General features: G+C 47.6%; 52 protein-coding genes (1 of these 52 running past the window's edge). 28 read left to right on the top strand and 24 right to left on the bottom strand.

Translation table 11 applies throughout. The features are described 5' to 3' along the window. Positions 1–604 carry the 5' portion of a hypothetical protein gene (locus OEY58_11880; GenBank protein MDH5326152.1) on the bottom strand. 836 nt of this gene lie to the left of the window's left edge, so only the first 604 of its 1,440 coding nucleotides appear in the window; its start codon is at positions 602–604; its stop codon lies off the left edge, out of view. Positions 605–738: 134 nt separating this feature from the next. On the opposite strand from OEY58_11880, the gene OEY58_11875 reads away from it, so the two are divergent. The 3 genes from OEY58_11875 (at position 739) to OEY58_11865 (ending at position 2,694) form a co-directional block, all read left to right on the top strand. Then, positions 739–1,545: a DUF6502 family protein gene (locus OEY58_11875; protein ID MDH5326151.1), complete on the top strand. Its 807-nt coding sequence runs from the start codon at positions 739–741 to the stop codon at positions 1,543–1,545. A gap of 625 nt (positions 1,546–2,170) precedes the next feature. Continuing rightward, a complete protein-coding gene (locus tag OEY58_11870; protein MDH5326150.1) occupies positions 2,171–2,410 on the top strand; it encodes a type II toxin-antitoxin system ParD family antitoxin in 240 nt (79 codons plus the stop codon). Next, positions 2,407–2,694: a type II toxin-antitoxin system RelE/ParE family toxin gene (locus tag OEY58_11865; protein ID MDH5326149.1), complete on the top strand. Its 288-nt coding sequence runs from the start codon at positions 2,407–2,409 to the stop codon at positions 2,692–2,694. Before OEY58_11870 ends, OEY58_11865 begins: the two co-directional genes overlap by 4 nt. Positions 2,695–2,775: 81 nt before the next feature. Here the strand turns inward: OEY58_11865 and OEY58_11860 are convergent, their stop codons facing one another. The 4 genes from OEY58_11860 to OEY58_11845 form a co-directional block, all read right to left on the bottom strand. Continuing rightward, the gene (locus tag OEY58_11860; GenBank protein MDH5326148.1) at positions 2,776–3,972 is read right to left on the bottom strand and encodes a cation:proton antiporter; all 1,197 of its coding nucleotides are present in this window, start codon (positions 3,970–3,972) and stop codon (positions 2,776–2,778) included. 393 nt (positions 3,973–4,365) lie between these two features. Beyond that, positions 4,366–4,530: a hypothetical protein gene (locus OEY58_11855; protein ID MDH5326147.1), complete on the bottom strand. Its 165-nt coding sequence runs from the start codon at positions 4,528–4,530 to the stop codon at positions 4,366–4,368. Positions 4,531–4,656: 126 nt separating this feature from the next. Continuing rightward, positions 4,657–5,568, bottom strand: a complete 912-nt coding sequence (locus tag OEY58_11850) for an OmpA family protein (GenBank protein ID MDH5326146.1) — start codon at positions 5,566–5,568, stop codon at positions 4,657–4,659. A 299-nt stretch (positions 5,569–5,867) separates the two neighbouring features. After that, the gene (locus OEY58_11845) at positions 5,868–6,485 is read right to left on the bottom strand and encodes a DsrE family protein (protein MDH5326145.1); all 618 of its coding nucleotides are present in this window, start codon (positions 6,483–6,485) and stop codon (positions 5,868–5,870) included. Between the two features lie 523 nt (positions 6,486–7,008). Here OEY58_11845 and OEY58_11840 point away from each other — a divergent pair. The 5 genes from OEY58_11840 (at position 7,009) to OEY58_11820 (ending at position 11,447) form a co-directional block, all read left to right on the top strand. Next, complete coding sequence (locus tag OEY58_11840) at positions 7,009–7,518, top strand: hypothetical protein (GenBank protein ID MDH5326144.1); 510 nt, start codon at positions 7,009–7,011, stop codon at positions 7,516–7,518. A 259-nt stretch (positions 7,519–7,777) separates the two neighbouring features. After that, entirely contained in the window at positions 7,778–8,218 is a 441-nt protein-coding gene (locus OEY58_11835) for a hypothetical protein (protein ID MDH5326143.1), read from the top strand. 202 nt (positions 8,219–8,420) lie between these two features. Beyond that, positions 8,421–9,851 carry a hypothetical protein gene (locus tag OEY58_11830; GenBank protein MDH5326142.1) on the top strand — a complete coding sequence of 477 codons (1,431 nt, stop codon included), beginning with the start codon at positions 8,421–8,423 and terminating at the stop codon, positions 9,849–9,851. A gap of 195 nt (positions 9,852–10,046) precedes the next feature. Beyond that, on the top strand, positions 10,047–10,211 hold the full coding sequence (locus tag OEY58_11825; GenBank protein MDH5326141.1) for a hypothetical protein: 165 nt from the start codon (positions 10,047–10,049) through the stop codon (positions 10,209–10,211). A 237-nt stretch (positions 10,212–10,448) separates the two neighbouring features. Then, positions 10,449–11,447 carry a porin family protein gene (locus OEY58_11820; GenBank protein ID MDH5326140.1) on the top strand — a complete coding sequence of 333 codons (999 nt, stop codon included), beginning with the start codon at positions 10,449–10,451 and terminating at the stop codon, positions 11,445–11,447. A gap of 105 nt (positions 11,448–11,552) precedes the next feature. Here the strand turns inward: OEY58_11820 and OEY58_11815 are convergent, their stop codons facing one another. From OEY58_11815 to OEY58_11795, 5 genes are all read right to left on the bottom strand, one after another. Continuing rightward, entirely contained in the window at positions 11,553–12,245 is a 693-nt protein-coding gene (locus OEY58_11815; GenBank protein MDH5326139.1) for an OmpA family protein, read from the bottom strand. A 207-nt stretch (positions 12,246–12,452) separates the two neighbouring features. Further along, positions 12,453–12,962, bottom strand: a complete 510-nt coding sequence (locus tag OEY58_11810) for a hypothetical protein (GenBank protein MDH5326138.1) — start codon at positions 12,960–12,962, stop codon at positions 12,453–12,455. A gap of 157 nt (positions 12,963–13,119) precedes the next feature. After that, complete coding sequence (locus OEY58_11805; protein ID MDH5326137.1) at positions 13,120–15,027, bottom strand: hypothetical protein; 1,908 nt, start codon at positions 15,025–15,027, stop codon at positions 13,120–13,122. A gap of 258 nt (positions 15,028–15,285) precedes the next feature. After that, positions 15,286–16,464 carry a murein transglycosylase domain-containing protein gene (locus OEY58_11800; protein MDH5326136.1) on the bottom strand — a complete coding sequence of 393 codons (1,179 nt, stop codon included), beginning with the start codon at positions 16,462–16,464 and terminating at the stop codon, positions 15,286–15,288. A 368-nt stretch (positions 16,465–16,832) separates the two neighbouring features. Next, the gene (locus tag OEY58_11795; protein MDH5326135.1) at positions 16,833–17,312 is read right to left on the bottom strand and encodes a hypothetical protein; all 480 of its coding nucleotides are present in this window, start codon (positions 17,310–17,312) and stop codon (positions 16,833–16,835) included. A 251-nt stretch (positions 17,313–17,563) separates the two neighbouring features. On the opposite strand from OEY58_11795, the gene OEY58_11790 reads away from it, so the two are divergent. Continuing rightward, entirely contained in the window at positions 17,564–17,989 is a 426-nt protein-coding gene (locus OEY58_11790; protein ID MDH5326134.1) for a DUF6524 family protein, read from the top strand. Positions 17,990–18,041: 52 nt separating this feature from the next. Here the strand turns inward: OEY58_11790 and OEY58_11785 are convergent, their stop codons facing one another. Further along, entirely contained in the window at positions 18,042–18,470 is a 429-nt protein-coding gene (locus OEY58_11785; protein MDH5326133.1) for a hypothetical protein, read from the bottom strand. Positions 18,471–19,086: 616 nt separating this feature from the next. On the opposite strand from OEY58_11785, the gene OEY58_11780 reads away from it, so the two are divergent. The 3 genes from OEY58_11780 to OEY58_11770 all read left to right on the top strand — a co-directional run bounded on the left by OEY58_11780 (position 19,087) and on the right by OEY58_11770 (position 23,529). Continuing rightward, positions 19,087–20,655 carry a hypothetical protein gene (locus tag OEY58_11780; protein MDH5326132.1) on the top strand — a complete coding sequence of 523 codons (1,569 nt, stop codon included), beginning with the start codon at positions 19,087–19,089 and terminating at the stop codon, positions 20,653–20,655. Between the two features lie 109 nt (positions 20,656–20,764). Then, complete coding sequence (locus OEY58_11775; GenBank protein ID MDH5326131.1) at positions 20,765–22,813, top strand: ATP-binding protein; 2,049 nt, start codon at positions 20,765–20,767, stop codon at positions 22,811–22,813. Continuing rightward, positions 22,813–23,529, top strand: a complete 717-nt coding sequence (locus OEY58_11770; GenBank protein ID MDH5326130.1) for a response regulator — start codon at positions 22,813–22,815, stop codon at positions 23,527–23,529. Before OEY58_11775 ends, OEY58_11770 begins: the two co-directional genes overlap by 1 nt. 13 nt (positions 23,530–23,542) lie before the next feature. On the opposite strand, the gene OEY58_11765 is transcribed toward OEY58_11770, so the two are convergent. Next, positions 23,543–24,454, bottom strand: a complete 912-nt coding sequence (locus OEY58_11765; GenBank protein ID MDH5326129.1) for a hypothetical protein — start codon at positions 24,452–24,454, stop codon at positions 23,543–23,545. A gap of 129 nt (positions 24,455–24,583) precedes the next feature. Here OEY58_11765 and thiS point away from each other — a divergent pair, with 129 nt between their 5' ends. From thiS to trmB, 3 genes are all read left to right on the top strand, one after another. Continuing rightward, positions 24,584–24,784 carry a sulfur carrier protein ThiS gene (gene thiS, locus OEY58_11760; protein MDH5326128.1) on the top strand — a complete coding sequence of 67 codons (201 nt, stop codon included), beginning with the start codon at positions 24,584–24,586 and terminating at the stop codon, positions 24,782–24,784. An 82-nt stretch (positions 24,785–24,866) separates the two neighbouring features. Continuing rightward, positions 24,867–25,661: a thiazole synthase gene (locus OEY58_11755; protein ID MDH5326127.1), complete on the top strand. Its 795-nt coding sequence runs from the start codon at positions 24,867–24,869 to the stop codon at positions 25,659–25,661. A 28-nt stretch (positions 25,662–25,689) separates the two neighbouring features. Continuing rightward, on the top strand, positions 25,690–26,394 hold the full coding sequence (gene trmB / locus OEY58_11750) for a tRNA (guanosine(46)-N7)-methyltransferase TrmB (GenBank protein ID MDH5326126.1): 705 nt from the start codon (positions 25,690–25,692) through the stop codon (positions 26,392–26,394). 72 nt (positions 26,395–26,466) lie between these two features. On the opposite strand, the gene fba is transcribed toward trmB, so the two are convergent. The 8 genes from fba to OEY58_11710 form a co-directional block, all read right to left on the bottom strand. Then, positions 26,467–27,504, bottom strand: coding sequence for a fructose-bisphosphate aldolase class II (fba, locus tag OEY58_11745; protein ID MDH5326125.1), 1,038 nt, complete (start codon positions 27,502–27,504; stop codon positions 26,467–26,469). Between the two features lie 72 nt (positions 27,505–27,576). Next, the gene (gene pyk, locus OEY58_11740; GenBank protein ID MDH5326124.1) at positions 27,577–29,031 is read right to left on the bottom strand and encodes a pyruvate kinase; all 1,455 of its coding nucleotides are present in this window, start codon (positions 29,029–29,031) and stop codon (positions 27,577–27,579) included. Between the two features lie 20 nt (positions 29,032–29,051). Then, the gene (locus OEY58_11735) at positions 29,052–30,233 is read right to left on the bottom strand and encodes a phosphoglycerate kinase (protein ID MDH5326123.1); all 1,182 of its coding nucleotides are present in this window, start codon (positions 30,231–30,233) and stop codon (positions 29,052–29,054) included. Between the two features lie 219 nt (positions 30,234–30,452). Then, positions 30,453–31,457: a type I glyceraldehyde-3-phosphate dehydrogenase gene (gene gap, locus OEY58_11730; GenBank protein ID MDH5326122.1), complete on the bottom strand. Its 1,005-nt coding sequence runs from the start codon at positions 31,455–31,457 to the stop codon at positions 30,453–30,455. A 31-nt stretch (positions 31,458–31,488) separates the two neighbouring features. After that, positions 31,489–33,483, bottom strand: coding sequence for a transketolase (gene tkt / locus OEY58_11725; GenBank protein ID MDH5326121.1), 1,995 nt, complete (start codon positions 33,481–33,483; stop codon positions 31,489–31,491). Between the two features lie 472 nt (positions 33,484–33,955). After that, complete coding sequence (locus OEY58_11720; GenBank protein ID MDH5326120.1) at positions 33,956–34,513, bottom strand: thioredoxin family protein; 558 nt, start codon at positions 34,511–34,513, stop codon at positions 33,956–33,958. 56 nt (positions 34,514–34,569) lie between these two features. After that, entirely contained in the window at positions 34,570–34,911 is a 342-nt protein-coding gene (locus OEY58_11715) for a histidine triad nucleotide-binding protein (protein ID MDH5326119.1), read from the bottom strand. 90 nt (positions 34,912–35,001) lie between these two features. After that, the gene (locus tag OEY58_11710; GenBank protein ID MDH5326118.1) at positions 35,002–35,475 is read right to left on the bottom strand and encodes a hypothetical protein; all 474 of its coding nucleotides are present in this window, start codon (positions 35,473–35,475) and stop codon (positions 35,002–35,004) included. Positions 35,476–35,682: 207 nt separating this feature from the next. Between OEY58_11710 and OEY58_11705 the strand changes: the two genes are divergently transcribed. After that, positions 35,683–38,172: an EAL domain-containing protein gene (locus OEY58_11705; protein MDH5326117.1), complete on the top strand. Its 2,490-nt coding sequence runs from the start codon at positions 35,683–35,685 to the stop codon at positions 38,170–38,172. 70 nt (positions 38,173–38,242) lie between these two features. Continuing rightward, positions 38,243–39,604 (top strand): 30S ribosomal protein S12 methylthiotransferase RimO, encoded by a 1,362-nt coding sequence (gene rimO, locus OEY58_11700; GenBank protein MDH5326116.1) that lies wholly within the window; start codon positions 38,243–38,245, stop codon positions 39,602–39,604. 34 nt (positions 39,605–39,638) lie between these two features. Here rimO and OEY58_11695 read toward each other — a convergent pair whose 3' ends face one another. Next, entirely contained in the window at positions 39,639–40,538 is a 900-nt protein-coding gene (locus OEY58_11695; GenBank protein ID MDH5326115.1) for an OmpA family protein, read from the bottom strand. Between the two features lie 249 nt (positions 40,539–40,787). Between OEY58_11695 and OEY58_11690 the strand changes: the two genes are divergently transcribed. Genes OEY58_11690 through OEY58_11665 form a run of 6 tightly spaced genes read left to right on the top strand, consistent with a single transcriptional unit; the run spans position 40,788 to position 45,624 of the window. Then, positions 40,788–41,222, top strand: coding sequence for a prepilin-type N-terminal cleavage/methylation domain-containing protein (locus tag OEY58_11690; protein MDH5326114.1), 435 nt, complete (start codon positions 40,788–40,790; stop codon positions 41,220–41,222). A 22-nt stretch (positions 41,223–41,244) separates the two neighbouring features. Further along, positions 41,245–41,679 carry a prepilin-type N-terminal cleavage/methylation domain-containing protein gene (locus OEY58_11685; GenBank protein MDH5326113.1) on the top strand — a complete coding sequence of 145 codons (435 nt, stop codon included), beginning with the start codon at positions 41,245–41,247 and terminating at the stop codon, positions 41,677–41,679. A gap of 17 nt (positions 41,680–41,696) precedes the next feature. Beyond that, positions 41,697–42,146, top strand: coding sequence for a prepilin-type N-terminal cleavage/methylation domain-containing protein (locus tag OEY58_11680; GenBank protein ID MDH5326112.1), 450 nt, complete (start codon positions 41,697–41,699; stop codon positions 42,144–42,146). Between the two features lie 2 nt (positions 42,147–42,148). Beyond that, positions 42,149–42,727: a type II secretion system GspH family protein gene (locus OEY58_11675; protein MDH5326111.1), complete on the top strand. Its 579-nt coding sequence runs from the start codon at positions 42,149–42,151 to the stop codon at positions 42,725–42,727. Between the two features lie 16 nt (positions 42,728–42,743). Next, the gene (locus OEY58_11670; protein MDH5326110.1) at positions 42,744–43,535 is read left to right on the top strand and encodes a hypothetical protein; all 792 of its coding nucleotides are present in this window, start codon (positions 42,744–42,746) and stop codon (positions 43,533–43,535) included. 49 nt (positions 43,536–43,584) lie between these two features. Beyond that, entirely contained in the window at positions 43,585–45,624 is a 2,040-nt protein-coding gene (locus tag OEY58_11665; protein ID MDH5326109.1) for a hypothetical protein, read from the top strand. A 45-nt stretch (positions 45,625–45,669) separates the two neighbouring features. Here OEY58_11665 and OEY58_11660 read toward each other — a convergent pair whose 3' ends face one another. The 3 genes from OEY58_11660 to OEY58_11650 all read right to left on the bottom strand — a co-directional run bounded on the left by OEY58_11660 (position 45,670) and on the right by OEY58_11650 (position 50,747). Beyond that, positions 45,670–47,106 carry a TolC family protein gene (locus OEY58_11660; GenBank protein MDH5326108.1) on the bottom strand — a complete coding sequence of 479 codons (1,437 nt, stop codon included), beginning with the start codon at positions 47,104–47,106 and terminating at the stop codon, positions 45,670–45,672. After that, complete coding sequence (locus tag OEY58_11655) at positions 47,103–50,321, bottom strand: efflux RND transporter permease subunit (GenBank protein MDH5326107.1); 3,219 nt, start codon at positions 50,319–50,321, stop codon at positions 47,103–47,105. The genes OEY58_11660 and OEY58_11655 overlap by 4 nt, the downstream gene beginning before the upstream one ends. Positions 50,322–50,459: 138 nt before the next feature. Then, positions 50,460–50,747 (bottom strand): antibiotic biosynthesis monooxygenase, encoded by a 288-nt coding sequence (locus tag OEY58_11650; GenBank protein ID MDH5326106.1) that lies wholly within the window; start codon positions 50,745–50,747, stop codon positions 50,460–50,462. A gap of 200 nt (positions 50,748–50,947) precedes the next feature. Between OEY58_11650 and uvrD the strand changes: the two genes are divergently transcribed. From uvrD to OEY58_11625, 5 genes are all read left to right on the top strand, one after another. After that, positions 50,948–53,113: a DNA helicase II gene (gene uvrD / locus OEY58_11645; protein ID MDH5326105.1), complete on the top strand. Its 2,166-nt coding sequence runs from the start codon at positions 50,948–50,950 to the stop codon at positions 53,111–53,113. Between the two features lie 129 nt (positions 53,114–53,242). Beyond that, positions 53,243–54,352: a TRAP transporter substrate-binding protein gene (locus tag OEY58_11640; GenBank protein ID MDH5326104.1), complete on the top strand. Its 1,110-nt coding sequence runs from the start codon at positions 53,243–53,245 to the stop codon at positions 54,350–54,352. A 1,179-nt stretch (positions 54,353–55,531) separates the two neighbouring features. Next, a complete protein-coding gene (locus OEY58_11635) occupies positions 55,532–55,957 on the top strand; it encodes a hypothetical protein (protein MDH5326103.1) in 426 nt (141 codons plus the stop codon). Between the two features lie 147 nt (positions 55,958–56,104). Further along, complete coding sequence (locus tag OEY58_11630; protein ID MDH5326102.1) at positions 56,105–56,695, top strand: hypothetical protein; 591 nt, start codon at positions 56,105–56,107, stop codon at positions 56,693–56,695. A 136-nt stretch (positions 56,696–56,831) separates the two neighbouring features. Next, entirely contained in the window at positions 56,832–57,344 is a 513-nt protein-coding gene (locus OEY58_11625) for a hypothetical protein (protein ID MDH5326101.1), read from the top strand. The last annotated feature ends 327 nt before the right edge of the window (positions 57,345–57,671 follow it).

Genomic DNA, 57,671 nt, shown 5'->3' with positions numbered 1-57,671 from the left:
TATAGTGTTGTTTCACTCTCTTTTCCGGTAGACGCGCATATTGCTTGACGAAAGCTACCAGTGAACCGGTACTGTGCCCTTCAATTAATTGCGTTTGCGTTTGCGTTTGCGTTTGCGTTTGCGTTTGCGTTTGCGTTAGTTTCGCCATAGGGCGGAAGCTGTCTACCGTGAGACTGGATCCTTGCGGTAGCTTATTGGCTACCGCAGCTTGGATGACATTGTACATTTGCTTCAGCTGATTTTGCGGCGTGTGATCCGGATTAAACACAAGTATATGTAAATCCAACGATTGCAGCTCGGCAGGCTTGGTAACTACGCCAACCTGAAGAAACACTTGGTCTCCTTCGGCCATCACAGAGGTACGCTCCAATGTCAGGTCCACATCCAATAATTGCTTGGGACTCGGTAAAGGATGGCTGTATTGATTGAGAAAATCTTCCTGTGCGACTACAGCCGCAGGAACCATGCGATCCTGCTCCAGGCTTTGCTGAACCACCTGCATGGAACCTGTACTGCAGCCACCAAGAAAACCTTGGTACACAAAAACCCAACCCAGAAACTTGAAATCTCGCAACTTTCTCAGTAACCCATTGTTAATACGCATATTTACCTCCAATTCCAGCCAAATATGGGAACTTCTTCCCATTTATAAATGGGAGTATAGTCCCATAATTATGGGAAAACAAGCCCATTTCGGTTACAATGTGTAGCATCTCATAAACCACCTGGAACCTAATAATGGCTGATGCCGCTAGCAACGCACTCAAAGCGCTACAACATATCCTTAACCCTTTAGTTAAATTATTACTGCGCTTCGGTATTACCTATTCCGCGTTTTCAGAACTTGCAAAAAAATCCTATTTCGAAGTCGCTAAAACAGAGTTCGCCATTGCCGGACGAAAACAAACCTCTTCACGCATATCCACGCTCACCGGCTTGTCACGCAAAGAAGTGGCACGCCTGGAAAATCTACCCCCAAGCGACTCTTTGGATACCAGCAAAATCAACCGTGCCGCACGCGTGATCAGCGCCTGGATGCGCGACAAGGCTTACCTGAACAAAGACAACAGCCCTGCCGATCTACCTTTTGAGGGAGACACCAGCTTTAGTTCACTGGTTAAGAGCTATAGTGGTGATATCACGGCAAGAACCATTGCTGACGAGCTCATCCGTGTGGACGCCATATCAACCACTGCCACCGGGTTAATCCACTTAAACAACCGAGCTTATATTGCCAACAACAACGAAATTGAAAGACTAACCATCTTGGGCAGCGATGTGTCCGACCTCATTGACACCATAGATCACAATTTAAAACAGATTGACTCTCCTCGCTTCCAAAGAAAAGTCAGTTACAACTTTATCCCGGAAGCAGACCTGGAGACACTGAAACACGTTCTCAGTGAAAGGAATCAGCAATATCTGGAATCAGTGGACAACCTGCTTGCTAAATACGCCATCCCCAAATCAAACGCATCCAAACATAAACGCTATGCCCGAATAGGTATTGGCATTTACTATTTTGAAGGGAAACATAACAAATGAAATGTACCTACCGTAATTTGTTTGCCACAATCGCGGTATTAACCTGTCTGCTGATATCCGCTTGCGCTTCCGTGTCCAATACCGATCAAGAAGGTGGAATTACCGGCACTGGCCATCAAAAAGACTGTACGGAAACCACTCAATCGTGCAGGAAAAAGCAAAACCTCGAGATTGACTAAGGCGTCTCCAATTACCCGCCCTTGGCATAGAAACGAAAAATGATTCGTACAATAAAAGCCATTGAGAACAGTAAACAGCCACATTCAATCTGGAAGTGCACCACACTGCGAACGACCTAGCCTAGGGGTCAAGTCGCTTGCTTCAGACCTAGGGGTCAAAACAGACCTAGAACCTAGGGGTCAAGAGAACCTAGGGGTCAAGTCGCTTGCTTCATAATACTTTCACTTCATTCATTTCCATCGGACAGTTTTAAAATGGATTGTTGACGAATAGGCAGGCATATACCAAAAGGAAGGACCTAGGGGTCACGACCTAGGGGTCAAGTCGCTTGCTTCATAATACTTTCACTTCATTCATTTCCATCGGACAGTTTTAAAATGGATTGTTGACGAATAGGCAGGCATATACCAAAATATATTAATATTTGGTAACCGGCGAGACTATCATGCCCAAAAATACAAGTATTTCCCTTGGCGATCATTTCGATGAATTTGTTGCAAAACAATTAGATAGCGGTCGGTATGGCTCAGCGAGCGAAGTGATCCGCGCCGGTTTAAGGCTGCTGGAAGACAACGAAGCCAAGCTGGAAACTTTGCGACAACTTTTAAAAGAAGGGGAAGATAGCGGTATTGCCGACTACTCCTACGATGAGTTTATCGCTCAACTCGACGATGAAAATCAATGATTTTTCTATTATCGAATAAAGCAAAATCAGACCTGAGAATAGCTAAATACACAGAAAAAGTTTGGGGGAAACAACAGCGAAATATTTACCTGAAACAATTTGACCTGACCTTTCATTCATTAGCAGAAAGCCCCTCAGCAGGTGTTAGCTGCGATTACATTTCTCCTGGGTACAGAAAATTTCCGCAGGGTAGCCATATAATTTTTTACAAATTGACAGATAAAAACCAACTTATAATTGCCAGAATCCTCCACAAGCACATAGACGTAAACATCCACCTATAGGGCCCAGATTCGTTGGCATAAAACAGAGGCCAGGACAGTTGTGCATCCAAAGTAATCAGCATATCCGGTAATTCGACTCTTCTATTTTTCTAGTGACCCATAAAACCATTTCATAACAAACGGTGGCAGCAACGTAGTTAGGGCAATGACGATAACCATACCTGCATAGATTTCATTACTGAATATATTACTGGCCCGCCCCAGTTCGGCGAATATTAATCCTACTTCGCCGCGAGGGACCATTGCCAACCCTATGATTGTCCGGGTACTCCAGGGTTCTTGTATTAGCAAGGCGCCAATCAGTTTACCCATAATGGCGACAACCAATAATGATATGGAAAAGCCCCAGATAAAAACGGAACTCCAGTCAATTTGATGCAAGTTTAGCGACACACCAACATAGACGAAAAAAATTGGCGTAAACAGTTGCACTATGGGTTTCATTCGGTCTTCTATGCGATGGGCAAACCGCTCATCGGTGCGAAACGCTATACCTAAGGGCAAAAAGAAACGTCGAGACAGGGCCAGGCCTGCGGCAAAACCGCCCAGCAGCTCGGGAGCGCCCAGTGCATGGGCCAACCAGGCGAAAAACAGAACCAAAGATACAATAGTCGTCGGCAGTAAACCGGGTAGATGGTGGCTGGCATCAATGCGCTTAATAATCAAGGAAATTATTTTTGCCGCAATGGGGGCTACGAGAAAAAAAGCAACAACGAAGACTAATACTTTACCGGCATTGAGCAGGCTGATTCCACCGCCAATGGAGAACTCATACAAAAGGGCCAGTAACACCACGCCCAGAACATCATCCAGAACCGCCGCCCCTAATACTATTTGACCTTCCGGTGATTGTTGCCGGTTTAAATCGGACAGTACTCTCACGGTAATACCGATGCTGGTGGCAGTGAGGGTTCCTCCTATAAACAGGGATACCAGTAACGGCAGCCCGAATATCCAATAAGCCAGTGCGAATCCAAGCGCCAAAGGCAGGACAAAACCGCACAAAGCGACAACCACAGATTTCACGCCAGTCCGTACCAGACGCTTTACATCGGTTTTTAATCCCACCTCGAATAGCAGCAGGATAATACCGATTTCAGCCATTAATTTTATGGCCTCCATCGGCTCTATCCAACCAAGCAGACTGGGGCCCAGCACAACACCCGCCAGTAACTCACCGATTACCGGCGGGGAGTGCCAACGGGCGGCCAGTTCGGCGAAAATTCTTGCCGTCAGCAGAATAATCAATAAAGACAGAAAATAGTCGTGTGTTTCCATTGCCGGCCTTTAGCGCTGTGGTGCGTTGCTGCATAAATCCAAAATGGGATTTACTTTTAGTATTTGTCCTGCACTATAAGTTATATCGAACGTTGTGCCTTGTAAATTAGCAACCGAGGACAGATTAATCTGTCAGGACCTCGGTTTTTTCCCTAAGGCCATTTGCGGACAAAGGCCGATATAACAAAGCAAAGACGTCAGATTTGCTACAACGAATTCCTAACCGCACGGTTCGTTCCCGCAACCTTGAGTCCATAATATTGTGTGTGTATTTTGAGAGCGTTTGCCGGATGCTATTCTTCATCAGTCTGCCGATGGCTTGTTTTTCCGAAATGCCAAAGAGATGGATTGCAGCTGTACCTTGGACCCAGGGACCTTGGGCACCCACCATACTCAGAACATCAACGTATTAATGACCGCCATCAAGCCAAAAACAGCAGCGATAATGATCCAGGTTTTACGCGCCGGCGTCATGCCTCCCCCTTTTCTTATATGATCCACGACTGCCAAACTGGCGAACAAGGCGCTGAACAGGTAAAAAATTAATTCGATTTTCATAGGTTTCTTATGATTCAGTAGAAGGGGATTTGATAACCCGTTCGGTTTATCTTTCGAAAGATTATAGGCAAGAATTGAGCTTTTATCTCAGAGCCACCGACACGCCGAGAGCACATTTCAGAATTGTCAGCGCCCGAAGTTAGTTTTAGACAACGACTCAATAATAGCTTTCAATGCTTCTTTTGCTTTGGGATCCAAATTGGATTGGTCACCTATACTATACAGTTGATTCAGTACTGCACCCCGAACCGGCCCGTTGAGGTTGTCTACACCAAAAAACTTCAAAACATCCCCCACTTTGGATCGCATCAGCGCCTTATCCAGTTTTCCCAGCCCGGGATCATACAGTTCATCAAATAATCTATACAGGTATTTTTCAGCGACGATATCGGTTTTAAAATCGGACACTGAAGGCAAGCTCAGCATATACTGCATCAACGCCGTATCCGGCAATTGATCGAAAACTTCACGCGGAAAGAGATTAATAGTCGCCGGTTTTTTCACCACCTCTGACAAGCGAAACACGAACACCTCTACCCGACGGTTTTTTATGCGCTTATCCTCCAGCTCTACCCTTTTCCCCGTTTCGTCCTCTGCGGGCTTGCTGGAACCGTAGTAGTGCGTCTCCACATTTAACCTAAGCGATTCCAGACCCAATAGACTCGAAACCATATACGCCCTATTTTTACTCAATTTTTGATTTTGGACGGACTTTCCCTCCGACGACGCATGGCCATCCACTCTAATTGTCAGAATATCGTCTTTTATCGCTATCAATTTTTGGTGTAACCGTTTCAAGGCATTGTCATTGTATCGGTTCAACACAAAACTGTTGTTAGCAAAATAAAAGACCGCCATCATCCCCAGCTGGTTTTCCACCAGAACGGGGGTCGCAACGTTCGCTGAACCCAAACGATTATCACTATCGCATAGCCCCAGCGCACCCGGAGAAATGTTCAGCGTCAACGACAAGGTTTGTGAGTCGATTTCAGGGCAATTTGAACCATGTCCAATGGGACCCAAGCCTGCATTCCCCATAAGCGTTCTCCTTGGATAGGCTAGATAGGTTAAGTATAAACCCTTAATGGTTTCGTTTGAGTTTCTCGTAAAATCGATCATTTATCGCAAACCAATCGCACACCATCCAAGATACTGTGGCCCTCCAAGATTTCATTGCATTACGGGTAGACCGTCATTCGCTTCAATTCCTTTCCCCAAACCGGGATTCGAAAGACGACTATTGGTTGGTAAACCTGGTAATTTAAAAGACGGTAATCAGAGAAACTGAAAGGACAACTAAAAAAGGGCCAAGAACCGGCCCTTTGATCGTTTCGAAATTATTCTTTAATAAGTACAAACTTCTTTTGCTGCAAATTGATGATACGCCCAATTGCACCTTGGTTAACATGCACCATACCATTGTCACTGTTGTACAGGTCGGCGTTGCTCAAACCTCTGCCATGCATGGTTACGCCACAAACTTCCAAATTGATATTAACGCCGACATTTTTCATGGCGAATATCTTTTCCACTAAATCCTTGGTAATGGGACTGTTGGTATCTCCCAACACAAGGTTAATGCCCGAACCGTGCAAGACACCAATAATGTTTATGTCCTCAGGATCCATCAACCCTGCATTCAAGCGCGCTTTAATCGACGTAGCCACCATCCACATGTGGCGCAGTCCCGTATGTCGACCTTTGGAATCTACAGCATCGGAGTTCAAATCAAAAACAACATTGGCTTTTTCCAGCGCAACCGGCGCATCCACACATACGTTAGTATTAGGGTTGCCGGAGATAATTGAACTGACCAATGGCAGGTTGGCACAATTATCCAAATACACCCCAACACGGTTTTTATCGTCATCGGCACTTACGTTACCGGCTACCCCCAGCGCACTAATCAACAGCGCGCGCTTTAATAATTTCCGACTATTACTGTCAAACTTCATTCAACTACTCCTGTTATGTTACTTCTTCTACTTATGGGATCTAACTTGGACTCTGTCTAACGCCGTGTGCGGCACCTGCAATGAAACACGCAGTTGTTAACAATAAACTCTGCTTTATGAGAGGACAACATAGTATCCAACTTAGCTAGTTAATAGCCACCTAGGATTTTGAATCTCAGTATAAGCGCAGTTAATGTAAGTTTAACGTTGATCGGGTTTGTTTCAGGGGCCAAGCAGGGGTGGTTGTGTCGTGGTATAGCGCGCCCGCGGTCAAGATACATGAATTTTTAGGTACTAATGTGAAGATGTCACACGAAGTTCATTATGCTGTTTATACTTATCATTGACCTTAATCGCAAGACACAACACCAAAGAGAACCATCAAGCATTTACATTGGTGTAACTGGCTGCCCTGTCAAAAACATGAACCAGTTCAATTTTTTTAGGTTTGTTGGCTGCTAGTGTATTCTAAGACTTAATCATAATAACTCTGATGTCCTGAATGATACGCGGGAGGGTGAATATGATACTTAAATCGAACAAAATATTGATGGCCGCAGTGTCGCTACTGCTCTGTTCTTGTAATAGCAGTGATGACCTGTTCACACTGGCCGGAGCCGGAACAGGCGGTCAGGCAACAACGACCAACGGTGCCCTTTTGCTACGTGAAGTTTCGGGCCCGCTGCAATCTGCTGCGGATCAATTGTTTTCCAATCCCCACTCCCCATTTGCCAATGCGGGACCTAAGCTGGAATCATGCGATTCTGACGATACCGGCCTTATAGTTGTTTTTTCAACAAACAGCAAAGCACACAGCGGCATTGATGTAAAGCTGGACGGCCATTTGGTTGGCAGCCTAAACAGTTACTTTCCTGATGACAGCCCCAGTTGTGAAGGAAACACAAAAGGCGCAATCAATCTTGTCGTACCGTCGGGGAATCACGCCATCGAAGCAACGAGCTCCAATATCGTCTGGCCAAACCATACTTTTTCAGTAGGAAAGTGTAAATGCCTCTTGCTACCTCTTAGCTAATATCTTCCTTTTTATGCGACTTTATGATGACGTGGCAGGCAACTGCCACATCGTCGCTCCTATACAAGCACCTGGCAATAACCAACTTTTGTTGTAAGTTTTTATCAATCTGTGCCACCAAACACGGTAGTTAGCTCAGCATGTAGGTTATGTAAAGACCAAATGTGCGAATGAGTTCATGGTTTTGAATTATATGGATCCCAACACTCTACGTTACACTACACACTTCACTTGACAGTCCTAAGTGGGGGGAAGCAGTTTGAAATTGGAACCATATTGTTTAGTTATATTGTGTGTCTTGTTGTCGGCTTGTAAATCTACGGTACAAACCGTAAAGAAAACTCCTACACCACCCCCTCCCGCTATTACTTACTATTACCAAATGCCATTGGAAGAGCAGGTGTTCTTTAAAAATAAACTATCCAATATTGATATTGGTGATAGTTTGAATGACATCAAGGAAAACTTAGGCTCTACGGATTACGAGACATCGCTTTACACTCGCGGCGAAAAAAGGGCTTTCATTGGCTCTGTTTACACGTACTACACCGAAAAATTCAAACAAGACATCGTTGATAAAAAGGACAAACAAATCGTACTGTATTTCGACGCGAACAATAGACTCATTTTCACCAAGACAAACATTAACGTCAGATTGTTTGAATTCTTAAACAAAACTGCACACAACCATCGACGCTAAATGCGCGCCAACTAACCGTCACGCGCAAACACCTCAAACCTTACTCTATTATATATTTCACCACTACCAACCAGCATCCCATTCAAACAACTAGCGACTTAGTGTCCTATTTATCCTGAAGCGCATCTGTGCATGGAATATGCACGCTATCGTACGCTTTTGCAGTTTGACTTGTTTATATATCACCCAAATGGAGGAAGGAATGTTGCGTAAACTTTTTACACACGGTTTAGTGATTGCAGCGATATTTACTGTCAGTGCCGCGCAGGCGGGTTACGCCGTCTATAGCATTAATGCCACTGTCACCGACGTATATGATCCCGGGAACGTACTTCAGGGACGCATGGCGCTTGGCACCCCAATTACAGGTACCTACCAGTTTGACACTACAGCACCGGATGAAGATCCGTCTATGGAGTGGGCGAATTACAATCAAGCCAACCGGGGCGCCGTCGGCTTTGACCTGATCGCCGGTACAGTGTCACTCAAAACGGACCCCAGCGTACCCGGACATATGCATTATATACACATATCCAATTTCGACTCTGACTTCTTCCATATCGGCAGCTGGGGTAACACGCCTTTATACGATGGAGTCAAAATTGATGATATCAATTTTGACCTTTATGATATGACAGGAACGGCGCTCAATAGCACCTCGCTCTCCGCAACAGCACCAAATATCTATGCGTTTGAACAGCGTAGCATTTACATCTCCGGAACCGATGCTTCGGGCTTTAACTACTTTTCTGTAGTGGCCAATCTGGATAGCTTAACAGGCGACACCTCGGTCGGGCCCGCGCCTAACCCTAGGCTGGTCACACTGCAATTGGAAGCAGTGATCCGGGATGTTTGGGATCCGTCAGGTGCATTGGAAGGAAAACTGCTGGCAGGTCAATCTATCTCCGGCACCTACAGCTATGATAAAACCTTGGCTGATAGAGACCCAACTCCCGATTATGGATTCTTCGAGCACAGCCCCGATGGAAGTGGTTATGGTTTTAATATAGATGCAGGCGGATTCAATTTTAGAACCAACTCCCAAAGTGTCCCCATGACGGTTAACTTGTATAATGGTAATCCCAATGATACATACATGGTCTATGGTTGGGGACAAAATTTTCCTCTACCCAACGGCACAACGGTCGAAGACATCGGTATGTATCTTCATGACGATACCGGCCTAATGTTGTCTTCCGATCAGATCAAGGACAATCCACCCAGCATTAGCGGAGGAGGATTCTATGACATATACTTCAGTGGCACCGCCCCTAACGGTGATTGGTACTCGGTAGTCGCTGCAGTAACCGTTTTAAAACCTGCGGAACAAAGCAAAGTGTCCCCTGCCGATGGTTACTTTATACCCGGTCAACAGTTTGATGCCGCGGTTATACTCAAACCCGACCTGGCACCGATTGTCGATTTCCATGCTACTTTATCGACAAGCAATGGTATGTTTATGGATCTGCCCAGGTGCTTTACCTTGCCACCTAACTCCAAAGGGCACCAGGTATTGATGTGTCCCGGATACTCTCAGTTCCTAATGTCGGAAGTCAACACAGTAGAATTCAATATTCTGCTCCTGGATGGCAGCCACATACAGAAAAGGGTAATATGGAATCTGCTGTACTAGGGAATGCCACCTAAACGTCACGAGTGCGCCGGTAAATCCGGCGCACTCTCCTGGTATATCTCCCAGTTAAACAACACCGTTCAATACAAGTTCTAGTTTCATGCTGTGGACTTGCAATATTACGAATTCGGACCGACAATTAAACCTGAATACATTTTCACAATATCCCTCAACGTTGTTTAATTAACACAACCCATGAAAACTATCTTGATTTTGTTTCTGTGTAGCGCATTATTCGCCTGTTTGGCTGTGGTGGACCATATACGAAAGGGCCCCACCATGACGCCTGCGCGTAAAACCTGGATGATTATCGCAGCCATATTCGGTCTGGTGGCCACTATCAATAGTATATTTTTCTAGGTTTTCAGATTCAAAGCGGAAGACTGACCACCCTTTCCGGCTCCACAAACACGCCCCTATTCAGCGATTTATCTAAGCCGACTCCTTCTTAGGTGGCTTTTTAACAAGCACTTGTACGCAACCCCAGGGTAACGTTAAGCATAGTAGACTGGATAGCTTAGATTGATTTATACACACCTATCTGATAGCGTTCCAACATATTTTTGGAAGAAAAACTTCCTTGGGGGGAGAGGAAACATGCAAATTCGACGCAGTGGGCCGCTGGCTATTTGCTTTGCGCCGCTAATAAGTATTTCAGGAACAACCTTCGCAGACCAACTTTCGCTGCCTGCGGCCGATCTAGAGGCGCCCAGCGTTACCCACGAAACCTCAAGCAAAGCCCATGAAGCCGGTACAGACCTGACCATAGAAGCTACGGTAGTGGACAATATGGGGGTCAAATCCGTGACCTTGTATTACCGTGCAAAAGGCACGGAAAAATATAAGACCATGGTAATGCAACGCAGAGCCAAATCGGACATCTACAGCGCGACATTGACTCATGATGTATCCGAACCCGGCTTTGAGTACTACATACAGGCGACCGACAATTCAGGTAATTCATTGTTGCACGGCTATTCGTTTTCACCGCTGTTAGTTGACGTTGTGCCTGCGCCAGCACGCAAAACTGCCGATGCCGATGTTGAACCCAAACCCGTCGACTCCTCTCACAAGAGAAGCTTTAACCCAGGTAACTGGTACGCATTACCGGAAATAGCTTTTTTTACATCCAAATTGAGCGGCACTACCTCCGGATCCTGGAACACTACCGGCGTAATTGTCAGAGCAGGTAAGCGCTTGCTGCCTTTTTTGGCGGTGGAAGGAGTTGTTGGCGCGGGCATAGCGGATTTTGACCGAACAAACGGCTGCTATCGCGAAACATTTTCCAATGACACAGTATTAGGCGCCAACCTCAAAGGCATATTTAACGTTCAAGCAGATTTTGAGCTGACCGGCTCAATCGGGTTGTTCCAGGGCAGCGCAACTCTTATCAGCGACCGGTCCAACTGCGCCACACCTTCGTATTCCGAAGAGAAAAGCAGTCAATTCGGTCTTGGACTTGGTGCCGGTGCAGAATATCGCTTGAACCGATTTGCAACCCTACACGGCGCTTACAATCTCTACTATCAAGGGGAGTTGTTGAATAGCGATTTGCAGGTATCCGGTTTTTCACTGGGCTACAAACACCAATTCTAGTTTACATTGAGATCGGGTTAAAAAAAGGCCAACCGAGATTCCGGTTGGCCATTAAGTACACCGCGAATGCAGTGCATGGAGGGCGACTTGTATGCGCTTTCCCGCTCAGTACTGAGCCATCACGGGTTGTTCGCGCTCTTTATATTGCAGTTCCACTCGGCGATTTTCGTCCCAGTTTTTTTCATCCTTAACCGGAAAACTCTCGCCATAGCTATTGACTTTCAACTGGGTTGGAGAGGCTCCCAGGGTGAGTAAAATTGCTTCAATCTGATCTGCACGCTTCTTGCTGAGTTGGAAATTGTATTGGGCAGAACCGCGACTATCCGCATACCCGTTGATGTTCAATTCCATATCTGGATTATTTTGTAGAAACAAAGCATGCTGCTTTAACCCATCGAGATCAGAATCAACAATATCGTATTGGTCCACCGCAAATCGTATAATGGACTGCTGCGGATATTCAGGTTCTGCAGGGGTAAGTACCACATCCACCAATTCCTGTTCTGCTACCATTTTCGCAAGCGGTTCTTCTTGTACGGACAGTTCCGCATCGTTCACTGAAATCTCACTATTCACGCCATGCCCAACCAGCGGTGGCGCTATTTGCACAAACGCGAAGTTATCTTGTAATTCTACGGTCTCATTGGTCACAGCATCCGTCACTACTTCTGGGGTCTTGAGTTCACTCGAATCCAACCGGGTGAGTTTGTCGTTTCCGGCGCAGCCCACAATCAGAGCTGCTGGTAACAACGCCAAGGTAACTGCATAGGAAATACCACTTCTTTTTACGATAGCCACGATCGTTCTCCTGTATGTAAAATTTGGTTTAATGTGCTTTGTTAGAATTATTATTGGCCGTAGTAATGGCCGACCGAGGTATAAAAAAGGACAATTCTAAGGAATATAATGATGAATTATGGCAAGCAGGATCGGCACGGGATTGTAGAATACAATCCCGTGCCTACTGGATTAGCACCAGACTAATTTCTGGAGACCCTTTAGGTCTTAACCGGCTACGGTGTCCTTTTCAACAGCCAATCGCCGCATATACTGTAATAGTTCATTTAAGGGTCGGTTGTGTTGCTTTTGAACATCTGACCAAAGCTGAAGATTTGCGCTCGTCAACTCGGCAGTTAAGGTGGGTAGGTTCTGAGGTAATTGCTGAAGAATAGTCTCCAAATAGGATATATCAACCCGACCAAACAATTGGCTGTCAATCCATTGGGATGAAGCTTGCTCACCGGCTTCCTCCGTATAGATGCCTTCTTCCGGATCGAACTCATCCAATCCTTCTACAGCCTCAACACTCTCTTGTGTTGATACCCCTAGGCGAGCCAACACATCCAGGTTAAGACCGGCCAAGGTGCCACCATCCAAACCTGATGATTCTGCTTGCTTTTCACTCGATTGCGAATTCGTACTTTCCGGTACCAAGGTTGAATAAGCCTGTTTCATCGCTATATCAAGCAGATTGTTGCAGTTGGAATACAAATAGTGAAACTGTTCCTGGTTCATAGCATTCTCTCTAAATTGCCCTGCTCTCAGAATAAATAACACCAACTTGTGCCAAAGTCCAGGCACCGCGTAAAGATTGTGTAATCGAATTTAAGCTGCAAGTATTAGACCTTACTCGATGAGCCAGGCTAAAATATCGACAGATGAGGGCTGAAAACTATTCAAATCGCGTAATTAAGATTTTATTCTCGACCTTTCGCGCAACCATTTCCAAAACTTTTTTACGGTTAAGAATTTGTGATTGACTACTGAACAAAGTGACCAATGTCAAAGTACCCTTACCAATAGCAACATTGTCCTTAAAGGTCCATTTCATATCTCGAATGAACATTTGTCGGTCAGAGGTCTGGTAAACCAAATCTTGATATTCTGATTTGACTTGCTCCAATTGTTCGTAGTACTCGCTCTCCGGATCATCATCAAACAAGGAAGTAAACCGCTCCAGATCACCCGCCTCATAGGCACTGATTAACTGAACTGTCAGATTGTTCAACTCTGCAATGGTTGGGGTTTTTTTGGATCTTTTCGAAAACTCGGTAACACCATTTACGTAATAGTATTTTTTTTGTACCCCGGCATTACCCAGTTCCGTAGACTGTGATTTTATTGTGGAATATAGAGGCTTTTTAGACGCCAGCTGTTTAGTCGATACCCCTGTATCAGCTTTAGCAACGAATGCAGGTTTGCTTTCTTTTGGCTTTACCGGTTTGGGCTTAGTCGGTTCTTGAGTCGGTTTGCGCACCTTAGTCTTCACGGAAACAATCTTACCGCTACTTCGGTCGACTGAAAAATTCTCACTGGATACCACTTGCATGTTTTCCAATCCGGGACCCTCATTCTCCAGCTGTGCCTTCGCGGCCGCCTCCGCAGCAAGTTGTAACGCCATCTTTTCTTCACGCTCCCGCCTGGCTTTTTCTTCCCGCTCTCTCTGTGCAATCGCTTCGCGTTCGCGCCTGATGTTTTCTTCGCGCTCCCGTTGCGCCTGTGCCTCACGCTCGCGTCGGGCCTGCTCCTCGCGTTCTATCCGAGCCAGCTCTTCACGCTCCCGTTGAGCCTGGGCCTCCCGTTCTCTCTGAGCCAGCTCTTCACGCTCCCGTTGAGCCTGGGCCTCCCGTTCTCTCTGAGCCAGCTCTTCACGCTCCCGTTGAGCCTGGGCCTCCCGTTCTCTCTGAGCCAGCTCTTCACGCTCCCGTTGAGCCTGGGCCTCCTGTTCTCTCTGAGCCAGCTCTTCACGCTCTCGTTGGGCCTGAGCCTCCCGTTCTCTTTGAGCCAGCTCTTCTCGCTCTCGTTGGGCCTGCGACTCGCGTTCTTGCTGCGCTTGTTCCTCACGCTCCAGTTTGGTCTGCTCTTCTACGAGTTGATCCAATTTTGCCACGAGACCATCATTGAAATCCGGCACCGGTTTTGTCTCAGCAGCAAGCCCAGCCGGTGATTTTTGCGTGACGGGGGCCACAGCGGGGCGCTGAATATTGGGGTCTACCCCGGTTAAGTGCATCTGTTTGGAGCGGTCTATTAAGGTTTTAATATCTACCATTGCGTTTTGTTTGAGAATGACTTTTTCGTCCGTAAACACCTCTACCAAACTGGGGCGACCCATTTGTTCTTCCAGCGCAGACTCCAGATCTGCAATCCATGCGCTTTGCGACAAAGCTGCTTGCTGAGCAGGCTTCAAGGACAACCAAGTGCGTCTGAAAAAATACAGTTTCTGTACATCCCAATCTTTGGTACGAATCAGATTTAAAGCAATTTGATCAATTTGAGGGACCGGTGTCTGACCGGAGGGACGAACAGGATTATCGGCCAATCCACCAACTGGATGGCTCCCGCTCTGTTCCGGTTCTTCAAAGAAGGTTTTTTGCAGATAGACAACCGCACCGTAAACCAGCGCGAAAATAATTAGTCCATATATAAAATTGGAAAGAGGGCCGCTATCAACCTCTTCATCTTGCACCAATTTAGATATATTTTCTTTTTCTTCCAAGGACTTAAACTGTACGTTGGACTCAAATCCGTTTAACCCGGATTTTGCATCCGTGTAAGCAGCATGTGATTTGCTATCAGACATACCCATAATCTTGCGCAACAAAAGTTGCACGCCGAATAAAAGGTTGCCGCCTCCTTAACATAACCTTTTTTCCATACCCAGGACGCTCTCCAACACGTCCACCCCCAAAATCCGTAGACACGGTACTATTCTTAGGATTATTTTTATATAAGTATTTTTTACAGAGAAATCTGCCAAAAATCAATAAAACTTAAGAAAATTCCTACACGCAATATAGCAAATTATTAGAAGGGACTGCGCAGGTGCGACCTGGAAGGGCTAAGTTTGGTACTTGTGCATGCGATCCCGGACTTTTTTTATGTATTCTCGGGTTTCTTCATAAGGTAAATATTTTCGTAAATGTTGATAAACTTGCTCAGGATTCATTTTGTTGATTTTTTTCAATGCCTTCCCTTTCCAGATCCAGCGATTGGTGAATTTCTTCTTGGAATACTGACCCGCAAAAGACCCCATAACATTATCCACTCCGGTATTGTATGCGGCGATTGCCGCCCATTGGCGAGACACAGGATCTTTTATGCGTTTCAAATACCGAAAATGCAGCATATGCAAATAGGCAACACCCAATTTGATATTGTTATTGGGTTTGTATAAATAGGTATCCTTAACAATTTTGTCCCTGGCATACAAAAACCGGTATGCATCACGAGCTCCCGTTTGAGGCACCAATTGCATTAAGCCAAAAGCAGGCACGGGGGACTTTGCTCGAGGATTAAAAAAACTTTCCGTTTCAATAATGGCATAAATTAAGTGTGCTGGAATATTGTGACGTACAGAGTTTTTGTCCACCATATGCCGATATTTTTTCGCCCGTATTCGAATGTGGTCTGGCACTAACTTAAACTCGGTACTGAATACCGTACGCTTGCGCCCATCTGACCCTTCTATGTCGCGCTGTGTAACAGCTTTGAGCTGTTCTTTCCTAAACGCATCCATCTTATCCGGGGATAGAGGCTTACCATCTTGGCCTGCGACCAAACCCTTCAACATGGGCTCACCTTCGCTGGGCGGAGGCTCGGGCTGCTTGGCCATTTCAACAATAGAACGATCATCCGGTGGTTGAACGATAGTAGCTTGTACCGCTCCCGCCATTTTTTGCTGTACACCATCCTGGTATTTTGCTTTTGTCGGGCTTACTGCCAACTCCACTTTCACCGTCCCGTGTTCGTAATTTACGACACTGCGTTGGCTTAAGTTGTCGCGGTAGGTGACTTCAATATCCGCGCTTGGTACTACCGCTTCATTCCCCCAGACGACCGCAGTCACTTTTTTGAATTTGTCGTAGGCCTCACGAACTTCTTCATTGCGACGCAACAGCTCTAAATCCGCAGCTTTTTTTGCGCCCATAAACTTATTGAGTTGATGAGACTCCGTATGGTCGGCTATTGAATACTGACTGGGTACCGCCATGGCCGCCACCAGTAAACTAAGCTGCATATTCCGACTTATTGTTGGAGCTAATCTCAAACGTATGTTCTTGAGGTGAGTTTTGTCACACTGGCCCATAGTTCTGTTGATACGCGTTTTAAATGATGATGAAAAACTTAACGTCTTTGGACCCAAACTCTTTAGACTCACCCCGAAGCATTTTTCTATAATTTGCCAACCCAAACGTGTCAATTTTGTGTCGTGTGTTAAGGCGTTTTAATGCTTATTAAAGCCAACCCGCTGGAGTTCCATTCATATCCGTGCAAGTTACGTTTTTTGCTAAGACTGAACCTCTGATTGCAAACCTGCCATTCGCACAATCGTCATGGTTACAAGCAGAGGCTCGGCCGAACTCCACGACAAAACCCAAACCTTGCCTACCCAGCCAACAAGGCCAGAGCCGGCCGCTGAGTTTTTCCGTGAGACACATTATCAACGCCGGTTTCGTTATGGTACTGCGATTTCACCCGACCAAATCGGTAGTCCCAAAGAAATTCCGGTAAATTTGTCTCACCGGAGCCGATAAATAGACTGTCGGCATGCGGCTTGGCTTGCTCTGTTGTATGAGTAAGCATGGGACCGGTAAATACAATTACACAACCCAAGGCGCGGTATTGTGCCGCCAATTGATAAGCCCGATACTGATTATAATGATTGATAAACAGAATCACTATATCGGATTTTTGTGGATACTTAATATCGTGCAGTCGCTCATCAAGCACTTGTACCGCTCCCAAACGACCGGCCAGCCCGGCCATTCGTGCCAAACCGATTGGCGGGAGCACTCGGCATTGGGCAAACTGACTTAACGGACTGTGTTCACCATCATCTTTAGGCACTACAAATAACACTTTCATGATTCATCTCCAGCATTCGATTCTGGAAATAACTATAGAAAGCGTAAATGGCCTAACACCGATGAGCGCTGTCAATCCAACGACTAATTATGACAAATTATGACAACCACTATAACACCATCGACAGCGCTATCATTTACGCAGTTACAGCATTATAATGGGCCCTGCATCCGCCGGATGGCTCTGACCAATAACACAACATTTTAGTTATGACACCTTAGTTATAACACCGCTATACAGGTTACTTATTTATGGCCGACTCACTTAGCTGGACAGGATTTGCGGTTCGATTGTTTTTCGCACTCACCCTGGTTTTCTGCACCTATAACCCGGAGGGATACTCCTTTTATCATTGGGGCATACTCAACATTCAAGCAGACCTTCCCTTGAAATTATTTGTAGGAGTGGTTTTGTTAATTGGCTGGACTATCTATATACGCGCAACCTTGCATTCCTTAGGATTCATCGGCATCGCGTTGGCTGTGGCTTTTTTCGGATCCTTGACCTGGGTCGTCATAGACCTGGGCTGGATACCCACTAACAGTGTCAAAGCACTCACCTATGTGGTTCAACTGATTATCAGCTGGATTTTAACCACCGGTATCAGCTGGTCGTTTATTCGCAAGAAAATCAGCGGCCAATACGATGTCGTGGAAGGAGAGGAAGCCGAGCACTAACGCCGGCTTCCTTCCCCCTCAAACAAGGAAAATCCTGCAAACAACCTTGGCTCTACATCATCCTGGCGCGCTTGGTAATGCGTTTGGACAAACCTCGAGTTAAACGTCTGATCTTCGGGTGCAGAGCGGTAGTTTCCTCCACAATAAAGTTATCCAGCGGCTCCCCACGCTCAGTCACAATCACATCTGCCATTAAACGCTCACGCCCGGGACCGGAGTAAAACTCCGTAATTAATACATCAACCTTAAGCGACCGACGGATACGATACTCCTTGAAGTGACGAACCAGATTCCTGTACAAACGTTCCACCCCTTTGTGTTTGACGAAGTTTCGCGCCAACGCGCGTTCGTTGTTTACGAAATCTTTGCTCAGTGCCACCGTTACCCGATTACCGGCCAGATACTTTTCGCCTAAATTGTGTGCTGGTGCGACGGAAGGTAGCAAGCCGACTCCCAGCAATAAAATAAGTAATTTCTTCATTTCTAATATCCCCCATGACCGTGTTTATCTCTATAACGAATTTGACCCCGGCCTCCGTCGCTTTTCAGATAATTCCTACGTAGAGTAATATTTCAAAGAAGTTTTCTGTTTTTTTTAAAAAAATATTGCGCCCATATACAATTCATGATTAAACCAATAGACAAGCTTCACCAGCTGTGATAACAATAGAAAAGTAATAGGGCGTAACCCCGTCTACGCATCGTCGGGCAACAGACATAGCGAAATAAGTCGTGTCTTACGGTGTCGCAGTGTTGATTTCTCTGATGGTTTCCGGTGTTAGCCGGAATTCCACCCTGAAATGACGCACACTGCAGGAACTTCTGATTTGATTTCAAGCTCATGGGAACCGTTCGTTGAGCAAATTAGAGTTTCCTAATTTAACACCACTTTTATAAACACTAACTGGTCGCAAAAGGGGCGCGAAGTGTACCAGGGCTCGGTTGACAGAAAAACTCTAGTTTGGATAAAAACCCAAATTGAGCAAACGCTTGAGGGTGTGTTGCCGGCCTGCGAACAGTACTCTAAGAATCTTCGTGACACGACCCCATTGGAACAGTGCCTGGAGCCCCTCAGATGTGTACGTGGGGCCTTAAAAATGGTGGGAATCCGAGGGGCAACGCTTCTTTCCTCGGAAATGGTGAATTTGGCTGACGCTTTACTGCTGGATAATATCCGCCATAAGCAAGCGGCGACCGAAGCGATGGCGACAGCCATATTACAATTGAGCGCCTACTTGGAAAGCCTATACCACGGTCAACCGGACGTCCCTCTGGTGCTACTCCCCCAACTCAATGATTTGCTCGCCGCACAAGATAAACAGCTGTTGACCGAGGGCGAGTTTTTTTCACCCGACCTGACAATCGCGGTTCCGCCACAGCCAGACGCGGAATGCCTGGTCAACGGACACATCTCGGAAGTCGCACGACGCCTGCGCCCCGGCTATCTTTCAGGCTTGTTAGGCCTAATCAAAAAGCACAACACCACTGAAAGCCTGGAAAAGCTCATAACAGTTGTAGACAACTTGATGCACTGTAGCCGCAGTAAAGCCGGTAAACAGCTGTGGTGGCTGGCCTCAGGACTGATGGACTCTTTGTATGACCAGGGGCAGGAAGCCAATATCGCTGTAAAGATTTTGTTGGGTCGAATTGACCAGCAGATAAAACTCCTGATCGTTCATGGCGAAAAGGCGCTGGTACAGCAGCCGCCTGATAAAATCTGTAAGAACCTTTTGTACTACATTTCCCAATCCAAATCGGACAATCAACGTGTCCTTGAAATCAAAACCGCTTTTGGAATGGATTTTCCTGACGACAACAGCATACAAAAATCGCGTGAGAGCCTGGGAAGTTTTAATGTCCACCTCATCGAAACCGTATCAAAACAAATCAAGCAGGAATTGGAAGACATAAAAGACGCACTGGAGGTTTCGGTCAGAGCCACCAACACAAATACCACCAAGCCCTTAGCAGCGGCTTTAACCAGCCTGAATTCGGTGGCCGAAGCACTAGGTATGCTGGGTATGAGTAATTTGAAAAACTTGCTGCATGAATACGCAGTGTTTTTAGCCCCCAAAGTCGCCGCCGGTGAGCAACTGGCCGACAATGACTTAATGGGCTTGGCTGCCGCATTGATTCATGTGGATGCTTCGATCTCGGATTTGGGTATAGACGTAAAAGGAACTCGAAAAGGTGGCTTACCGGCAGCCGAGTATCGAAAACTACTTAAACTCATAGCAACAGAAGTTATTAAAGAACTGGGATCACTCAAAAAGGCCTTACTCGAGTTTATTCAAACCGGGTCGATTACCGTAATGCATAAGGCGCCCGACCTGCTGCGCAATATTCGCGGCGCCATGGAAATACTCGGTTATACAGCTCAAGCCAACCTTGCCGATGCCATCGGCCGCTATATGCAAGATACATTTCAAGACGATACCCTGCCACCGGACTCCCATGAACTGGAGCTGTTGGCGGACACCATTGTGGGTATGGAATATTTTTTCGAGTCCATGCTGGAACAAAGTGTCGCCCCGGATATTGCCTTGAAAATCGCCTCGCGAAGTATTCGCCAGTTAGGCTATGCTCCCGAAACCAATGTCTGGGATATTAGCAGCCATAAATTGACAGCCCCCCCTGTGTTAGAGATTTCAGCAGCACATCGATAAACGGTCCGATCCAGGCGACCGACGGCCTCAAGACACAATGTGTTAAAGTTTTTACGGTTTTGAACCGATCTAGAGCTATTGTAAACAGATTGTTGCGGTTTTTCCTCTAGTGGTTTTCTCCTATCTTAATGTTTTTTTAAGCAAATTGTCCGACCGGGATCCTGAGTTGGAACAGGCCGCTGTGGCCCGACCGATTATCGGCGGTTTGGGTTTATTTTGCTTTTTGTGGCTATCCGAATTAAGCAACTGGCATTGGATTGGTATTGTTGCCATAAGCTATCTCGCCGGCACATTACTCATCTTGACCGGAGCTATCCTGGCACCAGAACGAATGCCAGTACGGTCTAAGCTGGGTATTTGTCTGGACACATGTACCGCCACATTCGCCATGACTTCCGGTGCGGCCACTGCCGGTTTTCTGGGTATGTTTCTCTTAATCGCCATTGGTAACGGTTTACGTTTTGGCCGTAACCACATGAATTTTGCCGTCGTGACCGGTGTTCTGGGTTTTGTGAGCGTTATACTCACTACCCCTTACTGGCAACAAAACCTAACCCTTAGCCTCGGAGTTTTAGCTTGGTTAATTGTATTACCGTACTATATAGGCAGTCTCTTGCACAAACTGGAACAAGCAACCCGAGAAGCACGTCAAGCCAACAAAGCACGACGTGAATTTCTTGCCAATATGAGCCACGAAATTCGCACGCCATTGACTGCCATCATTGGTTTTGCCGAAGCCTCGTTGGATAGCGACCAAAGTATGCAGGAACGTATGGCGGGGCTGAAAACCATTGTTCAAAACGGTGCTCATCTACATGCTATTGTGGACGACATTCTGGATTTTTCCAAAATCGAAGCCGGTAAATTGGAGTTGGAATATCTCGATACCGACTTGTTCAACCTGGCCCGGGAAGTGGAAGATTTAGTCAAACGCAAAGCCGTTGAAAAAAATATTGTCTTTAAACTGGAATACATTCCACCATTACCCCGCTCCATCGCTACAGACCCTCTGCGCTTAAAACAAGTTTTAATTAATCTGTGCAGTAATGCGATTAAGTTTACCAATGAAGGCTTTGTTCTGGTGCAGTTTCGCTGCGACCCGCAGGAAGAAGTGCTCCGCATTTCGGTCATAGATACCGGCATTGGACTCAGCGAACAACAAATTCAGGATTGTCTAGACCCATTTCAGCAGGCCGAAGCGGCTACCAGTCGCAAATACGGCGGCACTGGCTTGGGACTTCCCTTATCCAATCACCTGATTGAGCTGCTGGGTGGAAGCCTCAACATTTACAGTGCACTGAAAAAGGGCTCCACATTTGAAATTTGCCTAAACCTAAGCCCTTTGGACACGAGTACACTTATCTACAACATGGAGCAATGGCAGCAGTCAAGTATCGTGGAATCCAGCCACCGGGACCATCATATTCGACTGCATGGCGACGTGTTACTGGTGGATGACAATGAAACCAACCAACAGTTGTTTTCATTGTTTTTGCGCCGCCTGGGGGTGTCTGTCACTATTGCGGACAGCGGAATCAGCGCATTGAAAGAAACCGTGTACAAAAACTTCGATCTCATTTACATGGATATGCATCTACCGCAACTGTCCGGATTGGATACGGTAAAAAAACTTCGAGAAATCGGTTATAGCAAACCCATTGTCGCATTGACCGCAAACGCCACCTCGGAATACCGTCATTTGTGCCTGCGAGCCGGCTGCGATGACTTTTTGGCCAAACCCATCCTACGTAGCCAGTTTGAGCAGGTGTGTGCAAGATATTTGCATCCGGCCGCTGCGGAGGACTTCATGCCGGAACCCATTTTTTCTTCCTTACTGCAACATGAACCGGAATTTGCTGATCTGGTGGAAAAGTTCGTAAACGATTTACATACCACCCAAGGCACAATAGAAATGCTGATGCGAACTAAGAACTGGCAAGAATTGAAGGAGGTACTCCATACCCTCAAAGGGACTGCAGGCGGCCTGGGTTATCCCGTGCTGACCGATTTGGCCGGTAAAATCGAGTTTCAACTTATCAGTGAAAACTACGACGCCGTTGATAGTCTTTCCATAGACCTAAAGAGGTTGTTCAATCGAATTTTTGAAGGGATGCAATTAACTCGAAGTTTTAGTGAATTCAGTAGCGGGTTATCCTAATGTTTAAAATATCCAGCGATCCCTATGCACCCCCCTTGTATGGTAACGTGCTAATAATTGAAAACGATCCGATTCAGCAACAAATCATACATTTGTTGTTGCGTAAAATCGGGTTGACTACCGAGGTTATTTTCGCCGATGAACGAACCCTGGAGTGTATGGACAAACGACATTTTGACGCTGTTATCATTGATTCGATCATGCAGTTCGTAGATGCCACCAAATTAATTGAAACTTTACGTAAGGAGGAATTCACCAAACCCATAGTAGTGCTTGTGCATGACGAATCATCGGACGGTGAGTTGTTTCTTGATGCCGGATGCGATGCTATCTGCAACAAACCCGTGGATCAAACTGTGTTATATAACGCCTTGAAACCGTATCTGGCCTGCAATAGCCCTGCCGGACGCAACAGTCCCATTCGTTCCAATTTGCTCGATAAAAAACCGCAAATGGCTGAAGAAGTGAAGGGATTTGTCAGTTCGCTGCCCGCCAAACTCAATTTGATTCGAAAGCTCTTTAAGACCGAGCAATGGCTAGAGCTATTGGAAGTCGCCAAAGACATTAACGGCAATTCTTTTGGCTATCCATCGCTGGAAAACTACAGCCGGGTGTTACAATACCAAATTCGAGTCAACGACCTTAAGAATGCGCAATTCACCATCAAGGACCTGCAATTTGTCTGTCAACGTATTTATCTGGGCTTACATCAGTAAGCCCATCCTTACACTAACGCATTTCCACCTCAACCATGTCCACTGCAGTCCAGCCTAAGTAGTCTACTTTTCCACTAATACGTAAAGGGACTAAGTTGGATTTTTCCAAGTAAATCCGCACATCATCTTTCAACCCTAAAAATTCGAAGCCCTCATCGGCTTCCTCCCCCAAGGGTACAATTTCCAAACGCAGCTCCAGAGCCGTGGTTTCTTCCTCGACAAAACGTAGCGCGGATTGCGTTCTTTTCTTGTAGTTGACTTCCAAGTAGACCTCGGCAGCAACACGTATGGTAATTTTGTTAACTGTCTGTTTCCCAAAGCTGTGAATGACCAGCGAATCACCGACCTGTCGCAAGTTTGCCGCAGAAATAACATAGAACAATGCGGCATTGTCTGTTATGGGTATCCCACGGGCCACCTTGGGGTATTTAAACTGAAAAGTCTCCTTTCGACTCCATTTTTCCGGGGCCAGTTCGGCTTCCGACTCCAAAGGTGTCCACTGAATGGCTTGCGCCTTATCTGTAGCAAAGCGATAAGTTTTCAAACGTTGCCTTTTCCCCCAGTCCAACTGCTCCCGTTGTAGTGCTGTTGCGTCCTGTTGAAACCAGAACTTCACCTGAGAATTACGATTAAAGGCGCGAGACTCCAGCGTCATATAAAATAAGGGTTGCTCGGTGATGGGCACCCCTTTATCCACTGGTAACAGGACTTTGTTCACCCGCTGCTTGTCTATGGGTTCCCAGCTCACGTCCGCGGTTGCTGAGACAAACAAAAATGACGCTGAAAATTGCAATTTTTTCCATGGAATCCGCTCCGGATTAAGATCCAGCGCCATTACCGGACTCAATACCGTACACAAAAATAGGGGGAACAATAATTTAACAACGGTCATGTCGATTCTCAACACCTTCTCGGCTCTAATCATGGGTGGCCCAACCACGCCCTGAAGTTTTTTTGCGGTTTAAATCAGTCAAAGGACTAGGATTAGCCGGCGTAAACACTTAAACTTATAGCCCTTTGGGCATCCTGTTTAACACCTATCTGTTTAACCTATATGAACATTACGCTTAACGGTGAACCAGCACAATTCTCAAGTGAATTGACAGCAGCGCAGCTCATAGATTCCCTGGGCTTGGGCGGAAAACGCTTGGCCGTGGAAGTAAATCTTGAAATTGTACCACGCAGTACCTATGAATCATTTATTATCAAAGAAAACGACAATGTAGAAATTGTTCATGCTATCGGTGGTGGCTGACTCCAGCCCCAGTTACACAGCCCCAATCGCATAACTCCATTCGAGTTTAAATTTAAGCACTAATTGAGGATTTTGAAAGGACATGTCAAACGAAAAGAACGACAGCCCCTTGATTATAGCCGGCAACCAATACAATTCCCGGCTTCTTGTAGGCAGCGGCAAATACAAAGACCTGGAAGAAACCCGGCTCGCCACCGAAGCCAGTGGCGCAGAAATCATTACCGTTGCCGTGCGTCGTACTAACATCGGTCAAAACGCCAAAGAGCCCAATTTGCTGGATGTCATATCTCCCAACGAATACACCATCCTGCCTAATACTGCCATGTGCTATACGGCAGAAGACGCGGTGCGCACCTGCCGCTTGGCCAGAGAACTGCTGAACGACCATACACTGGTAAAACTTGAAGTTCTGGGCGACGAAAAAACCCTATACCCCGATATTCGTGCCACCATTAAAGCCGCCGAAATTCTGGTTAAAGAGGGTTTTGAAGTCATGGTATACACCAGTGATGACCCCATTGTAGCCAAGGAATTGGAGAATATTGGTTGCGTGGCAGTTATGCCGTTGGCAGCCCCCATTGGTTCAGGACTGGGGGTTCAGAACCGCTACAACCTGCTGACCATCATCGAGCAGGCCAACGTACCCATTCTGGTGGATGCGGGCGTAGGCACCGCCTCAGACGCTGCTATCGCCATGGAACTGGGTTGTGATGGCGTCCTGATGAATACCGCCATCGCCGGGGCTCAAAATCCCGTCCTCATGGCGTCGGCCATGAAAAAGGCTGTGGAAGCGGGCCGAGAAGCGTATCTGGCTGGCCGAGTGCCTAAAAAACGCTACGCATCGGCGTCCTCACCGCTGGAAGGCACGTTTTTCTAACCGTTTCGTTTTCTTACTGCACCATCGCATGACTCCTGAAGAGAACAAACGGGTAATACACAAGCGGATTGTGCGAAGTTTTGTGCGCCGCGACGGACGGCTTACGGCAGGTCAAGCCAAAGCACTCAACGACCTTTGGCCCCTTTACGGCCTGGATCCCCATATACCTCTGTGCCGTGCCGAGCAAATACCCATGGTATTGGAGATCGGTTTCGGCACCGGAGATTCCTTGGTCCAGATGGCCAAAAACGACCCGGAAAAAGTCTTTGTTGGGATTGAAGTTCACCGACCCGGCGTGGGCCATTTACTCAAACGCATATCTGCGGAACATATTGAAAATATAAAGATTTATTGCGCCGATGCAGTAGAAGTATTACAGCAGTGCATCGCCGACGAATCACTGCATACCGTACAAATTTTCTTTCCGGATCCCTGGCACAAAAAGCGCCATCACAAACGTCGATTGATTCAAGCTCCGTTCCTGCACCTGCTGGCCCGCAAACTTCAGCCAGAGGGCATTGTTCATATTGCAACCGATTGGCAGGATTATGCAGAACATTGCGTTGCCGCTTTCAGCACCCTGGAAGATTCCGAACCCACGGCGTTATTCCGTAACCTGGCGCCAACCCCACCCTACAGTCCCAGGCCGCCGCAGCGTCCACTCACCAAGTTTGAGCAACGAGGCCAAAGGCTCGGACACGATGTTTGGGATCTTCTATACCAAAAACTCTAACTGCTCCCAGCAAAATTGGAGCAAAAAAAAGGAGCCCTTATCAGGCTCCTTTTTATTTAATAGATCAAACACTTACTTGTAGTATTTAATCATGTCTTCCAGTGAGGCTGGCTTGATCTTGGAAGCGTGACCGGCACAACCGAAAGCTTCAAAACGCGCTTTACAAATATCCCGCATCGCTTCGGTAGAAGCTTTCAGGAATTTGCGTGGATCGAAGTTGGATTTATTGTCTGCCAAGTGGCGACGAATGGCGCCGGTTGAAGCCATACGTAAGTCGGTGTCGATGTTAACTTTACGTACACCGTGCTTGATGCCTTCCTGAATTTCTTCGACAGGCACGCCATAGGTTTCGCCCATGTCACCGCCGTATTCGTTGATAATTTTCAACCAATCCTGCGGCACGGAAGACGAACCATGCATAACCAAGTGAGTGTTAGGCAGTTTCGCGTGGATTTCCTTGATACGATCAATCGCCAGAATGTCGCCTGTAGGAGGACGGGTAAATTTGTACGCACCGTGGCTGGTACCAATGGCGATAGCCAGGGCATCCACACCGGTTTTGGCGACAAAATCAGCCGCTTCATCGGGATCAGTCAACAATTGGTCATGAGACAGCTTGCCTTCGGCACCGTGACCGTCTTCCTCACCCATTTCGCCGGTCTCCAGAGAACCCAGACAGCCCAACTCACCCTCAACGGAAACACCACCGGCGTGAGCCATATCCACAACGGTTTTGGTGACGTTTACATTGTACTCATAGGAAGATGGGGTTTTCATGTCAGCCATCAGTGAGCCGTCCATCATAACGGAGCTGAAACCGGACTGAATGGAGCGCAAACAAACCGCCGGCTCGGAACCGTGGTCCTGATGCATAACGATGGGAATATGCGGGTACTGTTCAATAGCCGCAGAAATCAAATGGCGCAAGAACGGTTCGCCCGCGTAAGAACGAGCCCCGGCAGAACCCTGCATAATGACCGGACTGTCCACTGCGTCGGCCGCTTGCATGATTGCGTGAACCTGCTCCATGTTATTAACATTAAACGCAGGCATACCGAAGTTATTTTCTGCTGCGTAGTCAAGCAATTGGCGTAAGGATATCAGTGCCATGTGTATACTCTCCCATAAGAAAAAAATTAATTACAAAAATCTCTTGGTTTGTTGCCTAACACAAATAACCGCTCAAACTGACGCGTCATTTGGAATCAGGTCATCCCCCACTTTCACTATTTTCAAAGAATTGGTGCCGCCGTGTATTCCCATCAAATCACCTTTGGTGATAATAACAAGATCACCGTCCCTGACAACACCCCGACGTTTTAACTCATCCACCGCTTCCTTGTTGGCCGTGGCATGATCGTTGGTAGTGATATCGAAACTGATAGGGGATACCCCACGATACAATGTCACCTTACGCCGCGTAGAAACATGGCGGGTCAATGCGTAAATAGGTATACCCGAACTAATTCGCGACATCCACAAGGGTGTAGAGCCGGATTCGGTCAAAGCCGCAATGGCTTTTACTTCCAGGTGGTTAGCAGCATACATGGTACACATGGCGATAGCCTCGTCCACCCGTCCAAACGCTGTATTAATTCGATGATCCGACACTGTGGCCACGGGTTGTTGTTCTGCCACCCGACAGATCCGGTCCATGGCAGCAATTGCTTTGTCGGGATAATCACCTGAAGCTGTCTCAGCTGACAGCATCACTGCATCCGTACCATCGAATACCGCATTGGCCACATCAAAGACCTCAGCCCGAGTAGGAATCTGGCTGGTAATCATGGAGTCCATCATCTGAGTTGCCGTAATGACCACTCGGTTCATGTTTCGGGCGGTTTTGATCAGGTTTTTCTGTACCGGAGGTAACGCAGCATCTCCGATTTCCACACCCAAATCCCCGCGCGCAATCATGATCACGTCCGAGGCCGCAATAATTTCGTCAATAGCTTCAAGGGCTTCACTACGCTCGATCTTAGCGACAATACCGCCATGCCCACCGGCTTCCAGCAACAAGCGCCGCGCCTCCAGAATGTCTTCAGCCGTTCTGGGAAAGGACACTGCAACATAGTCCGCCTTGATACTGGCGGCAATCTTAATGTCCTCTCGATCCTTATCCGTGAGTGCCGGAGCCGACAAACCCCCGCCCTGACGGTTGATACCTTTTCTGTCTGACAGCGGACCACCGGTTTTAACCCGGCAACGAATCTCGTCACCCTCAACCTCATCAATCCACAATACGATCTTACCGTCATCCAGTAACAGGGTATCGCCACGCTTAACGTCAACATTCAGACTCTTATAACTGACTCCAACACGCTCTTTATTCCCCGCATGAGCGTCCAAGGCCAAATCAAGGATAAAAGTGTCATCCTCTTCAAGCCGTATTGGCCCATCTTTAAAGCGTTCAATGCGAATTTTTGGCCCCTGTAAATCAGCCAAAACCCCCACCTGCCGGCCATGAGCCCGGGCACGATTTCGTACTTTTTCAGCGCGGGATCGATGATCGTCTGCGGTACCGTGAGAAAAATTTAATCGCACCACATCCACACCGGCTTCGATGATTTTATCCAACATTTTTGGATCATCGGTAGCCGGCCCCAGGGTCGCCACTATTTTTGTTCGTCTCTGCAATTCGTTAACTCCAGCCTGAATTAGTCTTTCGCTCTTTGTTCTAACATGGCAACGGCAGGGAGAGTTTTTCCTTCCAAATACTCCAGGAATGCTCCACCTGCGGTGGAGATGTAACTCACCTTGTCATAAATATTGTACTTCTGGATAGCAGCGATGGTGTCACCACCACCTGCCAGACTGAAACCCGCCGCATTGGCAATAGCCATGGAAACGGTTTTGGTGCCTTCACCGAACTGATCAAATTCAAACACACCAACCGGGCCGTTCCAAACAATGGTACCGGCTTTACTGATAATGTCAGCCAGTTCCTGTGCGGATTGAGGACCGATGTCGAAAATCATGTCATCGTCAGACACATCACCGGCATTTTTCAGAGTAGCTTCCGCGTTCTCGTTGAATTCTTTACCGACCACCACATCAACGGCAATAGGAATGTTAGCACCGCGTTCTTTCATTTTCTCAACCAGGGCTTTGGCCGTGTCCACCAAATCGTCTTCACACAAAGACTTACCCACATTATTCCCCATTGCTTTGAGGAAAGTATTGGCGATACCACCACCGACGACCAATTGGTCAACTTTCTCAGATAAGGCTTCGAGAACCGTCAGTTTGGTTGACACTTTGGAGCCACCAACGATGGCCACCATGGGGCGAGCCGGATTGGCCAGCGCCTGTGCCAGGTTGTCCAACTCATCTGCCAGTAACAGACCGGCACAAGCGATGGGTGCGAATTTGCCGGCTCCATGAGTAGAAGCCTGGGCCCGGTGAGCTGTACCAAAGGCGTCCATCACGAACACATCACACAGTGCAGCATATTTCCTGGCTAAATCTTCATTATCTTTCTTCTCGCCGGCGTTAAAGCGCACATTTTCAAGCAGCACACATTCGCCGCCGGCAACTTCGAAACCGCCATCCAGATAATCTTTGATCAAACGCACTTCTTTGCCCAGCTTGGCGGACATATCGGCTGCAATCGGCGCCATGGAGTTTTCTTCGTCGGCCTTACCTTCTTCAGGACGACCGCGGTGTGACATAACCATAACAGAAGCACCGGCTTTCATGCAGTGTTCTATGGTGGGCATGGATGCAGTGATGCGGGCATCGGAAGTCACCTTACCATCTTTTACGGGAACATTAAGGTCGGCGCGGATCAAAACGCGCTTACCGGCCAGATCCAAATCGGTCAGCTTGATAAATGACATGATAGAACTCTCCTGAGATTTAAATTTTGAAAAACGATTGGCCAAACCTAAATTACCAACTATGAGTTTGTCGATAATGAGTTAGCAATATAAAGCTGCTAACCATGGGCTGTGGCTTGGCGAATCGCTTTTTGTTGTCCGTCTGCCAATAAACAGGGTGAGCACCCGCCCACCCTGTCTTAGCTATACATCCAGCAAAAAAACCGGACAATGTTTCGCTTAGTTAGCTGCTACGTGCTCAACAAAACGCATCATGTTGCAGGTATAGCCATACTCATTGTCATACCAGCTTACTACTTTGACAAAAGTGTCGTCCAAAGCAATACCGGCTTCTGCATCGAAAATGGATGAGTAGCCAACACCACGGAAATCCGTAGATACCACTTTCTCATCGGTGTATCCCAAAGTTTTGCTCATGTCGCCGGTTTCTGAGGCTTTCTTCATTTCAGCACAGATATCAGCGTAGGACGCACCCTTTTCCAGTTCAACGGTTAAATCAACCACTGAAACATCAGAAGTCGGTACGCGGAAAGCCATACCGGTCAACTTGCCATTGAGTTCCGGTAACACAACGCCCACTGCTTTAGCTGCACCTGTGGAAGACGGAATGATGTTTTCCAGAATACCGCGACCACCGCGCCAGTCTTTCTGAGAAGGACCGTCAACGGTTTTTTGGGTAGCTGTTGCCGCGTGAACCGTAGACATCAAACCACGCTTGATACCCCACTTGTCATTTAATACTTTGGCAATAGGAGCCAGACAGTTGGTGGTACAAGAAGCTGCGGAAACAATCGCTTGACCGGCATATTTTTCGTGGTTAACACCGTATACGAACATAGGTGTACCGTCTTTGGACGGAGCAGACATAACCACTTTTTTAGCGCCGGCATCAATGTGCTTTTGACAACCTTCTTCTGTCAGGAAGAAACCGGTGGAATCGATAACGATATCCGCACCCACGTCACCCCACTTCAGGTTGGCGGGATCACGCTCAGCCGTCAGACGGATTTCTTTGCCGTTAACAATCATGCAGCCTTCGCCACCTTTGACCTCACCCTGGAAACGACCGTGTACTGAATCGTACTTAAGCATGTATGCCAGATAGTCCGCATCCAACAGATCGTTAATACCCACGATTTCAATATCTTTGAATTCGTTGTACACAGCACGGAAAACCATTCGACCGATGCGGCCGAAACCGTTAATACCTACTTTAATTGCCATTAATACTCTCCCAATTTTCCCAAAAAAATTTTTACAAAACACCTTCTACAGCGCTGACCACGTTTTCTACGGTCATGCCGAAATACTTGAACAATTCGCCGGCCGGGGCAGATTCGCCAAAACGGTCCACGCCCACAACACTGCCATCCAGACCAACATACTTACGCCAGTAGTCCGTCACACCCGCTTCCACGGCAACGCGAGCGCGCACGGACGGCGGGATAACGGTGTCACGGTAAGACTGATCCTGAGCTTCGAAGGCATCAACACAAGGCATGGAAACAACACGAATCTTACGCCCTTTACCGCTCAATTCTTTGGCCGCATCCACAGCCAGGCCTACTTCAGAACCGGTGGCGATAATAATGGCGTCCGGGGTACCATCACAATCACTGAGTATGTAACCGCCTTTTGCGATATCTGCGATTTGCGCATCGCTGCGGCCTTGGCATACCAGATCCTGGCGGGTCAAAATCAAGCTGGTGGGACCGGTGCGCTTCTCAACAGCAGCCTTCCAGGCAACTGCCGTTTCCACGGTGTCAGCCGGACGCCAAACAGACATATTGGGCATCATACGTAAAGTAGCCGTTTGTTCTACCGGTTGATGGGTAGGACCGTCTTCACCCAAGCCGATGGAGTCGTGAGTGAATACAAAAATGTTCTGCACTTTCATCAGGGCCGCCATGCGCAATGCGTTTCTTGCGTATTCGGAGAACATGAGGAAAGTACCACCGTAGGGGATAAAACCGCCGTGCAGTGACATGCCGTTCTGAATCGCGGCCATACCAAATTCACGCACACCGTAAGAGATGTAGTTACCATCGGTGACTGTGTTGCTGATGGTTTTAGAACCTGACCAGTTGGTGTTGTTGGAACCGGTTAAGTCAGCGGAACCGCCCAAGAATTCCGGCAACAAAGGACCATACCCGTTCAGTGCCGCTTGAGAGGCCTTGCGCGTAGCCATTTTTGCGGCTTTTTCTGATGTTTCTTTGATAAAGGCTGCAGATTTGGCGGCCCAATCAGCCGGTAACTCACCTGCTGTACGACGCTGAAATTCAGCCGCCAGCTCCGGGTATTCCGCTTTGTAAGCGTCAAATTTTTCGTTCCACTTTTCCTGGGCCTGTTCGCCTTTGGATTTGCCGTCCCAACCTGAATACACTTCATCGGGAATCACGAAGGGATCGTGTTTCCAACCCAGGTTTTCACGGGTAGCAGCCACTTCGTCTTCGCCCAGAGCCGCGCCGTGACAGTCGTGACTGCCGCACAAGTTGGGAGCACCATAGCCAATAACGGTTTTACAGCAAATCAGCGTGGGCTTATCGTTGACAGATTTGGCGTCATGAATAGCCTTGTCCAAAGCGTCGGCATCATGGCCATCGACATCACGAATCACGTGCCATCCGTAAGCTTCGAAACGCTTAGCGGTGTCATCAGTGAACCAACCTTCTACGTGACCGTCGATAGAAATGCCATTATCGTCCCAAAAAGCAACCAACTTGCCCAGACCCAAAGTACCGGCCAGGGAACAGGCCTCATGGGAAATACCTTCCATCATGCAGCCGTCACCCATGAACACATAGGTGTAGTGATCCACAATGTGGTGGCCGTCACGGTTAAACTGGCCGGCAAGCACTTTCTCAGCGATGGCCATACCCACACCATTAGTGATACCTTGCCCCAAGGGTCCGGTAGTGGTTTCTATACCAGGCGCATAACCGTATTCCGGATGCCCCGGAGTTTTAGAATGCAACTGGCGAAAATTCTTAATGTCATCCATTGACAGGTCGTAGCCGGATAAATGCAGCAGAGAATAGATCAACATGGAACCGTGACCATTCGATAAAATGAACCGATCGCGATCCACCCATTTAGGATTGCTGGGATTGTGCTTTAAGTGGCTGTTCCACAAAACTTCGGCTATATCCGCCATACCCATGGGAGCACCAGGGTGACCGGAATTGGCCTTTTGGACAGCATCCATACTTAACGCACGAATGGCGTTGGCTAATTCTCTACGCGTGGTCATGTATTTCTCCTCAAGTTCCAAATAGATAAAAATCTGCGACCTGCCCTTCGCGGCACAGGTAAAAAAACTGTGGTCTGATCAACGGAGACACTAAATTCGACTCGTGCTGTTGCCAGCATTAGAGCCCTCAAATTATTGTAATATTGAGCAATTTCCGTCTAAAAGAACGACTTCGTCTTAAAAGGAGCGCAGCCCCTTCCTCCCCTAGATCAACCTAATTCCAGGACCGTTCGTTTTCCACCTCACAAGTGTTGATTGTTATTTTTATCCCACCAACGTTTCGTAATTCCCGGCGCGGATTGAGTTTGTGAAGGTAGACGCGGCCCATTAAAGGACTGCGTATTTTCTCTCATCGAGGGGCTTAGAGCAATAGGACAGGGGATATTGACCCTAATTTATTGATTTTAAGCAATATTAGATCAATACCCTCATCATTTACACGAATAAATGGCTGACTAAAAAACCATCTAAGCTATTCTTCACGCCATTTAATAGAGCATCCCATGCTGGGGATTTGCTCGCTTGGACCATGTCCACTCACAGCAACCTGGGACATGGCTTCAAACAAGTCACGGCGCACATCGGCGGGGGCAGTATCCTTACGACTGGCGTCCAAACGCCCCCGATATTGCAGTTTTAAATCAGCGTTATAGCCAAAAAAATCGGGGGTACACACGGCGCCATAAGCTTTGGCAACCTCCTGGGACTCATCCCATAGATATGGGAATGGAAAAGCAAACTCCTGCGCCACCTTAGCCATGTTTTCAAAAGAATCTTCCTGGTAAAGCGCTGGATCGTTGGACATGATCGCCACGCTGTTCACCCCCAATAGCGTCAATTCAGCCGTGTCACGCACGATGCGTTCGCGAATAGCCTTCACATAAGGGCAATGATTACAAATAAACATCACCAACAGACCCTTTTCGCCTTTACACTGTTCCAAGGTCCAGGTTTTTCCATCCACGCCCGGCAGCGAAAAATCAATTGCATCCAAATCAAAATCGCAAACCGGAGTTTCCAAACTAACCATAAATGCTCCTTTTTTTAGTTCTTGTGTACTTCGTAAGTTCTAAGAAATCTCTATTTCTAACCCGGCGGCCAACGGAAAGGGCGACCCGCCAGGATATGGATGTGTAAATGAAAAACCGTCTGGCCCACATCCGCACCATTATTAACCACCAGACGAAAGGCATCTCCCACTCCCTGGTCCCGCGCCACCTGGGAAGCTTTAAGCAATAAATGGCCTAACACGGCCTGGTCGCCGGCTTCCGCATCAATCAGCTTGGCAATGGGTTTTTTGGGAATGACCAAAATATGGACAGGAGCCTGGGGGTTGACGTCTTTAAAAGCCAGACAGTCATCGTCTTCATAGACAATATCTGCTGGAATTTCCCGCTTGATGATTTTTCCAAAAATGGTATCAGACATGGATCCGCTCCTTGGGAAATAGAAGAAGGATGATTATACCCAAAACCAGCGCTAATTTATTGTCTGCGTTCGGTAATTAGCATCTTGTTGCTAGTCGCATATGCCCACGCATTTGATCACCTGTTCGGCGCAGGTGATTTTCGAAAACAGTTTCTCCAGTTCCTCACTAGACTCAGAACCTTTGTGGTGGATCACTGAGTTATTACATTGTCGTTTATTGCTGATAAATACGGGATCGGTCAACCACTTGACGTTTAAACAAGCCGGTTCACCCTGACCAAATCGGACGCCCAACTGATAGTGGCCGCAGCGAAAATGATTGTGGCGCACCCAAGCTTCGATCTGCCACTGCCCATTCTGCTTTAGCCAAGCTTTACTTGGATCTGCTCCCTGGAATTCAAACAACAGTTTGTCACCGCTCTCTCCACTGAGGAAGGCCGATTGTTTTAATGCCTCTGTGCTTAGGCGGTGCAACGTATCTGCCCACAACAAAGCGGAAAAAATCAGCAATACCAACCCACTTACACTGACGGTCTTCCAGTTTAATCTGCGCCACCTGTTCATAAGGCCTCCTTCTTATATTCATTATAGTGACACGAGTCCAAATGCGCGCACCCGATCAGCGGTTTTTATCAAGAAAATACCTTACTGGCCGATAGGATATGGGAATACTAATTATATCCTATTTCAACCACTTAACTGATAATGCCGCCGCTGAATTCTACATTCCTGAACAGCTTAAAAGGCCGTTTCACCATTTTCGCGGGACTCATGGGCGTATTGGTTGTGGCTGTGGCTTTAGTTGGACACCAAAACGTACGTCGTATCAGCCAGGATACGGAAACCAACTTTATTCACCGCAGTGAGTTGTCCTATAGCATCAATGGTATTCGCTCCGATTTATTTGAAAGCTACAAAGCCATGGATGCGTTTTTGTTCGACGCAACCCGAAAGGAATACATCACACAAGCCTTTCTCTGGCTGGACAAAGCTCTCGAACGCAGCACCGCCCTGGAACAACATGTTTGGTTCGTTGTTCGGGGCCAAACCAATGTTATGCAACAAGTCTCCCATGGCTTGCATTCGTTACGGCTGGATATGGATCACTTATTTCAGACCCGTATGGACGCCGCCGTACAATTCCCTGCTTTGGGTGTCGGTCGTTCCACCCTGGGGCCCTCACAACAACATTTCAGCACCGCATTGACGCTGGCCATGAACGAAATCAAGGAGAGTGGTTACAATAACCGTAACTCCGTGGCTTATCGTGGTTTTGTGGAGACTCGCTATCTGTGGCACCAGGTTATTTCTGTGTTTCGACTCTACCTGGCCAACCGTCTGGGCTCTTACAATGAAGAAGGTCTAAAACAACAAGAGCATGCGATTGAAACTCTTTACTCCCAATTGGAACAGTCCATACAACACCTAAACGCCCTGGATAAAAAAGGCCGCCTGGGCTTTCAAGCCAGTGAAGCCCTGAAAACCATGCGCGATAAAATGCAACAATGGCATCAGGGCTTTCAGCAGGTCAAAACCATTCATAGCGGTGCTTGGCGCGCAGATGCCGAATTAATTCAGGAACGTATAGAACCCCATCTGGAAAATATTTCGCGCTTACTGCAATTGGTGGACATAGAGATCAAAGATACCGCCGGTAAGGACTTCCGTACCCTTTCCGATGTCGCTGGCCTACAAACCCAAATTTTGTTTATCATCGCCAGCTTCGGTTTGGTATTTCTCTTCCTGTCCGCCTTATCCTTGCGCCGCCTTATCTTCCATCCAATCGACGCAATTACTCAGGCGTTAAAAGCCGAAGCCTTTGGCCATGACGTGACTCTACCCGTACCCAGATCGCAGGAAACGCAGGATCTTATTGATGCCTTTACGGAAATGCGCAACCAGATTCGTTTGCGCCAAACCCAGCTGGAACATCAAGCATTGCATGATGATTTAACCAAGCTACCCAACCGCGCATTACTGCATGACCGCATGACCCATGCAATCCATATTGCCAGACGCACCCACCAGCATTTGTGTTTACTCATGATGGATTTGGACGGATTCAAAGAAGTCAATGACACTCTGGGCCACCATGTGGGCGACAAATTGCTTAAAGAGGTGGGCAGCCGCTTGAGTGACACCTTGAGAGAGATGGATACTGTTGCCCGCCTAGGCGGTGACGAATTTGCCATTCTGCTTCCCAACACAGACTTGGAACAGTCCATTACCATTGCCAAGAAAATCCTCACGGAACTGGAATCCTCCGTTACGGTGGATGAAGTTAACTTATTTATCAATGCCAGCATTGGTATTGCCAACTACCCGGACAATGGCAAAGATGGAGATACCCTGCTACAACATGCCGACGTGGCCATGTACGTCGCTAAACGCAATAAATGTGGCTATAGCATTTACGATACCCGGGAAGACGACTACAGCGTGGGTCGCCTGTCACTCATGGGGGATTTGCGGGTCGCCATTGATGAAAACGAGCTGGAACTGAATTATCAGCCCAAGTTTTCCATGGATAACGGTACCGTGATGGGCGTGGAAGCCCTGTTGCGATGGGAACATCCCAGTTTCGGCGCCATCCCACCGGATCAAATCGTATCCTTGGCAGAACAAACCGGCCTGGTCAACGCCCTAACCCAATGGATCATCAGAGCTGCCACCGCTCAGTGTGCCGCCTGGAGAAAATCCGGTTTCGACCTCAGTGTGGCGGTGAATCTGTCTGTCTACAACTTGCGCGACCCGGAACTGGTGCGACATATTCAAGAGTGCCTTCGCGCACAGGAACTGCCTCCGGAAAATCTAATGCTGGAGATCACCGAAAGTTCTATGATGGCCAATCCCGCACAGGCCATTGAGACCCTGAAAAAACTGGACCGCATGGGCGTCAAACTGGCCATTGACGATTTCGGTACCGGATTCTCCTCCTTAACCTATTTGAACCAGTTACCGGTTGACGAGCTCAAAATCGATCAGTCTTTCATTATGGGACTGGAGAAAAATGAAAGCGATCAACTCATTGTCCGCTCAACCATAGAGTTGGCACACGACCTGGGGCTCAGTGTTGTCGCCGAGGGAGTGGAAACACCGGAAGTATACCGAGCCCTGCAAGTGTTAGGTTGCGACTCCGCCCAAGGCTATTTTCTCAGCCCACCCCTAAAGGTCAGCCACTTGGAAAAATGGTTACGCAGCGATTCTGACATCATCACCCAGGAAATCCGCAAAATTCAAGCTGCGCTACAAAATCAATAAAAACCATTGCGTATTTGATCACGCGGGTATGCTAAAATGCCCGTCTTTTGATCACCTGTCAGTCGGCGCTATGAATTCATCGGACCCCAATTCTGAATCGAAAAAAACCAACCAGGCACCCAAGGTGGGTTTTATCAGCTTGGGCTGCCCCAAGGCCCTGGTGGACTCGGAACACATCCTTACGCAGCTGCGGGCTGAAGGTTATGCGATCAGCACAGATTACGATGAAGCCCAATTGGTGGTGGTGAATACCTGCGGGTTTATTGATAGCGCCGTGGAAGAATCGCTGGAAGCCATTGGCGAGGCCCTGGATGAAAACGGCAAAGTCATTGTCACAGGTTGCCTGGGTGCGCGTGATAGTCTGGTGCAAGATCGCTACCCCAATGTATTAGCCGTTACCGGGCCTCATGCCACCGCAGAAGTCATGCAGGCAATTCACCGGCACCTGCCTAAACCCCATGACCCGTTTATGGACTTGGTCCCGCAATCCGGGATTAAACTGACACCTAAACATTATGCCTATTTAAAAATATCCGAAGGCTGTAACCATACCTGCACTTTCTGCATTATCCCCGATTTAAGAGGGCCCCTGGCCAGCCGGCCTGTGGATAAAGTGTTGCAGGAAGCCCACCATCTGGTACAGGCAGGCACCAAAGAACTACTGGTGGTCTCTCAGGATACCAGCGCCTACGGTTTGGATATTAAACACAAAACACAATTTTGGAATAACCAGGCCTTTAAGACCCATATGACCGACCTGGCCAAGGGTTTAAGCCAATTGGGCGTTTGGGTTCGCTTTCATTATGTCTACCCCTATCCTCATGTGGAGGAACTGATACCTCTTATGGCGGAAGGTAAAATTCTTCCCTATCTGGACATGCCACTGCAACACGCCAGCCCCAATGTACTAAAAGCTATGAAGCGTCCGGGCAAGATCGACCGCACTTTAGATCGCATTCAAACCTGGCGCAAACACTGCCCGGAACTCACTTTACGCTCCACTTTTATTGTGGGCTTCCCCGGAGAAACAGAACAGGATTTTCAAATGTTGTTGGATTTTTTACAGGAAGCCCAACTGGATCGGGTGGGCGCATTCGCCTACTCTCCCGTTGCAGGAGCCAAAGCCAACGCATTACCCAACCCCGTACCCGAGACATTGCAACAGGAACGGCTGCAACATTTCATGGAAGCACAGGCACAAATCAGCGCCGACAAACTCCGGCAAAAAATCGGACAACGCATGACGGTATTGGTCGATGGACTATCCGAAGATCATTTGTTGCTGGCTCGCACCACCGCCGATGCCCCGGAGATTGATGGCGTGGTTATTCTGGATGGCGCAGACACGGCCCAAGCGGGCGATTTTTTGGAAGTGGAAATCAGCGGCGCCACCGAGCACGATCTCATCGGTGTGCCGCTGAACAGTGAATAAAGTTGCGGCGCTATAAGGACCGGGCCGCAGGCAATTATTGTAAAGGCCGCAGACGCAGCTCAATACGACGATTTTGCGCTCGCCCCTCGTCGGTTTCATTGGTGGCAACAGGCTGGTTTTCTGCATAAGACACAGCCACCAGCTGCTCTTTGGGCACACCGGAAGCGATTAATAATCGAACCACGCTAGCGGCCCGGGCACCGGCCAATTCCCAATTGGTCGGATAACGATTAGCCAGCTTTCCGCGAATGGGAATGTTGTCGGTAAAGCCCGTCACCAAAATCTGAAAGGTTTTATCCTTTAAACGTTCGCTGATTTTTTTAATCACCGCATCACCTGATGGGTTCAACTTGGCAGACCCGGAGGGAAACAATATCTCCTCAGACATGTTCACATCGATTCCGTCTTTCATTTGTTTGATCTTAACCTGCTTGGACTCCAGCTCGTTTTTCAGTTCACCCACCAATGAGTCATAGAGGTTATGAGTTTTCTTAATGTATTCACTGGCTTTACGTAATTCATCCTGGGTTTTGTTAAGCACCGCTTGTTTTTCTGCCAGTTCTTTGTTGATGGCGGCTAAATTCGCCGATGCGGATTCCAATTCTTTTCTGGCATTATCCAACTCGGCATTCTTGGCTCCCAACATTTCACTTTTTTTGGCCAGCTCCTGGTTTTTTACACTGAGAGTATTGGTTTTCTGGTTCAACTCGAGCCCCAAACGCTCAAATTCTTTTTCCAGGTCATTAAGGCGATTTTGCAAAAACAGATTGTTGGCCTCCAAAGCTCCGCGCTTCTTGCTCAGCTCCATTTTTTCCTCTTTCGTGGCCTCATGGGCGGCTACCGCTTCGTCATAACTGGACTGGGAAACGCACGCCACGTTGACAGAACCCGCCAGTGCCAGTATTAACCATCGCACCACATTTCTATTCCGCATTAACTTTCTCCCCTGTTTTGTTTCAATACGCGACCCAGAATCCTGCAAGTTCGCAAGACACGAATTTTACAACGTTTATTCGCTGTGAGAAGCCCCAAACAAGACCATTTTTTATATCGGTATTCACTATATCATAATCTGTTTTTTACACCTTATACGATTAAGGGCCCAGTTGTATGGACCAGTGGTATGGCTAAAATTCATCCAGATTTCTAATATTGTGACAGACTTCAATTAAAGAATTGCAAAATGAATCACAAACACCAGCACGGCTTCACCCTGATTGAAATCATCATCGTAGTAGCGCTCATATCACTGATTGTATCACTGGGTTACCCGAGCTACGCCTGGCATGTCAAACGCGCCAAGATCACGGAAGCCACGAGCCACCTGGGTGAATTGCAATTGCTCAGCAGCCAACACTACCAGGATGAACATAGTTACATCAAGGCCGATGGCACTTGCGCTGTCGCCGCACCGGCCAATAAACACTTCAACTTCGCTTGCAGCGGAGCCGCCCACAGCTTTACCTGGACTGCCAGTAACAAAGCCAATGTGGGACTGGGGCTCAGCGGTGACTTCCAGTTCACCATTGATCACCACGGTACCAAAACCACAACATCTTTTGACGGCAGTGTTTTAAGCAAAAACTGCTGGATATTATCGCCCAGCACGTCGTGCTGATTCGATATAGCAGGAGGGGCGCATGACAAACCAAAACACCAGTCACGGCTTCACTTTAATCGAACTGATCATTGTGGTTGCCATTTTCAGCATTTTCGCTTCTATAGCCTTACCGGACCTGGCCACCACCATGGCTCGAGCAGCACTCAAAGATGCCGCCGAAACTACAGCTCTGGCACTGCGCAAAGCTAAAACACTGGCTCGCACGGAAAACACCAACATTAATGTAAACTTTATCCAGAACAGCGGCGCAATCACTTTAAGCCTACCGGATGACACCGTGGTTCAAACCATATCTCTGTCGCGGGTCACGGCTGTAGACAGCGCCAGCTATCGTTTTAACGGCTTTGGTACAGTCAATAATACCGGCACTATTTCTCTGAAGTCCACATATGACCCGGCGCTGAGAAAAAACATCACCATTGCCACCCTGTCCGGACAGATTTTGTCCCAATAGTCGCCATGATGAAGTTGATGCGCTCAAAAACAAACCAAGGATTTGCACTGCTGGAGGTTTTAATCGCCCTGGCTGTGTTTGCCATTGGTTTGATAGGCATCAGCAAAATCTCCACCAGCGCCCTACGCAGCAGTGTAGACAATAACAATCGCTCTGTATCGTTGAATACCGCATCACAAATTTTGATACCGGTATACTTGGCTGCAAATAACAATCCTGAGGATTTTAAAAACCAAATTCTCGCTTTTGCGCCAGGGATCGAAGTACTGAACAACGGCGATAGGGACAAGTTTACCATCAGCATTGCCGAGGCCTTTGACGATGCCGGCACCAATCTTCTAAAAGGCAAGCCCAAACCGGAAACCTGGATCTCCCCAATTACGGTCGGCGTTAAAGTAACTTTCGTTACCCTTCGGGGACCCAAGTCTATCCATGCTCCGTTTACTTTCTATGTGAATAAGCCATGAAGATGAAAAAGTCCCTAGGTATGTCATTTGTCGAGTCAATGGTTTCCATTGCGGTCGCCAGCATTTTGTCGCTGGCCGTGGTATCCACATTCAGCACCAGTAGCAATGTTATTGTCAGCCACAATCTGAAAACCAAGGCCAATGAGGAAGGTAAAGCGGCCTTTGATATGGTCAGCCGTTTGCTGCGACAATCCCAGCGCAGCAGCGTTAAAATCACCACCACAGATACCAGCACCATTCTTGATCTGACCATACCGGCAGGCTACCCCATCTGGCCCAACGATGTTTCGCCTTATTCGGATAATGCGATTCGTATCCAGTGGGAAAATGGCAACACCATTAACCATCCCAATGAATTACGTATCGGTAAGGCTGCCAGCTTATCTGGCTTGAATTCTGCAGTCTTGGAAACTTTAGTGGGTCACGCTGCCAGCATGGAAACCAGCATTACCAATTTTCAGGTTAAACCCATAGCGGGCGGTAAATATTTCGAACTGACACTGGCCAGTTTGGCTACACTAAAATCGGACATGGCCCCGTCACAAACCGTATTCCAGGGCTATGTATTGCCGCGTAACTGAACCCAGATGAAGCACGATGGCACAAATACTCTACAACCGACGTCGACAACAAACCGGTTACATACTGTTACTGGCCTCCATTTTTTTGTTGATCCTGGGCGTGGCCGCTTCGCAACTATTTTCCCGAAGCAGTGATAGCACCCAAATTTCCGGCTCCGTACGTGACCAGGACAAAGCGCTGCTCATGGCAGAAAGCGCGCTGGAACACTTGAGAATCCGCTTTGTCACCAACCGATTGGACACCGATGTCAGTGTGCGCAGCAACGATTGCATCGATGCCAATGGCACCACACAAGATGCCTGTGAAGGAGCCCTGTTGCAGAAAAACATGAATACACCGGATGCGTTTCTGTTCAGCTATATGTTTTATGTGAGTAAAACCGGTGGCCTGGATGTCAACCAACCGTCTTTATTGCAAAAACTGGCCGATGGTGAAGCTTCGAATGCACCCGTCACCCCTTTAACCACACAAAAAATACCTGCAAGTCGACAACGTTTACGCATTCCTGACATGTTCGGTACCGCATTCCATCCGGTGCTTTACACCTTGAATGAAAACGGTCGTGTTGTTAGCAGCACCGCAAAAAACTGGGACGGCGAAACCAGTGGTAATCGAGCAGCGGTGTGGCTGGAAATCACCCAAAACCCGCACGATGCCGACTCGGTTGATTTATTTGTCCAGACCGTAGCGCAAGTAGAACGAGCTAAGCGGTTTTTACAACGGTATGTAGGTACTTATCAGTCCTCTCAGAGGTTGGGCTTTGTTTCAGCCTTGTCCGAAGCCAGTAATATTGCCCGTAACCCATAATCAAGGCCGGCAGATAGCTATAAATGAAAATATAAAAATGAGATTGACCATGAGTACCTTACAACCCAACAGCCACACACGTATTGCCGCTTTATTGGCAGTGTCCATTTGGCTCTGTGTCGCCCCGGTCAATCCGGCCGGCGCTGCGCTCATGTTGGATATATCACCGGCCGGAGACGTAGCCATGTCTTTGGGTGAAAGCATCACTTTTACCGCCACAACCACCGGTGGAAGCTGCGGTGGTGCCTACAGCTATTCCATGAAAAAACAACCCAGACACGGCTCTATGGCCATGGGGGCGGGCTTTGCCGGAACCGGTGAATTTAGCTACACCCACATGCAAACCATGCACGGCAAACTGGGCTCCGCAAAAGAAACCATCACGCTGGAAGTCAGTTGCGGAACCGAGAAAGCCACAGTGACCGTTAAAGTGAGCGAAGCCACTGCTTCTTGCGCGTCCACTAGTAAAGGGACCGTTATCATAGATAACACCGCCACACCGGGTGTTCATGCCATTAAATCCAATTTGGCATTTTTTCCAGGTTGCGACAAAAACAAGACCACCATTGAAACCGGAGTTGGGGGCAACTCCATTAACATACCTGACTACCAAACCATGAGTCGCAACAGTGCCAACACTCCCCACCAACTCATGCTGCAAATTGGAGCGGAGGCAGACAATGTTTCCAACAACAATTTCGGGACCGCAAGCCAGCTGAACTATTTTGCGGGAGGCAAGCATATGTTTGAACTCAATCGATTGCGCAGCACCGCCGACTGGCTGAGCGCCAATGTAAACACTTTGCTAACCCCGGTCGGCACTTACGGCAGCATAAGTTTCAAACAATTTCTGGACAATATTGCCAATGATCGCACCATGTACGGTATTGTGCGAGTTAAGGTCGGACTGGAAAAAGGTCAGTGTACCGGCGCCTCTTGCGTCAAAAACGCCTTGGGACAAACGGTAGTCGCATCCAACTTATATGGATTTTGTGGCAATACGACCAGTGCCGGTGAATGCGCCTGCGCCCCTGGCTTAGGCGGCGGACATTTCACGACTATTGCCAACAATACCACCTTGTGCGGCGTTACTTTACCGGCAACTGCCAAAATCAAAGTCAAAGGTACTTTAATGTGGGACTTTGTGGACCATATCACCGCCTCACCCATCGCTCTGGATGAACTGCCTTTTGCCCCCAAAGAACTCTACTTTAAAGTGGAAATCCCCATCATCGTTAACGGCACCCACGATGCCGATGACAATGGCACCATGGACAATTTACCGGTGATTGATGCCATCAGCAACAAACAAAAAGCCGGCGTACTCACTCCGAGCATTAACTTGGCTGATATCCACCAATCCTCAAAAGATCAGTTTAAATATGAAACCGGCAAAGACTTGAGCACCGAATTTTCCAACTTAAACCCCGCCAGCCAATACCATTTGCTAATGTCGTCCGGATACGCCGATAGCTGGGCAGAAGCATTCGACAAGCTACAGCTCAGCGCCGCAACCTGGGCCACACTTCCCCCGGCAGGATGTCTACAGTCTGACGGTTCGACCTGTCCCAAGTTTGGACTACCCCCCGGCGTGTTGGGTTTACTCAAAGCCAATGATATTCGCAGCGAAGAGTTTGAAGATATACCGGCTTATCTCTATACCGGCGGTCTGGTTGACATGCACGATCACGTGAATATTTCCGGATTGGTTTATGTACCCCAGGCCTTGGAGTTGGAAGCGAAAAACAATGGAACACATCAATTTATCAACGGCGGAATTATGGTGCGTGATGGATTTTTTATAGAAGCGGGAAACAAAACCATTACGGTTATCAGTGCCGACCCAACCAGCTACAGCACCGCCAGAATCTCCAATCAAGCCAATTCCAACTTGCTATCCTTTGTCGCCGGAGGCCCCGGCGCGGATGCCCTACCCAGTCTTCCCACAAATGATACCTATTGTTTCGGGTGCGGCGGACGCTACGTCAGCAGCAGTGGCGCCGGCTCAAGTAAAGATAGCCTGGGAACCACCCGGTGGATGGAAATCGTACCGCAGTGGCAAGGTAGGAAAAAAAGCGAAGACGATTAACTCATTACCTCCCCTGGCGCGGTTCCGGAAGGGATCGCGCCTTTTTTAATGTGTCGAAACGTCAATAATTTCCTTCTCGTCCACCAAACGATCAGCCAACCGCATCCACTCCAACATTAATTTGTTCAGCTGTACTACATGACGGGTATAGCTGAAACGATTCTCATCCACATTGTTAACGGCACTGATGTAGTCGTTCAGGCTGATTTTGCCGAAGGAATAGTTTTCCTTTTCGTCCTTTAAAACCGCTTGTGCCAATTGGATCTTCTGTTGAGATATTTCCATGAGCTCTTGTTCGCGTTGTATCTGTAAATACAAATTGCCCAAATTGGTGCGCAAATCTTCCAGTTTACTTTGATTGGACAACCGGGTTTTCTTACGCTGCAGTTGTTCAATTTCGTAGCGGGCTTTATCCACACGACGACCGATGGGCCAGCTTACAGCAATGCCGGCAGTAAAACGGTTGTCCCGGCTACCTGTGCCCCACTCCTGGGCGTCCACATCATAAGCCAGCAATAATTCAGTAGATGGCAATAAATCATCGGCCACCTGATCCAAGGCCAAGCCCGCCTGTTTATCCAATAAATTTAAAATCGCATAAGTGCGACTGCTGCTGACAAAGTGTTCATACTCCTGCTCAAAGTCAAATAGCTTCGCGGTATCCCCCGGTGCATCGGGAACAAAACCACCGTTCCCCGCCTGACCTACAGGTCGGTAGCGCATCGCGCTGTAGACTAAATTGCTTAGGTTGTCGTAGATTTCCTGTAACACCACCCGGTTTTCTTTTTTGGCTATAAGGGACAATTTCATTTTATTCACATCCACCGGCAAGGCGATTTTTTGCCGCTGGCGTTCCAGAATATTTTTTAACAACCGCTCACCGGATTGCACCGCGGTGCGTGCCACTTTGAGATTTTCAAAGGCGGAATACCAGTTGTACCAAACGGTGGTCAACGCCGCCAAATAGTCTTCATAGGCTTCCACAATCTGATAGTGGCTGATTTGATTCTCTACACCGATTAAACTGTCTTGCAGTTGAATGGCTTTACCGAAGGCATTCTGCGCTAAAGGCTGAGCGATCAAAACCTGCATACTGGCCGTGTCATTGCCGGACAAGGACGCCCCCTTGTCATAGGTTGCACTCAAGCGAGTACCGGTATCCGGAAATAGCTTGGATAAGGATATGGCGCTGGAGCCGTCTCTGCGCCCACCTTCAAAAAAATGCATTTGTTGTTTGATTTGCAGAATAATATCCCGCTCCGGTAACAAAACATCACGCCGGTATTGCAGCGACAGACGGTCTAACAGTATGGCTTCAAACCCCACATCGTTGGTGCTTGCTTTTACGACAAACTCCTTAAGGGACAACTTTTGGGGTGTTTGCCCCTGCGGTTTCGTATCTCCCGCCCGGACAGGAAGCATCAGCGACAACAACAGCACGGAGGCCAGGCTTCTCAGTAGCGTATTTTTTGACGTCATCATGATTCCAACTTCCTTACACTACTACGTGGCAACCATTGCACTGCCAGAGCATACAAACAAGGCACCAGTAACAAGGTGATCAGCGTGCCGAACATCAGCCCCCAGGCCAACGCCAGCATCATTTCCGCCAACATGGCATCGTACCCGGCCAAACCGTAGGCGGTGGGTAGTACACCGGCGACCGTGGTAATCGTGGTTAACAATACCGCCTTGAGCCGAGTTTGGGCAATTCGTGCGATACGCTCATACATACACAAATTGCTGTCGGTTTTACCCGCTGAGGGTTTTTTACCCGCTGAGGGCTCTTTGTCCGCTGAGGGCTCTTTTTCCGCTGAGGGCTCTTTGTCCGCTGAGGGCTCTTCATATTCCTGGTCCAGCTTGGTAACCATTATGATGGCATCGTTTATAACCACCCCGACCATTCCCAACGTTCCAATCGCCGCAAAAAAACCAATCAGAAGCTGACCGTGCATCCAAAACGCCAGGATGACGCCCACTGCACCGAAGGGTATGGCCAGCATAATCAACAGGGGACGACTGATGGAATTGAACAGCACTGCCAGGATGGCGAAAATCAGCAACAATACCAATATAGTGGAGTTACGAAAATCGTTTTTAGACTCTCGGGTATCGGCCACCTCTCCGTCAAATCCTAAAGCGGTTGTGGGCTGGCGCCGGACCACTTCTTTGAACACGCCGTTTTCCAAGTCCACGGCAATCTCCAGCGGAGTTTTTCCTGCGCCTTTTTTCAGGTCTGCCATAACAGAGCTCACACGGCGAGTTTCGCGTCGGGAAATGGATATGGGTGCCTTTGTTTTCTCCACGCTGACCAAATCCTTTAAGGGCGCCAGATAGCTGGAGCGGTTTTCCACGGGTATCATCAAAATACTTTGTATATCGCGCTTCGCATCTTCGCTTACCGACAAACGCACATCGATGTGCTCGTGCCCATCCGGTAGCTCGTAAATAACAGCCCCCTCCAGGCTGGCCCGGAAAGTAGAAGAAATATCCTTGGGATTTATCCCCAAGCGTTTTACCTTGTTACGATCAATATCAATTTTGTATTCTATCAATTCCAACGGTTGATCAATTTCCGCGTTGTCTAAATCCGGGTGCTTTTGCATGGCGGCCAAAATGGATTCGGCGGCCTGTTGACGCCGTTTATCGTCATTTTCCAAGATAATGACTTCCACCGCCGAACCGGAGGATTGGCCCCAGCGGCTTTTTTGCACAATTAGTTTTTTAATGCCCGGGATTTTTTGTCCTTCGGCTTTCCAAATATTCGCCAAATAGTCTGCCGACACAGCGCGGTCTTCCTTGGGCACAATTTCCACGATCATGCGAAATTTGTTTTCCTGCGCCACGCGGCCGTGGCGGCTGCGCGCAATCTCTGTGCGCAACCCCACGACTTCTTTACCCACATAGGGCAGAATCAACTCTTCGATTTGACGACTAATGGCTGCGGTTTCATAGCGGTCGGCTTTCTTATCTGCCGTACCCTGCAAGACAATTTCACGGGTTTCGGTGTGTGGGAACAACACAAACCGCATGGTGTCCTGTGCTAACTTAAAAGACGCAACCAGAACTACGACAAACCCAATGAGGATAATGACTTTGTACTTTAATATACGAATCAGCATATTGCCGTACCAGCTCTCTACCCGATCGAACCAATGCTTGCTCGGCACCGCTTCCACGGCGCGGCCCCGACGCAGCCAAGGCGGCAACTGAAAGTGCAAGTGGCCCGGCAGGATGATCAAGGCCTCTACCAAACTGGCCAACAACATAATAAACACAATGGGTGGAATAAAGCTGACAAAACCACCGAAACGCCCGGAGAAATAAAACAAAGGCACAAACGCCACACAGGTGGTGACGATGCTCGCCATTACCGGGAGAAACACCTGTCCTGTACCCTTTATAGCGGCTTCACGAAACCCTAAACCCTTCGCCCGAAAGCGTGACACGTTTTCCGCCACAACGATGGCATCATCCACTACGATACCCATAACAATAATCACCGCAGCCAGGGTAACGTTGTTAATGGTGTAACCCAACGCCCAGCTACTTATTAAGGTCAGGCATATGGTAAAGGGGATGCCCATGGCCACCCACAAACCGGCTCGTTTATTCAGAAAAATAAACAGGGTAATCAGAATAAGTGCAAAGCCAATACTGCCGTTAATGGCAATAATGGAAAGGCGATTGCGCACATCGTAAGATTCATCATCCAACAGGACCAGCTCTATAGGAGTACCCTGCAGGTGGTTTTCTCTGAAATCGTCCACCACTTTTTGTACGGCTTCCAAAGATTCGATTATGCCGAAAGAAACATTTTTTACGACATTGAACATAATCGCCTGATGGCCGTTAACCTTGATAATTTCCTTTTCCCGATTAAAGTCCGTTTTTACCTCAGCAATCTCACCCAGAGAAATGGCTTGCCCCTGGAAACCTGCCTGTACATATAAACGATTGAGCTTGTCCACGCTGTCCAATTGGGCATTGATGGTCACGCCGGGCTCGTCTTTGGCCTCTATGTGTCCGGCAGGCTGGCGTATGTGGTTATTTTTTACCTCCGCCACCACCTGGCTCATGGGAATCTGGTAGCGCACCAACTTGCGCGGATCGACGTTAATCTGTATCTCCGGTTGAAAATAACCGCTGCGATTGATGCTGTTGATTTGCGGCAAATTGACCAATTGCAGTTCCAATATACCGGCAAAACGTTGCAACTCTTCCCGTTGCGCATTGTTGAGCAGGTGCGCCCCGGTATAAATCAGGGCAATATCCAGAATGGCTTTTTTGGAGCTTTTATAGACTCGAACCTTGGGTTTGTCGCGCACTTCGGGGGGTAAGTCCGCCGCCTGAGCGGCGTTGCGAATTTCTGTAATCACTTCTTCTTTATTAGGGAGATTGCGCTCCAACTCAACGTTTATCCGGGTACTGCCCCGGTTCACCGAACTGGTGATGCGGTAGACGCCGTCAACTCCTTTGATTTCGTCCTCCAACTCTCGGGTGACGAAGTGCTCAACCTCTTCGGCGGTAGCACCTGGATAGACGGCAGAGACTCGCACAAAATCGGAAGTGACATCCGGGCGCTCTTCTTTTTTGATTTGCTGCCACGCCAGCAGGCCACCGACGATAATGGACAGAAACAACAGATTCGTCAGCAAATGACGATCGACGAAATACTCAATAAACCGGGTTATCATACTTTATACTTTACCTGTCATACCGCTTGCGCACCCGGTGGCCATCGATTCCACCGCTCCCACATTAAAACGAGCGCCCGTTATCAAACCCGTCTCCCTTGCCGCACCAAATTCATTGCCCGAAACTGCCATACCGAATCAAGGCCAGGAATAGCCCCTCTCTATGGGGCAGATTTGCACCTCATAATGCGCATACCAACGGGACCGACCCAACTCCTGTGCTTTCCTATGCTCGGGGTCCTGGCGCCAGGCTTTGATCTGCTCCAAATCATCCCAATAACTCAGCGTGACCTCCTCATCGCCCTGCATTACGGAATGCAGGCTCCGGCACCCATATTCCTGCGCTAAAACATGCAGTCGTTCTACCGTAGCTGAATATTCCCGGTCTAGCGTGTTAACGGTTGCTCGAAATATGACCGCGTACATTTCTCCCCCACTGGCCCATAACAATTAACTTCCCTCTATTTTGAACCTCGCTGGTTATCCAAAAATCCCTATCCGCTTTACCCATCAACGTCTCAGCTGCCGTTTTTATGCATCAAGTGTAAACTACAATAGCGCCGGTGAGATAGCATTCGCGTAAGTCAACCCTGGTATCCCCCATCGATTTTGGTAAAATCCGCCCTATGGACGTTTCCCGAATTCTAGACAATCTCAACGAAGCCCAACGTGAAGCGGTGTGCAGCCCACCGGGACACCTCCAGGTACTGGCGGGCGCCGGCAGTGGCAAAACCCGAGTCTTGGTCCATCGCATCGCCTGGTTGATCCAGGCTGAAGCCGTCTCGGCCCATAGTATTTTAGCGGTCACTTTCACCAACAAGGCCGCCGCAGAAATGCGCAGCCGCATAGAAGCGCTGATCCATTTACCCATGCAACGCATGTGGGTGGGCACTTTTCATTCCCTGGCTCATCGTCTATTACGCCTGCACTGGCACGACGCCGGCCTGCCCCAGACCTTTCAGATTCTGGACAGCGACGACCAATACCGTACCATCCGCCGCATAATGAAAGAACTGGGCATGGATGAATCCAACTGGCCCCCCAAGCAGGCACAATGGTATATCAACGAGAAAAAAGACGAAGGCCTGCGACCGCATCAGATCGAGCACTATGACGCACCTTTCGAAAAACAAATGGTAAAACTGTACCAAGCCTACGAAGACACCTGCCGTCGGTCAGGGTTGGTGGACTTTGCCGAGCTGTTGTTGCGGGCCCACGAACTTTTCTTACAAACACCGGCTTTGATGAAGCATTACCGCAACCGCTTTCAGCATATTCTGGTGGACGAGTTCCAAGACACCAATACCATCCAATACGCCTGGATACGCCTGTTGGCAGGCGACAGCGCCCATGTATTCAGTGTGGGTGATGATGACCAGTCTATTTACGGTTGGCGCGGTGCACGCATAGAAAACATCCAGCAATTTTCCAAAGATTTTGCCAATACCAAGACTGTGCGCCTGGAACAAAATTACCGTTCCAGCGGTAACATTCTTTCTGCCGCCAATGCCCTGATCGCCAACAACTATTCACGCCTGGGCAAGAACCTGTGGACCGATGACGGCGAAGGTGAACCGATCCATTTGTATCGCGCTTTTGACGAACAAGACGAAGCGCGTTTCATTTCCGAACAGATTGAGCTCTGCATTGAACGAGGCGGCAATTACAGCGATAACGCTTTGCTCTACCGTTCCAATGCCCAGTCCCGTGTGTTGGAAGAAGCATTGATCCGACAAAACATACCTTACCGGGTATACGGCGGCTTACGCTTTTTCGAACGGGCTGAAATCAAGGACGCGCTGGCATATTTACGCCTGGTGTTGAACCACATGGACGACGCCTCGTTTGAGCGCATCGTTAATACACCCACCCGGGGCATTGGTGAAAAAACCCTGGAACACGTCCGCCGCCAAGCGCGCGCCAATGGCGCTTCGCTCATGCAGGCGACCGGTGAACTCATCAACGCCCGGCAGTTGCCCGCACGCGCCACCGCTGCACTGCAGGCCTTCCTGGACTTGATTGAAGCACTGCAAACCCAGACCGATGGATTGCCCCTGCACGAAACCTTGGAACAGATTATTCACCAAAGCACCTTGTACGATCACTACGACAAAGACAAAAGCGAACGGGGCCAAGGTCGCATAGAGAACCTGGAAGAACTGATCAATGCCGCCAAGTACTTCCAATATGACGAGGACGAAGAAATGGACATGGCATCAGCGTTCTTGTCTCACGCCGCATTGGAAGCCGGTGAACAGCAAAGCGGACCGGAACAGGACTGTGTACAGCTCATGACCCTTCACTCCGCCAAAGGGCTGGAATTTCCACGCGTATTTTTGTGTGGCATGGAGGAGGAATTGTTCCCACACCAGCGTTCCACACAAGACCCGGAACAACTCGAAGAAGAACGACGCCTGTGTTACGTGGGTATCACCCGCGCACGGGAACAACTGTATCTTTGCCACGCAGAGACACGACGCATGTATGGCAACGAATCGTTTCCCCGACCATCACGATTCATTCGGGAAATACCGACCGAGCTGATACATGAAGTCCGTTTACAAAGCTCTGTTTCCGCGCCCGTTTACCGCCATAGCACCGGCCCGGTTTCCGATCAGTCGGAAGGGTTTTACCTGGGGCAAAGAGTGCAACATGCCACTTTCGGTGAAGGCGTGGTATTGAGCTGTGAAGGCAGCGGCAGCCATGCCCGGATACAAATCAATTTCGATGCAGTAGGCAGTAAATGGTTAGTGGTCGCTTATGCCAACCTTGAAGCAGCGCATACCGTGTAGGAAGCCGTTAGCACGAATTTTCTAAATCGTGATCTCGGTATTACCAAGAAAGGCGGCTACCAAGCGACATCTCTAGTTTTTAAAACGCTTCCGCTAACGTTTCTATAAACTCAAACAAGGAAATTTGTTATGCAAACAATAACAAGATTAGCAGCCGTACTAATGCTAAGCGTGTTTACTCTCAGCGCTTGCAACAAACCACCGGCAAATCCATCTGACGACAAACAAGCCGCAGCGACCGCTAAAACCTACGAGTGGAAAATGGTCACCACCTGGCCGCCCAATTTCCCCATATTCCAGGAAGGTGTAGAGCGCTTCGCCAAAGACGTGACCACCATGAGCGGTGGGCGCTTAAAAATCAAAGTCTATGCCGGCGGTGAACTGGTACCGCCCTTGGAAACTTTTGCTGCCGTATCCCAAGGAACGGTTCAACTGGGTCACGGCGCCGGCTATTACTGGGCCGGAAAAATTCCTGCCGCGCAATTTTTTACTGCAGTGCCGTTCGGCATGAACGCCCAAGGCATGAATGCCTGGCTCTACGGCGGCGGTGGCCACAAATTGTGGCAGGAACTGTACGCCAAACACAATTTGGTCCCCTTCCCCCTGGGTAACACCGGCGTACAAATGGGCGGCTGGTTCAACAAAAAAATCAATTCCGTTGAAGACCTAAAAGGCCTGAAAATGCGGATTCCGGGCCTGGGTGGCAAAGTTTTTGCCAAAGCCGGCGGTACACCGGTGTTATTGCCCGGCGGAGAAATCTACACTGCTCTGGAACGTAACACCATTGATGCCACAGAGTGGGTTGGCCCTTTCCATGATGAACGCCTGGGCCTGTACCGAGCAGCCAAGTATTACTACTACCCCGGCTGGCACGAACCCGGTCCTGTGCTTGAGTTAACCGTCAACAAAGCCGCTTGGGACACGCTGACCGACGACTTGAAAAAAGCTATCGAAACCTCAGCCGCCTCAGCCAATATTTGGATGCTATCCCAGTTTGAAGCAAAAAACCTCGAAGCACTGCGCAAACTCAAAGAAGAACACAAAGTAGAAGTCTTTGCTTTCCCCGACGACGTTATCAAAGAGTTGAAACGTCTGACGAAAGAAGTGCTGGACGAAGAATCCGCCAAAGATGCTGACTTTAAACGTGTGTATGAAGCCTATCAGGCCTTCAGCAAAGACCACGACGGTTGGAATACTTTGTCAGAAAGTGCATATAACAAAGCAAGGAACCTAAAGTAAGGTTGTTCCTAATTGATTGTACAGAGCAACATTTAGCTAGTACTAAACAAGGAAACCGGCCATTCGCCGGTTTCTTTTTGCTGACTCGGATATCTAACATCGCAATTAATTCTTCCTGCAAATTCTCTATAAGCAAACTGACGACTTATCCCGCATTATTCATATTCAAGAGTTCTGTGACACGCACCTGGCGACGTTTCTAATATATGGAATGGACTTTAGGCCAAACGCTCAACCTTACTTTACCTGAAACCGACATCCATCTGGCTAACACAAACAAGATTCAACCACGAAAAATTATCCGGAGAGAATACAGATCGAAACCACATCCCCAGCCTTATCTTGAACAAACAACCTAAAATACGTGCTTATATTAGCACTTGTTTGTCGAAAAACTCCCTTCATGTAATTTGCAGTATTTCCCAGATCCCATATTAAAACAAATCCCATCGGCACTACCATTCGTTCTCTGTTACCCATTGATTATTATAAGGAAAATCTGATCATCCCAAATCCATATCCTAAAGTCTGAAAAATCTTTTAAAGGGCATATTGAACACAGGTAATAAAAAGTAAAATACAGCAGTTTAATATGCACAATGACACCAACCCCAAAAATGATCGACTAACAACCAAACTTTGTGGACTAATTGATCAAATTACTGGAAGGTGCCACAGAACTGTGCTAAACATAAAGGCCATAAACAATTGTTTCTTGGAGATTTACAAATGATCTCAGTAAATACGGTAAGTTGCACAGGGGTGTGCTCAAGAAATGATCGCGTGATTGTGCATATTGACAAAAATAATAAAAGGTATAATTACGTGGACTGTCGAAAACACTGTTAGTAAAGCGCTGAAAGATCGCATGGGCTAGCTCCGTGCGGCGATGGGGGTTTCTGAGGTTGACTGACGAAGCCCCAAGAATACGAATTCTATAAACATTTTAGAGCGGTAGTAGCGGATAGATTATCGCAGTAGCAAGTAAAAGAAAAACGGAGTAGGACTGAGTGTCAGTGCTATTATTTGAAAAACCGCAGGCCATGCAAGCCGGGAGGACGGTGCATTGAAACTTAAAAGATCTAACAAAGCAAATGCACTCGGACCCAAAAAAGCGACGCTCCTCGTACCTCGTCGCTCTGCTTTTTTGGTCCGGTGATTTGCGTCGTTAGTAACTCGATGACTGCCGCGAGATTCTACAGATTTAGTTTACTAGCTCCGATTGTTTTTCCTGTGGCTATTTTTGGGATAGATGCAAAAAGTTTTTTGGCTATTTTCTTATTTATATCGCTTGGCTTTGGCTTAGCACCTTATATATTGTTTTCTGTCACAATGTTTTATTTCATAGGGAAATGTGGAAAGCGTAAACTACATAAGCTTCTATTCCTATCTCCTGTTTGGTTTTCTGTATTAATTGTGGCATTTTGGGAACTATACTATGCTGTATCGAGGTTTAATAATCCTGGCATAGTAGAGCAATGGGGCTCCAGTTTCATATTTATTCCTTTTGCACTGCTTGTAGGTTATTTTTATGTGGCTTTTGTATACTTATTCTATCTCTTGCTAGAAGAATTCGGGCACATTCGTGATACGAATATTGATTGAAAGGAAATATGTTCTAACCAGTAATTCAACCAGGACCAACCTCCGCGGCGCACTTTTTGTGCTTAATAGCACAAAAAGCACCCCGCTACGGTTGGCCTGTTAATTTTGGCGTTAGTTTACGTGTCTGCTATTCATGGGTGGAACCATATGAAATTGATAAAGGCATTATTTTGTGTATTTATGGTGATTTCGCAAATAGGTTGCAACTCTGATACTGTTAAAGAAAAGCGCGGTACTAGCTATAGAAGCTTCGAGGGACGTTATGAACAGGCATTAGATGATCTGAAAGAAGCAAAAACGGAAAAAGATCGTTTTTTAGTGCTAAGTGAACTTGCGATGATGAGCTTCGAATTAGGGAAAGTGTCCAATGCACAAAAATATGCGGAAGAAGTGTTAAAGATGGCACAGAATTATGAGTCAAATTGGAATTATGGCAATGTAATTCATAAAGGTAATATTGTATTAGGAAGGATTGCCGCTAAAAACAATGACATAAATGAAGCAATAAAATACCTATTAAGAGCAGGAAATACGAAAGGATCTCCTCAGTTAGATAGCTTCGGGCCAAATATGTCATTAGCTAAAACACTCCTTGAAAAAAATGAAAGGAAAGCTGTAGTTAAATATTTAGAAGCATGTAGAAAGTTTTGGAAGATGGATCGGGATAGGCTTGATTTTTGGATCTTTCAGATAGAAAGAGGGAAAATCCCGGAGTTTGGCGCCAACATGGTTTATTGATTATGGTTACTAACCAGACCCTGCACACGGACGCATTGAAGTGGCGCACCTTTTGTGGTGAATACCACAAAAGGCACACCCCTTCAATGCGCCGGTGAGGGTGGTCGTTATATTTGCGTAGGATGAACGGTTTGCAATGAAAGAATTTTTTGTAGATATAGGCGATCCACGTGTTCATGGTGATTTAGTTGAAAGGGATCTTTACGATTTTAATGACGTTTTTGCTAGATTATTTAAGAAATGTGAGGACAAATGTAGAGTTATAGTAAATGGAAATTCAATAGATCTGATATATAGGTATGATATAGCAGATCATTTTATATACTTAGTATCTATGCTTTCATTTTTGTTAGAAAGTGATGAGGGAGAAGAAATATTTAATTTCGCATCCAATGATTTGTATTTAGATTTTGATATGAAATGGGCAAATGGAAGAATTAGGCTCGATGTATATGAAACCATGAGATATGACTATATCGATTTTGGGTCTTTAAATATTGGGCTAAATTATTTTCTAAAAAGTTGGTTGCCTTTGTTAGAGTTGACTTCACGGATAGTGCATGAATACAAATTGAATTTAGAATTAATCGAAGAATATGATCTATTGGAGTCTATAAAAACAAAAGTATCTAGTTTATATATAGAGTAATTATGTAATATTACGTTAATAGGGTTTAGAAAATGATCTTTCCAAAAAATGCAGAATCAAAAATATATTATAACCAGCGCTTAAACGCGGACCGTTTTTTTGCTGTACTTTTTTTGTTTCGTTTCACTCTAACAAAAAAAGCACATCAAAAAACGCCCGGTTAAGCTGAGCGTTAGTAATAGTTACCACCAGTCGTGGGGAGGGCATACTTTAAAATGGAAAATGAATTGGCACCACCATGGACAAAGTTTGAATGGCCTCAGGGTTCAATGGGATGGAGAATGGGTCCCGGGGAATCATGCATGAACGAGTGGGTTTCATGGTTCC

This window comes from Gammaproteobacteria bacterium, assembly GCA_029882975.1.
Classification (GTDB): domain Bacteria; phylum Pseudomonadota; class Gammaproteobacteria; order SZUA-152; family SZUA-152; genus JAJDNG01.
This window is presented reverse-complemented; position numbering and strand designations above follow the sequence as displayed.

Coding starts and splice junctions, on each gene's coding strand:
- OEY58_11875 (MDH5326151.1), top strand. CDS start 739: ATGGCTGATGCCGCTAGCAACGCACTCAAAGCGCTACAACATATCCTT.
- OEY58_11870 (MDH5326150.1), top strand. CDS start 2,171: ATGCCCAAAAATACAAGTATTTCCCTTGGCGATCATTTCGATGAATTT.
- OEY58_11865 (MDH5326149.1), top strand. CDS start 2,407: ATGATTTTTCTATTATCGAATAAAGCAAAATCAGACCTGAGAATAGCT.
- OEY58_11860 (MDH5326148.1), bottom strand. CDS start 3,972: ATGGAAACACACGACTATTTTCTGTCTTTATTGATTATTCTGCTGACG.
- OEY58_11855 (MDH5326147.1), bottom strand. CDS start 4,530: ATGAAAATCGAATTAATTTTTTACCTGTTCAGCGCCTTGTTCGCCAGT.
- OEY58_11850 (MDH5326146.1), bottom strand. CDS start 5,568: ATGGGGAATGCAGGCTTGGGTCCCATTGGACATGGTTCAAATTGCCCT.
- OEY58_11845 (MDH5326145.1), bottom strand. CDS start 6,485: ATGAAGTTTGACAGTAATAGTCGGAAATTATTAAAGCGCGCGCTGTTG.
- OEY58_11840 (MDH5326144.1), top strand. CDS start 7,009: ATGATACTTAAATCGAACAAAATATTGATGGCCGCAGTGTCGCTACTG.
- OEY58_11830 (MDH5326142.1), top strand. CDS start 8,421: ATGTTGCGTAAACTTTTTACACACGGTTTAGTGATTGCAGCGATATTT.
- OEY58_11825 (MDH5326141.1), top strand. CDS start 10,047: ATGAAAACTATCTTGATTTTGTTTCTGTGTAGCGCATTATTCGCCTGT.
- OEY58_11820 (MDH5326140.1), top strand. CDS start 10,449: ATGCAAATTCGACGCAGTGGGCCGCTGGCTATTTGCTTTGCGCCGCTA.
- OEY58_11810 (MDH5326138.1), bottom strand. CDS start 12,962: ATGAACCAGGAACAGTTTCACTATTTGTATTCCAACTGCAACAATCTG.
- OEY58_11805 (MDH5326137.1), bottom strand. CDS start 15,027: ATGTCTGATAGCAAATCACATGCTGCTTACACGGATGCAAAATCCGGG.
- OEY58_11800 (MDH5326136.1), bottom strand. CDS start 16,464: ATGCAGCTTAGTTTACTGGTGGCGGCCATGGCGGTACCCAGTCAGTAT.
- OEY58_11795 (MDH5326135.1), bottom strand. CDS start 17,312: ATGAAAGTGTTATTTGTAGTGCCTAAAGATGATGGTGAACACAGTCCG.
- OEY58_11790 (MDH5326134.1), top strand. CDS start 17,564: ATGGCCGACTCACTTAGCTGGACAGGATTTGCGGTTCGATTGTTTTTC.
- OEY58_11785 (MDH5326133.1), bottom strand. CDS start 18,470: ATGAAGAAATTACTTATTTTATTGCTGGGAGTCGGCTTGCTACCTTCC.
- OEY58_11780 (MDH5326132.1), top strand. CDS start 19,087: ATGGTGGGAATCCGAGGGGCAACGCTTCTTTCCTCGGAAATGGTGAAT.
- OEY58_11770 (MDH5326130.1), top strand. CDS start 22,813: ATGTTTAAAATATCCAGCGATCCCTATGCACCCCCCTTGTATGGTAAC.
- OEY58_11765 (MDH5326129.1), bottom strand. CDS start 24,454: ATGATTAGAGCCGAGAAGGTGTTGAGAATCGACATGACCGTTGTTAAA.
- thiS (MDH5326128.1), top strand. CDS start 24,584: ATGAACATTACGCTTAACGGTGAACCAGCACAATTCTCAAGTGAATTG.
- OEY58_11755 (MDH5326127.1), top strand. CDS start 24,867: ATGTCAAACGAAAAGAACGACAGCCCCTTGATTATAGCCGGCAACCAA.
- trmB (MDH5326126.1), top strand. CDS start 25,690: ATGACTCCTGAAGAGAACAAACGGGTAATACACAAGCGGATTGTGCGA.
- fba (MDH5326125.1), bottom strand. CDS start 27,504: ATGGCACTGATATCCTTACGCCAATTGCTTGACTACGCAGCAGAAAAT.
- OEY58_11735 (MDH5326123.1), bottom strand. CDS start 30,233: ATGTCATTTATCAAGCTGACCGATTTGGATCTGGCCGGTAAGCGCGTT.
- gap (MDH5326122.1), bottom strand. CDS start 31,457: ATGGCAATTAAAGTAGGTATTAACGGTTTCGGCCGCATCGGTCGAATG.
- tkt (MDH5326121.1), bottom strand. CDS start 33,483: ATGACCACGCGTAGAGAATTAGCCAACGCCATTCGTGCGTTAAGTATG.
- OEY58_11720 (MDH5326120.1), bottom strand. CDS start 34,513: ATGGTTAGTTTGGAAACTCCGGTTTGCGATTTTGATTTGGATGCAATT.
- OEY58_11715 (MDH5326119.1), bottom strand. CDS start 34,911: ATGTCTGATACCATTTTTGGAAAAATCATCAAGCGGGAAATTCCAGCA.
- OEY58_11710 (MDH5326118.1), bottom strand. CDS start 35,475: ATGAACAGGTGGCGCAGATTAAACTGGAAGACCGTCAGTGTAAGTGGG.
- OEY58_11705 (MDH5326117.1), top strand. CDS start 35,683: ATGGGCGTATTGGTTGTGGCTGTGGCTTTAGTTGGACACCAAAACGTA.
- rimO (MDH5326116.1), top strand. CDS start 38,243: ATGAATTCATCGGACCCCAATTCTGAATCGAAAAAAACCAACCAGGCA.
- OEY58_11695 (MDH5326115.1), bottom strand. CDS start 40,538: ATGCGGAATAGAAATGTGGTGCGATGGTTAATACTGGCACTGGCGGGT.
- OEY58_11690 (MDH5326114.1), top strand. CDS start 40,788: ATGAATCACAAACACCAGCACGGCTTCACCCTGATTGAAATCATCATC.
- OEY58_11685 (MDH5326113.1), top strand. CDS start 41,245: ATGACAAACCAAAACACCAGTCACGGCTTCACTTTAATCGAACTGATC.
- OEY58_11680 (MDH5326112.1), top strand. CDS start 41,697: ATGCGCTCAAAAACAAACCAAGGATTTGCACTGCTGGAGGTTTTAATC.
- OEY58_11675 (MDH5326111.1), top strand. CDS start 42,149: ATGAAAAAGTCCCTAGGTATGTCATTTGTCGAGTCAATGGTTTCCATT.
- OEY58_11670 (MDH5326110.1), top strand. CDS start 42,744: ATGGCACAAATACTCTACAACCGACGTCGACAACAAACCGGTTACATA.
- OEY58_11665 (MDH5326109.1), top strand. CDS start 43,585: ATGAGTACCTTACAACCCAACAGCCACACACGTATTGCCGCTTTATTG.
- OEY58_11660 (MDH5326108.1), bottom strand. CDS start 47,106: ATGATGACGTCAAAAAATACGCTACTGAGAAGCCTGGCCTCCGTGCTG.
- OEY58_11655 (MDH5326107.1), bottom strand. CDS start 50,321: ATGATAACCCGGTTTATTGAGTATTTCGTCGATCGTCATTTGCTGACG.
- OEY58_11650 (MDH5326106.1), bottom strand. CDS start 50,747: ATGTACGCGGTCATATTTCGAGCAACCGTTAACACGCTAGACCGGGAA.
- uvrD (MDH5326105.1), top strand. CDS start 50,948: ATGGACGTTTCCCGAATTCTAGACAATCTCAACGAAGCCCAACGTGAA.
- OEY58_11640 (MDH5326104.1), top strand. CDS start 53,243: ATGCAAACAATAACAAGATTAGCAGCCGTACTAATGCTAAGCGTGTTT.
- OEY58_11635 (MDH5326103.1), top strand. CDS start 55,532: ATGACTGCCGCGAGATTCTACAGATTTAGTTTACTAGCTCCGATTGTT.
- OEY58_11630 (MDH5326102.1), top strand. CDS start 56,105: ATGAAATTGATAAAGGCATTATTTTGTGTATTTATGGTGATTTCGCAA.
- OEY58_11625 (MDH5326101.1), top strand. CDS start 56,832: ATGAAAGAATTTTTTGTAGATATAGGCGATCCACGTGTTCATGGTGAT.